Raw genomic sequence first — 49,196 nt, forward strand, 5'->3', positions numbered from 1 at the left:
CGTCAGGGTTTATTTGATATGCCTACTTTTATAAAAACTACAAAAGATAATAAAAAATTACATGAAAAAACCACATTTTGTTTGAAAATATCCCTTAAGTTGATGGATGTGGGGTATTGCCACATTACTATCAACCTAAGATGAATTTATACCCATAATTCATAGAAAGCGTTATTCTTTTTGTAGAAATATACAGAAAGGGTGGCGTTTTTGTATGAATCTATCGATTCAAGATGAGTTTCATTTGTTCGCTGAAGAACTACAGCGATATCTATCTCCACATATTCTTCAACAGCTTGCACAAGAGACAGGTTTTGTAAAACGTAAAAGTAAGTATGGTGCACGAGATTTGACTGCATTATGTATCTGGATTAGTCAACAAGTAGCAAGCGATTCTCTGACTCGATTATGTAGTCAGCTTTATGCAAATACAGCTACACTTATGAGTCCAGAAGGACTTAATCAACATTTTAACCGTTGTGCTGTTTTATTTCTACAGCGTGTATTTTCCCTTTTAATCCAAAGTAAACTAAATGATTCTTCTCAAATCTCAAACCAATACATTTCTTATTTTCAACGTATACGTATTTTAGATGCTACTATTTTTCAAGTACCCAACCATTTAGCTTCTATTTATCCTGGTTCAGGAGGATGTGCACAGACAGCTGGTATTAAGATTCAACTAGAGTATGATTTACATAGTGGGAAATTCCTCAATTTTCAAATGGAACCAGGTAAAAATAATGATAAAACCTTTGGTACAGAATGTTTGGATACCTTACGACCAGGAGATTTATGTATTCGAGATTTAGGATACTTTTCTCTAAAAGATTTAGACCAGATGGATCAGCGAGGGGTATTCTATGTTTCGCGGTTGAAATTAAATAATAGAGTATATGTTAAAAATGAATCTCCAGAATTCTTTCGGGATGGGTCAGTAAAAAAGCAATCTTTATATGCTTTACTTGACCTTGAACATATCATGCATCAGATAAAACCGGAGATACTTATGAAATCCGAAATGCCTATGTTGGACAACAAAAATTACCCTCACGAGTTGTAATATACAGACTCACATCAGCTCAAGTTCATAAGCGTAGGAAACAGCAAACTTATGTTGAAAAGAAAAAAGGGGTTACATACTCTGAAAAAAGTAAACGTTTAACAGAAATCAATGTTTATATTACCAACATCCCATGGGAAATTGTTCCGATGGAACATGTTCACGAGATTTACTCTCTACGTTGGCAAATAGAGATTGTATTTAAAACATGGAAATCTCTTTTTGGTATCAATCATTGTCACAATATTAAGCGAGAGCGTCTAGAATGTCATCTTTATGGACAGTTAATTGCTATTTTTCTTTGTTCTTCCACTATGTTCAAAATGCGACAGCTGTTACTACAGAAAAAACAAAAAGAATTAAGTGAATATAAAGCAATTTATATGATTCAAGATTATCTGCAACTAGTGTATGAATCTATACAAAAAGACACCCAAGAAGTATCAAAAATTTTCCTTCGTCTGTTTGACCTCTTACAGAAAAACGGACGGAAATCGCATCGATATGAGAAAAAGACAGTCTTTGATATTTTAGGTGTCGTTTATCAGTGTACTGTATCCAATCTAAAGCAGAAAACTGCATAATATTTAAAAATACACCTTATCAAGGTTTATTTGGTATGCGTATTTTTAAGAACAAATAAACAAATTATCAAGCATGTAGGCAACAAGAACGGAAGTTCATGAAAGACCCACCCTTAGCTTGATGGGCATGTGTCTAACACCTCATCTATAACTTTTTTTATTTATTCTTACCTAATATAATATTTTCCTGCGCATCGAGATTGCTTGTTGTATAAGGAAGCCCTTCTTTTTTCCATGCAAGAAATCCTCCCTTTAAATTCACTACTTCCTTTATACCAGCTCTTTGTAAAATACTAGCTGCTATAGCGGAACGCAATCCGGTTCGACATTGTAAAACGATTGGGCAATCTTTTGGTATGCAATCTAGCTGCTTAAATAGATTTCCTAAAGGGATATGTATTGCATCATGAAGATGTCCTTCCCCCCACTCTTTTATACTACGTACATCGATAACCTTAACGCTACCATCCTTTATATGCGGATATAATTTAATCGATGTTTTTTCTTTGTAACTTTCAAATCTATCAAGTCTTTGTATAACTTGTAAGGGTGCAATAGCAATAATATTATCTAGCCCAATAGATTCAAAGTCTCTAATAACCTCCTCCACTCTAACCTTTTCCTCATCTAGAATGATTAAAGTTTCTGTTTTATAATCTAGTAACCATCCACACCAGGTTGTGAAGGAATTGTTATACGGTATGTTAATTGATTTCTCAATGTGACAAGAAGCAAAACTCTCTACATCCCTTATATCAACTATTTGCTGAACGCTCCTCATAACTTCTTGAAGTTCTTCTACTGTTTTAATAGCAAAAACTTTTCTTTTCTTACGAATTGGAGGACCATACTTATTTAAATTCTTCATTAAAGAAAAATACCCTGGAGGCTCTGGCTGTCCCGTCAATAAAGTCGATACAAAATCACTTTCTTCATTACACTGAAATGCCCAATTGAACATCTTTTCATAACCTAAGGTAGAAGTCGGAATTGCTCCTAATGCTTTTCCACATGCGCTTCCTGCACCATGTGATGGCCATATTTGTAAATAATCAGGGAGTGTTTTTATTTTTTGTATAGAATCAAATAATTGTTTCGCTCCTATTTTTGCGGTATCTTTCATACCTACAGCAGTCTCTAATAAATCGGGTCTTCCTATATCTCCAACAAATATAAAATCACCTGTGAATATTCCTATTGGCTTATCATTCGTATAGTTATTTTGACTTGTATCAGTTACTAAAAAAGAAATACTTTCAGGTGTATGCCCTGGTGTGTGAATTACATTAAATTTTATATGACCTACTTTAAACTCTGTCCCCTCTCTAACCAAATTATATCGACCTTCGTTAAGATATTGATATTTCCAATCACAATCACCTTCATCAGATACATATAAATTGGCATGATAAAGAGTAGAAATTTCTCTAGACCCAGAAAGAAAATCTGCATGAATGTGAGTTTCAGCCGCAGCAATTACTTCCATCCCCTCTTTCTTAGCAAACGCTATATATTGTTCTATATAGCGACCCGGATCAATTACAATTGCTACGCCTTCTTTCTGACAACCGACTAAATAGGAAGCATGTGCTAATTTTTCATCATAAAAATATTTTAAAAGCATAGCTATTCCCTCCAATTAGTTATTTCAAATTACTTTTCAATTTTTATAACCACTTTCTCTTTTCTCTTATAGGATCCCTTTCAACATAAAATTCCAATACATATAGGGCAACATATATCTTTTAAGTAAAAACATACTATATCGTTCTTTCGCTTGATTAAACGGAAACGTTTCTTGAGGCTCATGTTCATAGTTAAATTCAGCGAGTATAAGGCTTTTATAACCTGTAACAATCGGACATGATGTATATCCATCATATTTAGCCTGTAAATCTCTTCCGCTAAGTACGTCCATAATATTTTGTTTTAAGACGGGTATTTGTTTTCGAATTGCTGCTCCAGTTTTAGAGGTAGGTAAATTGGTACAATCTCCAATTCCAAAAATATTTTTATATTGCACATGCTGCAAAGTATACGGGCTTATATCTACCCACCCCTGATGATCACTTATCTCACTCTCTTTAATAAAATTAGGTGGCCCCATTGGTGGAACAACATGTATCATACTATACGGTACGGTTTCTCTTTTTAGTGTTTGCGTATCTTCAAAAATTGCCTCTCTCTTTTCGGCGATAATTTCCACTAAATTTTTATTATAATTCGTTATAATTTGCTTTCTTTCTAGTACTTGTTCTAAAGTATTTGCATATCGTGGAACCTGAAATATGTTATTGTTTGCAGAATAAAACATTACTTCACTTCTGTTTCTTACACCACTATTACAAAAATACTCCTCTGCTAAGTACATAATTTTTTGTGGAGCACCACCGCATTTAATAGGAGTATTGGGGTGGGTAAAAACCGCATTTCCTCCTTTAAATTTTTCAATTTCTCTCCATGTAGAATCAACATATTTATAGGAGTAATTACTACAAACGCCATTAGTCCCGATAGATTCCTTTAAACCTTTAATACCGTCCCAATTTATTTGTATACCGGCTGCTACAATAAGAATTTCATACTCAAGTAGCAGTCCGTCATCTAAAAGTATCTTATTTTCAGATGGAAATAACTTAACAACACTTTTAGGGATCCACGTTGCCCCTTTTGGAATAAGCGATTCCTGATTACGCATCGTACTTTCCTTTGAAACAATTCCTCCCCCCACTAAACTCCATAGTGGCTGAAAGTAATGTTTTTTTGATGGATCAATAATTGCTATACTTTCTTTCAATAGGGGTACATTTCGTAATAAATGTGCAGTAGAAGATAGTCCTGCAGTCCCAGCACCAATTACAATAATTTTATAACTATCTCTGGTCTTCATTATCCTCTTCCTATCTAAAATTGATTTTTAATTAATTAATTAGTAGCTGTATTTTCATCCTAGTAACATTATTATAATTTAAAAACACCATGTATTTATTTGATTAAAATGAAAATTTTGTTAATTTAACCATCAATATTACTTTATGCGTAAATCCCCTTTGTTACTTCCATTTTTTATATTTCTCAATGCTAGTCTTTGTCCTATCTTACTTTAATCACAGTTTCTCTCTACGCCCCAGGCTATCTTTAAAGACCCATGTGATTTCATATGTAAAAAAGCCCCTTTTATATCTAAAGGAGGCTAAGGATTATTCTTATTAAGCTAACACTTTGAGGTATCCCTAAAACAAAAATTTTATATAACTACAACCATTATTTATGAGAATTCAGGTCATTTTTTTCTTTTTGAGGAAGAATGAATTTCTTCGGTTGATGGGCATGGATTAGTCAATATATGTTGTAAAAACTGAACGGCTGATTTATTAAACCGTTGATTCAGCCCTTCCGGACTAATGAGTACTTCTGTGGATGCTTCTAAACAGCTAGATAACTGAGCTAAAGAGGTTGTAGCGATATTTTGACTCATCCATATACATAAAGCGACTAAATCTTTTGCTTGGTTCTTACTGGTTCGTTGTACAAAATCAGCATCTCCAGCAAGAACCCGTAAGACATTTGGAGATAGGGCACTCTGAATCCCTTGAACAAATAGTTGTAATTTATCAGACACAGAAACAGACATAAAAAACGCCATCCTTTCCCATAATTCTACAGAAAGAATAGCGTACTTTTACACTTTAAAGAAGAGTAAGAGAAACAACCAAAAGATAAGTAGATATTTAAAAAGGATTTTGAATACTTGATACAATAAAAATCTAAAAATTGTTATTCTTTCTGAATGTTACTTAATCCTTTTTCTAATTCGTTCTCTATTCTTTTTTCTAACCCTTTTACTAATTCGTTCTCTGTTCCTTTTTCTGTCTCTTTCTCCGCTTCTTCATTCTTCTTACTATGCCCCTCTAACATTCCCACCAATATTTCTGTAATTATTGACATAGGTATACCCATATCCAATAACATTTTAAGAAATTCAAATATACTGAGCCCCTGTGAGTTAATTGCATTATATTTGTTATTGATATGTTGTTCTATACTTTTTTCGGAAAGTTGATTATCCCTAGTCTTACTTTCAGGAATATATTTTTGATTATTGTTCACTATACGTGAAGTTGTAGTACTTAAAGATTTATTATTTAAAACTGTAGTATTTAAAGGATAAAACCTGTTATTTATGTTTGAACTGATTTTCATCTCTCATTTTCCTCTTTCTTTTTTGATAAATTTAATATGAAAGTTCATCCCATATTGTTATATCCCATATCCATTTATTATAAATATAATATAAATTTCTTTTAAACTTAATAGAACGTTATATTTATATGCTCTATTTTGCAATGCTTAAAAATCACTATAAATAGATGTAATTCCATTCTTCTTTGTAGGGAACCTATAGGACTGAATTGGATTTGTATATGAAATATAAATTTAGACATAAAAATACAATCTATTCTTATGTTTCGATAGAAAGAATAGATCGTATCTTTTCATTTAGGAGGTAGACGAAAGTCTTAGCTTGATAGCGATGGGGTACCGCCAAACATCCATCAACCCAAGATTTTTAAAGTACCCCCAAACGAAAAATTTTCTTTTCTACAGTTAGTTATTTATGAGAATTCAGCTCATTTTTTACATCCTGCGAGTAATTATTTAATCGTTTTCGTACTTCTGTTTGAATATAAATAAAATAAGTTCCATTCATCCAAAAAACACCCCTGATTTCCATTGTTCATAGGAAATCAGGGGTGTTTATCGGTATATAAACCTTTAAAATTATTAATAAGTCTTCTTTTAAAATACAAATGGTTAAACAGATGAAAGAACTTCGACTGTTATATTATCCCTTATTTTTTAAATACAGGTGCTATTTTATCAATGCGATTTGTCCAAATTCCACCTGTATAATCATCAGGAAGGCGTTTTATATCTTCAGATGAGTCAAATCCACTTGAAAATCCAAATCCATTTCCTCCTACAACGATAACTCTAGTATCTGCTTTATCCATTCGATTAAGAAAACGATTTGGCCATCCCCAAAGCCAAGGAGCTACTTTGTCTGGTATATGTAACTCTCCATGCTTCAAGCTTGAAGGCATGTAGCCAGTCCACCCTAATGCAATATAAGTAAGAAGATCCTTTTTCATGGTTGCTTTTGACATTGTTCGTAAACTAGGGATGCGCTCTTTTATCGCAGCAATTGGTTTATCGCCACCATATACAGTTAGTTGATCAAGGCGCTTCGCTGGTAATTTCTTGAGGTAAGTAGCCAATTGGATTCCTTCATTTTCATCATCACTTTTAATATGAATAAGAAAAGAACGGTCTGGAAAATGGGTAAGTACTTCATCAAGTGTTGGCATAAGATTAGTCCCTTTGCCACGAAACGGGAATGTTTTACCCCCATCAGCTGTATAACCGTAACCAATATCAAGTGCTTGTAGTTCTTTTGTTGTAAAATCTCTTGTAACACCTTTACCATTAGTACGGCAATCAAGAGTCCAGTCGTGAAAAATAACAAAATTATTATCTTTAGTTAGTTGAACATCAAACTCTACTAGATCAGCTCCAGCTTTAAATGCCGCTTCCATAGATGGAATTGTATTTTCTAAATAAGAATGTTCAGGTTTATTTATACGTTCTGCTGTACATGTATCGCTCTCAATCTCTTCCATGCTAAATGTTTGCGAAAGTCCTCGGTGAGCAAGAAGAAGAGGAGTTCCATCGTCCCTCTTAGCAAAAAAAGAACTGTTATTTACATAAACAAATGCGAATAGGATAAGAATTATCCAAGTCGTTTTACGTTTCAATAACCTTTTTAGTTTGTTCATTGTATGCTCCTCTTAAATTTTGGTTGAAATGCCTTAAACAATTTTCGGCATTTAAATACTGGTAAATATTAAAGCCTATCTTATTTTTTCGCAATGGATATAATTGTTAATTAAAGGCTGGTACTATGATATAAAACGGGAGCAATAGAAATCAATTCAATAACCACTCAACCTTCAATAAGAATAGTTTTGAAAGATTTCTATGAGAATTTAATATAAATGGGTATTTGTGATATCCTATTATTTAAGAATCAATTTACTATATGTATATAATTATCTGACAGCATCTTAATCACCTTATTGAAGGATTAAAGGCCGTCTAAATACAACTGGATAATAAATTAACATCATACCTACAAATGAGCAAACTAAATAAAAAATAGCCTCGTATTTTATTACTAGAGAAATATTATTATCAATCTTTTTTTTATCTCTTTTATATAACATTTTGAATAATACTCTATATAATAAATACCCAATAATTGCTCCCAGGGTGTTCATAGATAAATCATCAATATCTGTAATTCTATTATCTAGCAATTGACCTAACTCAATAGCCAATGAAAAACCGAATCCAGCATAGGCAGTACTTTTCATTCTTCTAAACTGTGGCCAAATAGTCGGCAATAAAAAACCTAATGGCATAAACAGTAAAATGTTTAAGACATAAGTAGTCATACCTTCAGAAGCAAATGGAATCAAGTTAATTTGATTTGCACGAATTAATGTCTCGTATCTACCTATGTCCCATATAGTCCCTATCTGCGTCACCTTATACACTAGTGAAAGGTAGAATAGAAAAACATAAACCCATAGAAAATGCTGAATAGATATATTTTTTTTCGTTTTAAAATAAAATCCAATTTGAAACATTATACAAAAAATAATAGTAAAAAAATAAGTATATAAATAATTAATCAAAACTCCTGAATGCATTTAAAATCTCCTAACTTTACATTGTAATCTATAACTTTGTCATTTTAGAATATAATTCAAGAACTGGTGGTCATAATTACCCCATCTATATTATTTACAGATATTTCACAAAATTAGTTTAATGGTATTTCAACGTCAATTGTCTTGTTTTGAAAAAAGGGATAATATGACATCGTATATTTTCCCCCTCAATACTTGCTGAAATGCTCTCTTCTTCTTTTAAATAATTCAGGTATTCTTCTAAGGCTAAATTCATTTTTTGCATAATCGTACTGTGAGGCAAACCGACATAGCGAATATGCCAAGGTTCATATTGAATACCTGTAACATCCGTTTTATCCGAGGGATAGCGTAAGATAAAGCCGTATTTCCAAGCATTTTTTTCTATCCACTTCCCTTCAGGTGCTCGGTCCATTTGCGTTAAGCCTGATCCTACATCAAGTGATAAACCTGAATTATGTTCACTATAACCTGCTGGTAAGGATAATCAGCCCCCATCTCATGGTAAAGTCTACTTTGCTCATCAAAGTCACAATAACCACTATTAATTAAAAATTGATTAATGCCTTGCTTTACAACATTATTAATCATCTCTGAAAATTTTTTGCTATTTCTTTTGATAAATAAATATTTGTATTAAGCAGCCCGTATCCGTTTATCAATTCATTATGTTTAGATAAATTTACGATATCTGATTTCACACCCTCTTGGCGCATAGGATATTTACTGTTAATTAAGAGCAGATTCCCTTGATAGATGTGTTCTTTTACAATCTCTTTCTTTTGAATAATTAAGGTAGTCCCTGTATTATCTATGTTATCTTTGTGATTTTGATCATATTTTTGAACCTCTACTTTATTCTGAAAAAACACCACTTCTTCATTTTCAGCTTCCTCCTTAAGCAAATGACTTGATGATAATGTCACGCTGATTCAACGCTGAAGATTTCGGATATGTAACTCTTAACGATTACTTTCTGCAAAGCGATGCTATATCTATATGGAGATACTCTATCCAGTGGTGTGTGCAGGAACATCCAAAACAGCAGATTGCTCATTTGACACAATTCGCTAAAAGGAAAAGAAATATTTGTGTCACTCTTTTTCTAAACATGTAAGCTATTTTAATCCACGCATAAGTTATCATATCTTTCTTTGACGAAATAAAAAAAGCTCGTTCTTATGGTTTAAGTCTACCGCATAAGAACGAGCCATTTTTTAATATTAAATTGTTAATTTCCTAAGAAAAAGTAGAGATAACCTTAAGAATTTCTTAAGAAACAGTGATTATTTTCTAAGAACCCCCTTTATTAACCGAGTCTTGGAAGACTGGAAGTTCTACCGTGAAAGTCGTAGAGTTATCATTACTTTCCGCGTAAATCTGTCCGCCATGCTGAACAATGATTTCTTTTGCAATCGCCAATCCAAGTCCCGCGCCGCCCGTATCAGAAGAACGGGCATCATCCAATCTGTAAAACTTTTCAAATATGGTAGCGAGTTTATCTTTCGGGATGTTTCCGGCGTTCTCAAAAACGATGGATACCACATCATCGGAGAGGTCCGCCGTAATGTCAATTACGCTGTCGTTCTCGCTGTATACAGCGGCGTTTTTCAAAATATTGTTAAAGACCCTCGCTAGCTTATCAGGGTCACCAAATACGGTCAAATCTTCAGAAGCATGGAGTACCACCTGTTTCCCCTTCGCAGCAAGCTGGGGATAAAATTCATCAGTCATTTGCACCAGCATATAGTATAGGTCTATGTGCTTTTTCGTGAGCGTAATCGTTTGAAGGTTATATCGCGTAATCTCAAAAAACTCGTCGATTAGCTGTTCCAGGCGATACGCTTTGTCTAACGTAATATGCACGTACTTTGCCTTTTGCTCTCTTGGCATGTCTGGTGCCTCGTCAAGCAGTATCAGATAACCGATAACTGATGTAAGAGGCGTTTTAATATCGTGTGCCAAGTACATAACAACTTCATTTTTCCTTTGTTCGGCCACCTTTGCATCATGCTCTCGCTTTTCAAGGGTTCGCTTTAATGTGTTGAGCTTCTGTTCCATGAACTCCATTTCCGCAGAAAGCTCAATTTGTTTATCTTCGTTCTGAATAAGTATATCAATACCGGTATTTATCTCTTCAAAGTATTTTACAAATTTTAAAAGCATAACTCGGCATAGAATAAGAATACTAATGGCAACCGCCACATAAATAAAAATTTCTATATTGTTCCGTATAGTATACTGATATATTATCATTGCATCCCAACGCTCTAAATGATAACTGTTTTCCAAAAAACGTACGATCCACTCTCCAAGTGTCCCTTGGATAAATAGACGTACAAATAGCACAAATACAACTGCTGCCATGACAATCGTAAGGATATATTGGTAGAGTTTTCGTTTTAATTTTGAATAATCGATTTTTTTATTCTTATTTTTATTTTTCAATTTTATATCCGATCCCCCATACCGTTTTTATATACTTCGGATTATCAACCGTGTCGTTCATCTTTTCTCGCAGATGTCGGATATGCACGGTGATAGTGTTATTGCTCTTGCTGAAATATTCGTCACCCCATATCTCATGAAACAGCTGCTCAGAGCTAACCACATTCCCCTTGTTTTCACAGAGGATACGCAGGATTGAAAACTCGGTGGGAGTGAGAGATAACGGCTTCTCGTTCAGAGAACACTCATGCGTGCTTATATTAATGACAAGACCAGAGTGAACGATAACATTCTCGTTCTGTGCCGTTACTCCATTGTATTTTTTATATCGGCGTAACTGCGCCTTGACTCGCGCAATTAACTCTAGTGGGCGAAAGGGTTTTGTAATATAATCGTCCGCACCAATTGTTAGCCCTGTAATTTTATCTACTTCCGTATCTTTCGCCGTCAACATGATAATTGGATAGGTGTGCTTGTCCCTTATTTTTTGACAGATAGTGAGACCACTTACGTCGGGAAGCATGATATCCAATATTGCAAGGTCAAGCACATTCTTATCTATACATTCCAATGCTTCTTTGGCGGTATAGTATTTGAAAACCGTATAATTCTCGTTTTTCAAATACAGCTCAACCAAATCGGCAATTTCGCGTTCATCTTCCACAATAAGTACTTTATCACTCATGGTTACCAATCCTCCTCTATGGATGTGCTTTTTTCAATTGGAATTTTTTCCGAATAACGAGCCTATCATACCTATCACTCCAAGTAAAGTCCTATTGTTGCATACAGACAGAGTCGGTTTCACAAAATAGATTTTTGATTTACCCATTTATTAAGATTTAATTTTATGCCAAGAATAAAAGATCTATCGGATTCAAAATCATTTACAATAGATAGAGCAATATACTCTCCCTTTAGAAAAAGGAAACAATTCCGCCTTAAATTGACTTTGTATAATCTTAACTTGATAGCAATGTCGCGCTAGCCAAAATACAAATATCTTCTTCAAAAAAAGAAAAGCGGTAACTAATGTATGACTGTGACCTAGTTTTACCTAACTTGGATTGAACCCCCTTATTGTAGATTTTTATGTTATTATTAATAATTGCGGTACATGAAATTATTAATAATAACATAAAAAAAGCTCCCCTGAAAGGAGCTCCTTACATTACAAAACACTTAAGAAATCCTTCTAATAACAGCTCTACTTAAGATTTAGAGTATGGTTATAACTCATCCCTCCCTGTTTGTTACGATAAATCATTGGTCGAAGACTAATCTTTTTCTTTTTATTATTTCAAGCTCTTTAGATTTTTTCTTTTTGTGAAATTTACCTCTATACAAATTAACTAGATAACAAAACGTAAAATAACAATGCAGCTGCCTCTTGTCGTTTCATACTTTGTTTTGATAGATAATCTGCTGATCCATCTTCATTATATATAACCTCAGGCCCTACTAAGCGATGACCTACAATGTTTTTCACGGATTCTATTGCCCAATCATCAGTTTCTCCCTTTAAAGTTGCATCTGCAGATGGCGCTCCTAACATTTTTAAATACTGCCAGGTAATCCATGCTGCTTCTTGTCTAGTAATTGCACGGTCTGGATGGAATTGTTTCCCTTCTTTTTCATATAAAATACCAATTTCATATAACTTTTGAATATGTGGTGCATAAGGATGATTTTTCACATCAGAAAACACTGGTTCTTTTTTTGAAGGTGGCGTAAAGTAAGCAATTTGAGATAACCAATATGCAAATTCTGCTCGTGTAAGAGAAGATTCTGGAGTAAAATTCCCCTCCTTATTTGCTTGTAATACCTCGTATTGATGTAAAGGATTTATAAACTTAGCATATGGATGATTTTCATCTACGTCTTTAAATCTCTCAGGCTCACTTAACTTCACTGCTGAGCTGCCAGAGTTCCAATGTATCATTTCTTTTACGGTACCATCTTTGTGAAGTTTAAATGCCATATAATTCCCTTTTTCATCTTCAAATAGTAAAGGGTCTATTTGTTTTAGCTCCTGTTTACCATATACTTTATCACTTACATATAACTTCCCTTCACTTATGTTTACATGTGACATTAGGTTTTTTAATCTCAAATCTCGGTAAACCCCTTCAAATTTCTTTAATTCTTCTTCATTAGGGTTTAAATATTCAGGCTTTGTTTTATCTGGGAAATATTGATTCATAAAATCATCAAATACTTCAACAGGTAGTGCTGAACTATCTTTATTTGTAACAACAAAAACTCCAATTTTATGCTCTGGAATTAACCACATTAAAGATGAAAAACCTGGTATATTTCCACCTTTACCAAACACATATTGTCCATTATGACTTTGCGGTGAAAAGAACTCAAATCCGTATGTCATATTAGGATATTTGGGATGTAAAGCAAATTTTGTTTTTTGCATATCTTCTACAGTTTCTTTTTGTAGTATTTGGTTATTTTTAAATTTACCATCATTCAATTGAGCAATCATGAAATTGGCTACATCACTCCCTGTAGAAAACATACTCCCTTGTGGCATATCTGTTGGTCTTGTTTGATAAAATGGGATGGCATTACCTTTAGCATCATATCCTGTTGCCAACTTTTCTTTAATAAAATTAGTCATAACAAAACTACTATTATGCATTTCTAGAGGGTAAAAAATATTTTTGGCCATATATTTGTAAAAAGGTGTGTTTGTCAGATTTTGAACAATATACCCTTGAAGCATAGAGGCAAAATTATCATATGTATATGTATCTCCGGGCTTTCTCACTACAGTGGGCATATTATCTTCTACATAATCTTTAAGCATTGTATAATCATTTTCTTGATAATGGATGTCCTCGGGTCTAGGATCTACGTAATCAAACCCTGTTGTATGGGTAAGTAAATGTCCCATTGTAACTGGTTCACCCATGTTATTTTGGTACTTTAATCCCCCCATATAATTTACTATATCTTTATTTAAATCAATTTTTCCTTGTTCAACTAACTGCATGACAGCACTTGCAGTAAAAACTTTTGATATTGATGCTAATCGAAAAACTGTTTTTTTAGGATCGATGGGAGTATTCTTTTCTTTATCAGAAAATCCGAATCCCTTTTGAAATAGAATTTGATTATCCTTTACAACGACAAGAGCTACACCAGCTGCATTTTCTTTTTTCATTTTCTCTGGAATCACTTTATTGGTGAATGCTTCTACATCTTTAGGATTTAATGTTATAGATGCAAAAGTTTCGGCTTTTGAATAATTGCTCCCCAGAAAAAATAACAAAAAACAAACACTTACAGCTATTAACCTTTGAAAATAAATTTTCATTCTTTTATTCCTATTACCCAAATTAATTCCCCCTTTAATACTAGATTTATTGATTAATCAGCTACAGATTAATCCACCATATTCTACCACTATATGGTTATTTTTTTCAATTTTTCTTCTATTCCGTCATTTGTTAACTGTTCGTCTGAGGAATTAGTCTATATATAATTAGTTCTTAGTTATAGAAAATGATTTAGCATACAAAAACGCTAGACAGTCTTTAATATAGACTTTTGTCGGCAAGTTTTTCCTAACTTCCTATATACTGAAAACACCCATCCTTTATCATTAATAAAACTGGATGGTTGTTTTGTAACGCTTTAATTATTCTATTCTTACTGGGTATTAAGATATCTAAATGGATAAATTATTACAGTTAAAAAATCGTTCAAAAGCTTACTCTCCTTGAACTCCACCCACTTTCACTTCATTTAGAAATGAGGGATTCCTAAGTAAAGATTCTTTCAAACTCTAATTGACTAGGCTATCCCCGCATCCCTTGCGGTTTGAAGCCTTATCGCTTCATTCTTAAAAAGAAAAAAATATGAAATTTTATATCATTATGTAAGACATTTAATATCAAATATATTACATTCACTATGAAATTAGTTTATTTATAGGATTTCTATAGATAAACAAGGTACTAAATTGACTCTTAAGAAGTCATAACATTACATTTGTCTAAAAATTGAAAAAATATGTGTAGATATATATCATCTTAAATACATATATAATTAATTTTAATTCTCTGACATAATTCCACATCATTCTTAAACCCGTTTTTTGTGCATTATGAAATAAAATATTACACAATGTCAGTCTTTAAAAGATTATATATCAAAACTTTTAGAGAGGAAGAAAAACTATGAAGGTGAAAAGGAAAATCATGATGACAACAGCACTTGCAGCAACATTAGCTACAGGTGCACTACCTACCACATCAGTGTTTGCTGCAGAAAAAGAAGCTCCTATCCAACAAAACGAAGCACAAAAGAGTATTCAACCTTTTGCACAAAACAATTTGGAAACAGCCGTTCAAGCTGCCTTAAACGGTCCAGAAGTCAAAAAAATCAAAGTATTTGAGCATGAATTTAACGTAAAAGAAATAGAAGTAGTAAATCTAGGTGCAGGAAAAAAATATGTTAAGGGACAAATTTCTCATCATTTAAGTTTCCGTCCAGATGATCAATTTTATTATGAGTTTACTGTGCAAGATGGAAAAGTAGTAGATAAGCCTGTATTTAGTATTGATAGAGGTGGTTGGACACCATTTGCTGCTCCACTTTTATCAATTCTTGCTGCTTATAATGGAATTCCAGTTAATCCAAATGATTTAAATACACTTGGTCAGCAGATTGGTAAAGTTATAGATGGAAGCTGGGAACATGCAGCCCAATCAATCGCAACTGTAGTTAGTCTAAGTTTTAATGAGTAGAATTTTTCAATTTTTATTAGCATTGTAGGGATTCATTTTTTGTAATCAGCCTTGTTATAAGAGATTCTAAAACAGCTATTAATAAATTTTTACCACTCATTCACATTATCTTGATTTGTTTACCACCTTATCATTCATTATATGTCACAAAATAGAAGTCTTTTTTAGGACTTCTGTTTTGTTTGTATACAATACGATAAACAGTTGTTTTTTGGAGGCTATACTTCGATTTTTCAAGAATCCGTTTGGCTATTAGGTACAATTCATTAAAACAAATTATTAAAGTCTCAAATAACTTACTCCCCCTATTTTTAATTATTTTTAAATACAAAAATTTATTATATTAAGAATGAAAAACAATAAATATAGGAAAAAATCATCTAGCAATTGTTTAAAGGTCAGGAGAGATAAAATGAAGAAAATAAAAATGAGAAATTTCATTAAAATTAGCATCCTCACCTGTATTACACTAGCAAGTTTAAGTACACCATCTACTATTTTAGCTGATAGTCATTCAGGTTATTCCTATGAATCCAATATAGGATATCAAAATCCAGCGTGGATGTCGAAAATAGAAGATTCTACAAAATTAAGTGAAATATCTATTCCAGGGACTCACGGTACAATGGCTTTACATGGAGCAAGCTTTCTTGATGAAAATTTGACAAGAAATCAAACTATGAGTCTATCCCAACAATTAAATTCTGGAATCCGATATGTAGATATGCGTGTTAAACGTGTAAAAGATTCTTTTGCAATGTATCATGGCATTGTAAATCAAAAAGCTGTGTTTGAAGATGTATTAAAAGAGACAATTCAATTTTTAAAAGATTATCCAACAGAAACAATATTAATGCGCCTAAAAGAAGAAACTACTCCTGAAAGCGGCTCTCTATCATTTGAGGAGATATTTTTAAAATATAAAAACGTTAATGCTTCATATTTTTGGAATCCTAATTCCGTACCAACTTCAGATAGAAATAACCCTACTTTAGGAGATACCCGCGGGAAAATTGTAATCTTACAAAACTTTACATCTACTCAATTGTACGGTATTGATTACGAAGGTTTGAATATACAAGATAAATTTGAAATTGGAAGCGGACCAGACGAAATATATGCAAAATGGATTGCGATAAAAACCCATCTACAAAATGCAAATACTAATTTTAATAATGGAAAAATTCATCTCAACCATTTTAGTGGTACGGGAGGCGCAGCAGCATTTTTAAATAATGTATATCCTTGGTTTGTTGCAAGCGGAAAAGAGAGCAGAAATACTGATAGTAGTCCTAAATTGATTCAAACGAATTCCACAAATGCATGGAGTGATTTCCCTCGCGATAGAAACGGACAAGTATACTATGGGGGAATGAATACACTTGGGACCGAACTCTTACAACAAGGCATAATTAAACATTCTGGTATCATCGCAGCTGATTTTCCTGGTCCAGGTTTAATTGATAGTATCATTAAATTAAATGGTATACATTCTAATGAAAAAGAAATATTAATTTCGCAAATACCATCTGAATCTAGTCCTTTATCCGGGCAACAAAATCGATCCAGTCAAAACTTTAAAATTGATAGTTTACCTGTAGGTACCAAAGAATTAAAATGGGTTATTGAGCCTTCAGAAAAGGATTATCCTTCTACTATCTCTTTCAATGTAATGATTGATGTTCCCCTAGGAATAGATTCTACTCGTTGGAAAAACATTTCACATGGATCTAGGACTGAAGCTTACACAAATACTAAATATTATATTGCAAGTCCAATTGGTGCCACTAGCAAATTCACAGTGAAAATATATGCTATTACATATTAGAAAATAAAGAATCCAAATGGAATTCCTTTTTGATGGAATACCATTCGGATTCTTTTTTGATTTTAATTCGTTAACATTAGGATGATGATTAAATTTATTAATATACCATTTAAACCATTAGATAATTCATGTTTGGAACGACCCTTACTTTTTAAAGAGAAATTCAAAATTGTTAACTACCTTTTCCACCTTATCATTTATTCAAAACTGGCTTCCAAAGCGATAAGGCAAAAATCCAATTTGAGTCACCATTTCCTTGATGATCTTGAACCGCTTCATACACTTTTCCCTCATGTACTACTCTATCACCCTTAGTATATGCTTTTCTTGCATCCCATTTTTCATATGTGGAATCCTCTGATTTTGTTGTTACATTCAAAACATCACTTCTACTAGATTCATTTCCAGCTAAATCAACCGCCGTCACTACATATTTATACGATGTATTAGCCTTCAAATCTTTATCCATAAAGGATGTATTAGCCGCTGTCCCAATTTTATTCATAACCCCAGCGCTTTCTCTATATACAATATAATGGTCTACGCCTACATTATCTTCAGACGGACTCCACATCAAGTCAACAGTTGTCGCTGTTGTACCCATACTATGTAATCCTTTTGGTTGAGTTGGAGCCTCTATATCTGGGATTGCATGTGTTGTCTTAACCTTTAGTTTTTCACTTTCTTTTGATATGTTCCCAGCAGAGTCTAATGCCTTTATTGTATAGGTATATTCCGTATCTGCTTTTAATTTTTTATCAATAAAAGTTGTACCTGGTACCGTATCAATTACTTCTCCATTACGTAACACTTGATATTCTTTTACACCTATATTATCAGTAGAGGCCTTCCATGTTATTTCAACACTATTGGCAGAAACTTTAGAGGCATTTAATTCAGTTGGTTGAGTTGGAGCTACTGTATCAGGAGTTTCATTATTTACTAAATTTACATCAATTACATTATAAAACGCATTTGACGTATCTGCTACATCCCATACAGCTAAAATAACATGATAACCATTACGATCAGTTGGTACATTAATTGTATGTGTTAAATTATTTGATGCGGCCGAACCGTCATGTTTCACAGTTCCAATTGGTTCTAATTCAGCACGTGTTAATGGTTTATTAGGATCCCATCCCTTTTTTGTAATGTAATAATGCCATTTACTTGTAGAATGTGCTGCTGTATATTTCCATGTAAATGTATTTGCTCCACCCTTAATTTTATTTTTGAACCAACGATTTGTTGTTTGTTGGTCAAGAGTTCCTCCAAATAGTCCTCCTGCCGAAGCGATTTTACCATCAATCGGTCCACCATCTGGGAACCCTTTAGGCGCTTCTAGACTTTGAGGTTCATACATTACATTTCCACAATTTAAATTTAATGCCCCATAATTCTGACTACATAAAGCAGCACGGCTACTTGGCTTTTCAACAAATCCATGTGCATAAGCACTTTGAGGAATCATAGTAATAGCCGTTACCCCTGCAGCCAGAACACAAGCACCAATTCCTTTTTTACTTTTTCTTAATCTTTCCAATTTAGATTTTAATTTCAAATTCATTCTTGTCCCCCCAATATATTGTTCTCGCTAATATAATAGCAATATAGGGATAAACGAACAAATCACCAATTAATATATTAATATCTCTCATAAATTGGTACATTTATTATTATTTTTAATCTCCTATAAAAATAAAGTAAATACAATTACGCTATTTTGTAACATTATGTATTTAAAGAAGAATAAAAACTCCGTTTAATTTCACAAAAAATTCAAATATTAAAACAGATAATTAAATCATGTAGGAAAAATAAATTTTTTATATTACAAGAAAGCAAAAAAAGTCTGGAAGAAACCGATTATATCCGTTTCTTCCAGACTTTTACTTCTTTTATACCACTCACAAATCCTTTAACGAATTTCCCGAAAGAATTCTCCTTCCTCAAGCTTGTGAAGGGCGTAGCCCAACGATAAGTGGGAGATGAATTTCGGTTTGGCGTAGCCAAAAGGTTTTCCTTTTTATTTTGCCTCTGATATAATCAGTCTTATAAATGATAAAGGCTGGTATATAAATGAAATTAGATAGTAATAACCATTCAGTATTCTTGTTGTACTATCACCTTGTGTTGGTCGTGAAATACAGAAGAAATGTGTTTGATGATGATATGTCAGACTATGCAAAAGATATGTTTGTTCGACTATCTGAAAACTATAACATCACATTAGTTGAATGGAATCATGATGTAGACCATGTTCATATTTTGTTCAAGGCACACCCTAATACAGAAATGACAAAATTCATCAATGCTTATAAAAGTGCAAGTTCTCGACTTATTAAAAGAGACTTTCCACAAGTGAAAAAGAAACTTTGGAAAGAGATGTTTTGGTCAAGAAGCTTTTGCTTGCTAACTACTGGTGGTTCGCCAATAGACGTAGTAAAAACATATATTGAAAGTCAAAGTGAAAAGTGAGGTGAAATGATATGACAAAGCAGAATAAAGCATATAAATTCCGTTTGTATCCAACAGGAGACCAAGCACATCTTATGCGTAAAACCTTCGGTTGTGTACGTTTCGTGTATAACAGAATGTTAGCTGAACGGAAAGAAGCGTATGAAAAACATAAAGATGATAAGAATCAACTAAAGAAACAAAAGCTTCCCACTCCCGCAAAATACAAAGCAAAATTTGAGTGGTTAAAAGAAGTTGATTCATTAGCTTTGGCAAATGCTCAACTAAACTTGCAAACTGCCTATAAAAATTTCTTTCGTGGTCAAAATGACTTCCCAACATTCAAAAGCAAAAAAGACAGAAAGTCTTATACAACGAATGTAGTGAACGGAAATATTATGTTGCTTAACGGTCATATCAAATTGCCAAAACTGAAAATGGTACGTATCAAACAGCATAGAGAAATACCACAAGACCATATAATCAAGTCATGTACGATTTCTATGACACCTACTGGTAAACACTATGTGTCCATTTTGACTGAATACGAAAAAGAGATCGTACAAAAAGAAGTAGAAACAGTTGTTGGATTAGACTTTGCGATGGATCAATTATACGTCAGTTCTGAGGATGAGAGAGCCAATTATCCTAAGTTCTATCGTGAAATGTTAGACCGATTAGCAAAGGCACAACGAGTATTATCAAGAAGAACAAAAGGTTCAGGGCGTTGGAATAAACAACGTATCCGTGTAGCTAAGCTGCATGAAAAAGTAGCAAACCAACGTAAGAACTTCCTTCATCATAAGTCTAAAGAGTTAGCCACTCATTTTGATGTTGTAGCTATTGAAGATCTAAATATGAAGGGAATATCGCAAGCACTTCATTTTGGAAAAAGCGTCGCTGATAATGCTTGGGGTATGTTCACTTCTTTCTTAGCTTATAAACTAAATGAACAAGGCAAACAGCTTGTGAAAATAGACAAATGGTTTCCTTCCACAAAAACATGTAGCAGTTGTGGAAATGTGAAAAATATGTCATTGTCTGAGCGAGTCTATTCTTGTATATGCGGTGTAAATCTCGATAGAGATTATAACGCAGCTATCAATATCAAAAATGAAGCAATATGCCTATTGGCGTTAGCATAGATAGCAATAAAATAACCCTTGGAACAAGGGAGTTAGCTCGGCTGTCTTAGGACGAATTCGTTAGCTACCAAAAGTAACGACTAACCGAGAAGTCCCCACTTCAAACAGTCCGTTCGGACTTTAAGTGGCGGGTAGTTCACCCTTAAACATATACACTTGAGGTTAAAACTCACATAACTAATATAACCTATATGTTGACTAGCTTCTAAATGTTAAAATTCATAAATTAATAGTAACAGACCAATTAAAACAAGCGATTTAGCAAACACATATAATATTCTTACTAATTCAATCTAACGCTTAATTACTTATAAAATGACTCAAGTTATCTAGCTTAACTGTTCTATTTTCTTTATTAATACCATTGTCTACCCTGCATTTTCTTACTTTAAACAGATCATCAAGAGATTGTTAATGTTAAGAAAAAGATTTGAAAGCCTATTTTTATTATCATATTATGAAAGTTTATTATGTTATTTTTATCTAATAAGGAACAGAAACAAAGGATGAACTTCAGTGTGCTTGAGAAACGTTCTTAGGGTGAAATGTTTAAAGGGTACTTTAGTACTGAGTTTTTATTAAATGTTCCTGTACCTAATATTTAAATTAACGTATGTCGAAATATTTTACAATACGAGTGTTAAACGTTACATAATTCTATATAAAATGATACATTTCATCAGCACGCCTCTCCTAATATTTATTCTAAATATAGAAAATTCAGCTCGTTAGGATTTAATTTTAGAATTCTCATAAAAGCATATGATAGATTAGGCACGTAATTGTCACAAATTAATAGTCTATCTACTTTTTAATTACCTATGAAAACTTTATTACCGCCTTATTATTTACTCCTAAACTAAAGCACATCTATACCTACAATTTCTTAAAACTCTTTTAGATAATATTTCAAAAGAGTCGATAGTTTTATTTTTTTTATTTTTTTATTGTACATTTGTGCATTTGATGTTAGGATTATGCCTATTAAAATTGAATCCTAACGATTCTTCTTTATAATTTCCATATTTTAATTGTTAAATAAAAATATAGATTCTGATATATATATTCAAAATCAGACCTAAAATATCTTTATTTTACAATGATGTCGTGGCATACCTTTAGAATGGAAAGATATATGCAACAACATGTTAAGGGGTTACAGGAGGAACAAAAATGAGAGACTTTTTTGATGATAAGTACAAAAATATTGAATTAAAAAGGAGGTTAATAAATTTAATAAGTGAAATTAGCGAATTCAAAGGAAAATTAGCTGCTTATCAGGAACAAAACCCTGACATATTTAATAGTTTAGAAAAAACTATACCACTACATTACATAAAAAATTTCACAACTATTTATGAGGATATAAAAGTTCCTAATAAAAGATTAAAAGAACTTATTTTAGATGATATAGTACCTCAAAATATTTCTGAAGATGCTATTTTCTGCTATTATCAAACACTTTCTTTTGTACATAAAAACTCCTGTACTTTATTAATTAATCCAGCAACTATACAGGAATTACATTTTCAACTAATACATTATATTACCTCTGACAGTGCCAAATGGCGTGAAAAACCCTTTATTATTCCAGGAGTTCCAGAACATGGAATACACTTGAATAGTTACCGCATTCTTCCGCATGAACTTATCCCACGGTTTATGGAGCAATTATGTGATCAATACCACTCATTAAATACTAGTAAGGGGCTACATTCACTTTTATTAATAGCTCGTTTTATATTAAATTTTTATTGCATAGTCCCTTTCAATCAAGGTAATAACAGGCTGGCATTTATGTTAATGCAATTGCTGTTAATTAAGAGTGGACATACATTTGTAAAATATGTATGTTTGGATAAATATATTAAGAAGAACGAATCTGATTATTACAATTCGATTTATAAATCTTCGGTGAATTGGTACTGCGAGGAACATAATAATAGCTTTTGGTTAAAAACGTTTTTAACAATTATATTAGAGGCTTACAAAGATCTTCATAACACAGTTCTAGATTCTATATGTAAACATACTAAAGTTGAGAGAATTCAGGATTTTATACTTAAACAAAAACAACCTTTTACTAAGGAAAGTATTCGTAACACTTATCCAGACATTGCAGAAAGTACAATCAGTAAGGCTTTAAATTCCTTGCAAGTGTTTGGCCATATTAAGCTAGTTACAAAAGGAAGAAACGCAACGTGGATTAAGATTTGACCATACTTTCAATACACATGAGGTTTAAAAATTCAATCATAACCTTATCATTGAATTTCATGACTTTGAGCTCATATTCATTGAATTTCATTTTAATTTTAAGCTAATATTACTTTTTTAGTTATTTCTAATTCCAACAAAACATTTTATAGGAAAAGGTCCGCTTTCCCTCGCCTTTTCCTATAATAAAATGAAATATAAACATAAAATAATTGTCGAAAAAAGTCTAATTTTAATATTTTTTCTTTATTTTCTAGTTGTAAACGCTTCTATTTCGTGTTACCATCTTAATCAAACAATAGATGGTCATAAAAATGAAAGTATTTCTTTCCCTTAGAAACATATAAACGTACGGTAATATCAAGAAAATAAGGCAAAAGAAATATTTGATACCTACCAAAATAATTAATAAGAATTTTGTTGCGTTAATTTTTCTGATAATTAAGAAAATGCATTTTGTCCCTAAACAAAATTTGTTAGTGCGCAAAATTCAAATACACTAAAACACCCAAACAAATGAAATATCCTTTTTCATTGAGTATTAAGATATGAAAAAAGAATTCTTCCTACAAAATTCAGCTGATGAACTTAAAGACATCTAAATTACTACCTTAAACGCCATCTATTGTTGACAATATATTTATCAACTATGAAAAAGAGCCTATCAAGGGTTCTTTTTTGTTATAATCATTCAAATTTCAATTCTATCTTGATACTTAGATTCCCCCACAAATCACCTCTACTTTTTTGCTCTAAATTATTGAATTAATAATATAGCACATCAAATTTTATCAATTCTTAGCTCCAATTCTTTTAAATTAGTGAATAAAATTCAATTATATAAAAATAATAACTACAACTAATCGTTACATATTAAAGAGGTGTCAATTTTGTCCTTAAATGAAGAGACCTTAGAAACTAAGACAGATAAAAACATTGAAAAGATCCAAACAAGTAACTTAAAAGAACTTAAAAATACATTAGATAACATCTTTGATATTAGTGCAGATTTAATTGAACACCCTTTGCAATTAAAAACAAATACGAATATTCTACTATATTACTTTGAAGGCCTTACTGATGGTGTTGCTTTAAAAGGCAATGTCGTTACACCATTATTACAAGAAGTAAATGAAGACAGTCAAATATTTAATTCTAATATTATCGCTACTCATACCAAAATAGTATATACATGGAATGAAATTAAAGAAGGATTACTTGAAGGTCAATGTGTACTATTTATGGAAGGAGAAAATCGTTCACTTCTAATAAATACAAAAGGCTGGGCAGAGAGAGCAATTCAAGAACCAATTTCAGAAGTTACTATTAAAGGATCGCATGATGGATTTATTGAGAATGCCACAAAAAATATAGGCTTAATTCGTCGATATCTTCCTTCTGCAGAGTTAAAAATCAAAAAGCTGACGATTGGAGAACGAGCAACTTCTGTTGTTTATTTAATTTATTTAGGTGACGTTGCGAATCCAGATGTAGTTCAAGAAATAGAAAACAGAATCTGTAGAATTAAAACGGATGCGGTATTAAGCATTGGTGAACTATCTAATTTTACAAAGGATCAAAATTGGTCTCCTTTTCCACAGGCTTATTTAAGCGAACGCCCAGATGCTATTTCAAACCATATACTTGATGGAAAAGTAGCGGTGTTAATGGATAGATCCCCTGGCGCAATGATTGTTCCAATGAATTTAATTGGATTCTTTCAAACTCCAGATGATTATAATATTCATTGGCTCATTGCATCATTTTTTCGCTTATTAAGATTTGCAGGATTTATTATAGCTATTTTTTTACCAGCATTTTATATAGCTATAGTCTCTTTTCACTTTGAAATCATTCCTATAGATTTATACACTTCTATTGCAACGTCAAGAGTCAAAGTCCCTTTCTCTCCCTTATTGGAAGCTTTTATAATGGAAATCACACTAGAAATGCTACGTGAAGCTGGTATTCGCTTACCACAACCAATTGGACAAACCATTGGAATCGTTGGAGGGATTGTAATTGGACAGGCGGCTGTTCAAGCTGGTCTTGTTAGTAACGTTATGGTTATTATCGTATCTATTACAGCCATTGCTTCATTTATTGTTTCTAATTATGATTTATCAAGTTCTATACGCCTTATTCGTTTTCCAATGATGTTATTGGCTTACTTTTATGGCATTGTAGGTATTGTTAGTGGATTAATGCTCTTATTTGCTCATTTTGTTTCACTAACTTCATATGGTTCACCATATGGATTGCCAATCGCGCCATTTCGTCTCCAAGAGTTAAAAGATTCTTTTGTAAGATTTCCTATTTCTATGCTTACCAGCCGTTCGAGTACAGGGCAGCCGAAACAAAGAAAGAAAAAAGAAGGTGGTTAACATGGGGAATCTTAAATTCAAAAATATAACTTTATTCGAATTTATTATTTTCATCCATTCGCTGCAACTTGCATCTGGTATGTTAATTATGCCAAGCCCACTTGCTACTACTGCTGGCACAGATGGCTGGATTTCAATCATTCTTGGATGGATGGTTACTTCTATAATCGGTGTATTTATTATATTAATGTTACAAAAAAATCCCAACAAAAATTTCTCACAAATCTTAAAAACATACTTTGGTAAATGGCTAGGGACGATTCTTTTTCTTTTATATGCCTGTTATCTATTTTTTGCTGGCTTTAATACTTTACTAAAGGTAACTGATATTGTAAAAGTTTGGATATTCCCTTCCACTCCTGCTTATCAAATCACCATATTATTACTATTACCTTTTATTATTTTAGCTCTGAGTGGGTTAAGGGCTCTTACTAGTTATTCTATGCTTGTTTTCTTCTTCACTACTTGGATGCCACTATTTCTTCTGTTTTCACTAAAGACTAACTACAACCCTTTACACCTACTACCTATTTTTAAAGATGGATTATACCCTATTATAAAGGCAACAAAAGAAACCATTACACCTTATGCTGGCTTAGAAATTGCATATTATATATACCCGTTCTTACAAAAAAAACACAAAGCCATAAAAGGACTACTAATAGCGAATACTGGAACTATGTTCTTCTATCTATATGTGACTATTCTTTCTTATATATACTTTAGTCCAGAGGGGATAAAAGACGTAATCTGGCCAGTATTTCATCTGTTAAAAGGGGTTCGTTTTTCTTTCATAGAACGATTAGAAATTATATATATCGCTTACTATTTAATTGTATTTTCCACTACGATATATCCGTATTTATTTTTCAGTTTTGAATCTGTGACCATTTCATTTCAAAAAAACATCCGCAATTGGTCGCTGCTTGCTTTTATGCTATTTATAGTTGGTCTATTTATTTTCCTAAATCCCGATGTGGATCAATATTTGTTTATATATTCTCTTATGGATATCTTAAATGTCATTTTCTTTATTCTATTACCAATGTTATTTTTCGCTTACAGTATTCTTTTCACTTGGATTACTAGGAGGAAACAACTTTGATTCGAAAATGGATATGGATTGTAATTTGTTGTGTATATATAATTGGTTGTAGTCAGAGAATTCCTCTTGAGAAGGTTTCATTAATCCTGTTAATTGGCTTGGATAGAACCCCTAATGGAGACATAAAAGTTGGAACAAGCATACCACTCTTTCATCATAAACAACCAAAAAGTACTATAGAACATTGGACACAAGCATCAACTGTATATACTGGATTCAGTAAGATAGATACGAAGTTAACGGGCTTTATGACAGCTTCCAAAGCTGAAATCATTTTAATTGGGAAAAAATTAGCGCAAGAAGCAAATTGGTTGCAGGAGCTTGATTCTTCTTACCGTGATCCTTACGCTACCATTAATGCTAAAGTAGTACTTGTAGATGGACCTGCAGAAGAAATTTTTAAAATTCACAAGCCCAGTAAACCATCACTTTCATCTTATATAAATGGTGTAATCGAATCTTCAATTCAAAATAACCAATCCGTCTCTTCTACAATTCAGCAATTAATGAGAGAACAAAATGAAGAAGGAATGACGCAAACTGTTCCAATTATCAAGAAAACAAAGAATGAAATTGACACAGTAGGAATCGCATTTTTAAATCGAAAAGGAAAATATTTAACTCATATCCCTAAAAAAAATGTTAAATTTTTCAACCTTATAAATAAGCCAAAAAGTAACGGCCGAATGATACTACACCTTGAGCTTCCTCCTAAATCTAATAAAAAACCAAACACTTCTATCTTCGTACAGAACGCGACAAGGAAGGTAGGTGTTAATTTTCAAAACGGAAAGTTTGTGTTTAATCTCGATATATATGCTAATGTAGCTTTAATAGAAAAAACCAATGCGAATTTAATTAAGAAGCACTATGATAATAAAAAAAATATAAATAATTTAAAAAGTGCTATTCAAAATGAAATTAATAATAATTTACAAAATATGTTGAATGAAATACAGCAGAATAAAATTGATCCAATGGGATTATCCCTATATGCTAGAGCTTTTCAATACAAAGAGTGGAAAAAAGTAAAAGGAGATTGGTTGCAAGCCTTAGCAGCGGCTAAAATAAATGTAAAGACACACGTCAAAATAAAGGATACTGGGACCATTAGAAATTAAAAATAGACTAGTCTATTTTTCTGCTTAAAAGTCTTTCTAAGTGTTTTTTCTCTCTTCAATATTTATCATGTAAAAGGTGCTAACTCGAAAAAACTCTTTCCGTTCTTTTAAAAGGCAATAATTTAACTACGCTAATCAAGTACCCGTTTCTAAGTTAAAGAGCTGAAGAAATTATAACTCTGGTGCAGTAGATATGCCAGATGCCATTCCAATTGCAATTCCATGACATAACGTCAAAGCCAAAATTCCTAAGTTAAGGAATTTCGGCTTTTTGAGTTCACAAGAATATCTTATTTTTAGTTCTATGTACCTAGCTACAATAAATACATATCAACATCGGAAAAATAAAAAGCAAAGCCTTTTGGCTCCACCAAACCAAAATTCATCTCTCACCTATCGTCGTGCTACGTCCTTCACACGCTTGAGGAAGGAGAATTCTTTCGGGAAATACGTCAAATTATAAGTATATTCGACAACAATCGATTATTTTCTGAATTTTCTTGAAAAATTTGTAAAATCACACCATTTTCGCTTCTAATTTGCTATGATAGTTACAATTAAATTGGATTAGGATATTTCTATAAGATGGGGGCGTATATTATGAGTGTCACAGTAAAAGGAAATGAGCAGTTAACCTCTCTATTGAACGACTGGTATCAATCTATGCTATCTCAACAAGTTATAAAAGCTACTAATCTAAAAAAGAAAATTGATGAAAAAATTAATCAGTTAAGCATTGAACCGAATCAAGAGAATCAAGATCAAAATTTATTACTCTATTACTCACTACTTGAATTTCGTTACACTGTATTAACAGATAGCCTTGGTATTCAACAAAATAGCTTTGATGCCATCAGCGACTATGATATGCCTACAGACCATTTCCTACGCTTCTATTATCATTTTTTTAAATCCATTCACTCCACTTTTATATCAAATTATACTGAGGCAGAGGAACATTATAAACTGGCAGAAAAGATATTAGTAGACATACCAGATGAAATTGAACACGCTGAATTCTACTATAGAATTGCTATTTTTTATCACCATACCTATAACATGCTCGCTTCTATCGAATACGCAATTAAATCGAGAGCAATATTTTCAAAGTATGATGGTTATGAAGTAAAATCAGCCTTTTGTAATAGTTTGTTAGGTGGTTGCTGCATCTATTTAAAACAGTACGAACAAGCTGAAGAATATCTACAATGTGCAATTGATTTACTACAAAAAAATAAAGAAGAAGATTCCTTGTTATACGTAAAAAGTACTATGGGGTGGCTGTATTCTGATCAAAGTATGTCTACTTTAGCAATTCGTCACCTTTCAGAAGTAACAGAGAAAATCCCTACACACTTCAAGGCTATCTTCCTACAAGCTAAGGAACATTATAAATTAGGAGAACAATCGACGGCTAGCAAACTCATTGTTAAGGGATTAAAAATCTGCAGAGAAATCCATAACAAAGAATATATATATCACTTCTTTATTTTAAAAAGATTAAATGAAAACATTCCATTGGAAGAATTAGAAAAAATCATACAAGAAGGAATCTTATACTTTGAGAAAGAAGAATTATGGGAATATGTTGTCGAATACGCTGAATTATTTGCCACAAAATGTAGACAATTAGAGAACCACACAAAGGTAAGTGACTATTTCCATATTTGTTATCAAGCAAGACGAAAATTAATTGAAAAAGGAGTGTTAAAATAATGAAAAAAATTAGCTTATTATTATCTGGCATTGCTTTCATTGGGGTGTTAACGGTGGGAATTTCTCAGTTTTCTAATACAGGTCAGCTTGCTACTCATGGACATTATCCTGCTCCTTCATATAGTGTTAACAATTATGATGGTGCACCACAACAAATTTAATGTAAATGTATTTAAAAACCCTCCAAATGGAGGGTTTTTAAAATGGCTTATCTGCCTGTTCAATACGCTTAGAGAGTACATATTATACTTATTTACTATATTATAAGATTTTCATTTCCACTCTGTAACAAGATTCTAGCATTCTCTCTTAGAATCTCAACTTAAATCTTAAATCCACCAATTAACTCTTGAAGTTCTTCCGCCATCTGTGCTAATTGTATTGCTGAAGAATTTATCTCTTCCATAGAAGCATGTTGTTCCTCAGATGAACCAGCTATCGTTTGCATACTTGAAGAATTCTCTTTTACAGCCATAGCTATTTGATCAATCGATGTATCTACTTTCATTGCATCAGTTGTCATTTTATTTGATAGTTCTACCATACCATGCACTTTTGATACAATATCATTTGCAGATTTTGAAATCTCATAAAAACTTTGTTTTGTATCATTCGCAACATTAATTCCCGACTGTACTTCTACTCCTACTTCATTCATAGCTTTTACAGTCTCATGTACGTCTGCTTGTATTTCCTTAATTAAACTGCCAATTTCCATCGAAGATTCGGATGATTGCTCCGCCAATTTTCTAACTTCATCGGCAACGATTGCAAACCCTCGCCCCTGTTCTCCTGCTCTGGCTGCTTCAATTGCTGCATTCAATGCTAATAAATTTGTTTGTTCCGCAATATTTTGAATTGCTTCTAATATACTGCCAATTTGTTGTGATTTCTTATCTAATAATTTTATTACATTATCAGATTGAGAAACAGAGTGATGGATAGACTGCATTTGTGTTACAGTTTGTTCTACTAATTGTTCACCTTCATTAGCTTTTTGTTTTGTGTATATGGAGGAAGCCGATACTTCAGAAGCATTCTCAGCTACGTATTGAATATTTCGTGTTACCTCACCAATTAAATTAGCTCCAGACTCAACTTCATTATTTTGAACCTCTGCACTGTTCGAGATTTCTTCCATCTCTTTTGTAATTTGTTCTGTCGCAACACTCGCTTGCTCTACACTAGCAGTTAATTCCTCAGAAGACGCAGCTACATGTCCTGCAGATGTGTTAATTTGAGAAATAATAGTACGTAACGACTCTGCCATTGTATTGAAACTACCACCTAATTGACCAAGTTCATCCTTTGAATGAATATCTATTTTCTCGGTTAAATCTCCCTGACTAATTCTATGGGCCGAATTAACTAATTGTCTTAGTGGAGTAATAATGGATTTAAGTATGAATAAAATTACAATTCCACCTAACAATAATGAAGCCCCTATTATAGTGAGTGTTTTATAAAAAATAGGATTGGTAGCTTCTTCAATTTCTTTCGTAGGCATTACCCCAGCTATCTTCCAACCTGTTTTTTTGTTTGTCTTGAAGCTTATGTTTCGATCTTCACCATTGAGACTATAAGTAATTACTCCATCTTCTTTCTTGTACAATTCATCCGCTAAATTTTTCTCTAATTTCTCTCCAGGCTTTAGTGATGGATGAACAACTATAGTTTTATCTTGACTGACTATAGATACAAATCCTTGCTTTCCAATTTTTATCATTTTGGATGTTTTTACGATATCTGTAATATTCAAATCTACGCCAATGACACCACTTTTATCTGCATTTTGCTTTGCAATTGCAATTACCATATTTCCTGTAGACTTTGATTTATAGGGAGATGAAACAATAATCTCTCCATTTGCTTTTACTGCATCCTTATACCAACTACTTTCTAACGGATTAAACCCTTCTGGTATTTTACCAACAGGTGCATGAATAAATTGATTGTTACTGGATGCCGTATAAATCGTTTCTATCTCTGGATGTAACTGTATATATTGATCAAATTTACTCTGTACATTTTGCGATTGTTCAGGATTATAATCACCTTGTGTAAGTACCTTTGCAAAATGAGTGACATCTATATGCTTATTTTCTAATTCATCATCAACAATCTTATCTAAAATACTTATATTATCTTTTGCTGATTGTAGAATTGTTTCATTAAGATCTGTTTTTGCTTTATTATAAGATGATACTCCTACGATAAGACTTGGTATAATTAATATTGCTATAAATGCCATAGACAACTTCGTTTTAAGCTTTATTTGTCCCAATCTTTCTTTTATATTAAACACTAGATACTTCTCCTTTTCATTTTTACTACTTATATAGTTTATTTAAATTTTTCTCCTTTATTTTTTCTACATATATTTATGGTACCATTCGAAATGAAACCACAACCCCATCCTATTATCCGAACTTTATCATTTAGCGATTTAAATTTCACAGGCAGAGTTTTATCTGTCCTCCTTTCGTATATTTTATTTTTCTAGATTCAGCAATTATTTGACTACGAATTATTCCAAATAAACTGGATGAAACATATACTTCATTTAAAAAATAATTATTGGACTTGTTTGGATAAAATTTAGTTTAGCGCTATTCCAACCAGATGAAATCCTTACCATAATACATTCACTAAACATAACTAAGTAAATTTATTCTTTTAATACTTATATTTAACTGCCTTTTAACCATTCTAACTGTATTACTTCATTGATTTATCTATTTATTACAACCACTTTTGTATTATTGAATCACTAAACCATAAATTCTAAATAGGAGAATAAAATAAATTAGAGAAATACATTGTAACATGTATATATAAGTTTTTAATATCAAAATTTAAAACTTTACTATTTTTCATATGCAATATTACATGCGAAAATCCTTATTTTTTTGCTATACTATGCATGTGGATTTTTCATCCGAAAATCTAACCAAACGCATATTTATGTATATGCCACCCTAATTGATGAAAGTGAGAAGAATGTTTATCATTTTTCTCACTTTTTTATATTTTAAATGTTTGCTTATACAAAAAATCTTTAGACAATTTATATTTAAATCTTAATAATCCACACATGTGAACAATATTATAAAAGTAAACTTAAAAAGAGAATTTAACTTCCAAATTTAACCTTTAGAATCATTTAATTTCTAAAAAACAATTCCACATCTTTATCAACTCATTTTAGAATATTTAAACAATAATTTTATATACATTCCCTGCATAAATTATTCATTTTCTTTTATATAACACCTACTTTTTTACTTCTGATAAATTATTAAACATTGGATTATTATACACAACCCCAAAAACATGAGGTATTTTGTAGAATTTTGTCTATCAATATGTATGTACACCCTTTTGTAGTGGATATAGACTGTGAGGTGTAAGGAGATATCTTACAAAATAATAAAAAGGAGATTATAGAATGAGTAGATTAACAAAATTCTCAAAGTTAGCATTTGTAACTTTAATCGTGGGAAGTAGTTTAAGTACCTTTGTTTCGTCGCACAGTGTACAAGCTGACACCTTAGATTCTAATTACCAAGACACTGTAAAATTCATACCACCTTCTAATGCTAGGCCAGCATTGGAACAAAAAAACACTATTGTTCCGGAAGCAAAAGTTATTAAAAACCATTATGTAAAGTACTCTAAAGCACATTTCCAAACTAAAGAAAGTATACCAAAAGAGATTTATTATTCTTCAGAAGGCTTTAAGGGCTATATACAGGCAAGTACCGTTTGGGATATGGGAGATCATTTCGCAACACTATATTCAGGAACCGTTATTCGATGTTAGACTTTTAATCCCTTCTCTCCAAATGCCTAAAATGATCAATAGCTCACTGCCAATACTGTAATATCTATTGTTCATAAAATAAACCACAAAATCTTTCGATTTCATGGTTTATCAAATATAAAGATAATGCTAAACGAATACTCTAACATTACCTTCCCCAAAGTTAATTATAGAGTATTTTCAAAAAAAAGACACTCTTGTAGTGTCTTTTTTATAGTATTTTTTAAAAATTACGTCTACTAACATCTTATTGTTGCGGCTATTCGTTTATTTCAATATGATACTTTTTCATCTCGTATATGCAATAGACAATGATAGCTAAACTCCAACTGACACCATAATAATCATGTGTGTAGAAGTCATATCCCGCCTTAATACCTTTCTCTATTACAACAAATGTAAATCCTAAAGCCACCCATTTGTTAATTTTCATCTTAATATACGTTAAAGAGATAATTATTAAAAATAAAATATTTGTAAGATGATTTATCATTAGCTCATATTTTTGAATGTATACTGCCATCATACAAGCAACGATATTAGTCGCAATACCAAAGGCAATCACCGCTCCCCAAACCCTGTCCGAAAGTTCCATTACTGAGTCAGTCCCTTCCAAAACAAAAATCCTTTTCTTTAATTCGTTCCTTCACCCTATTCAAGGTATGCTAAATTATCCTTGTCTGATGAATATCTATTTATCTTTTCATATAGAGCAAACAAAATCTCTACTCATAATTTTTTCTTTATTAGGTAAACTATGTCTAAGCCGTTTGAACTAGCGGCTTCACTCTTCTGGTAATGGGATAGTAATTTATTGCATTGACTAACTCATTCAACCCACTGGCACCGGCAGGCAACAAAATAGTTGTCTGCCATTTTCATGTATCCTTTTTCTAATTTCATTACAAACCAAGTTTGTACTGTAATGATTTCAAAAAGGACGGAATTTCATTTTTGAAAATGTAAAAAAGATTAAATCCTGTCTACTTTTGGTATAGGACTTTTTCTTTTCACATATACTATTTTTGAACCTGTTTACCAATACGTGTCCTTATGGTGTCTTGAATTCCTCCTAAAAAGGGCTGCAGATACGACTGCATGCCCTTTTTATTTACGTTGCTAATATGTATTCAATAAAATAATTAAAAACTAAAAATGTAATATTACATATTTTTTCTGTTCAGATTGTGTTAGGATTTACTTCGTAGTCGAATTATGGTTTCTCGTATCTAATTCAGCAATATGTGAACTGTTTACCTAAAGAAAAGACACCCAAAAGGTGTCTTTTCTTCTTTTAATCTAAAAAACATTTTTTCTTTTCAGTAAGATCCAATTATCCCTCTAACCTAAACCTCATATTTAAAGGCAATTTAATCATGGTACTCAAGAGTTTTCATCCATTTCAATATGCCTATAGTTTAATTTAAAATCACATTTCCAGCACTATATTTGCTTTCCTACAGATTTTCTGTCTTGTTCTTAATTCTGTCAAAATCCTCATGTAGCTATACAAAGAATATATGCTACTATGATATTAAAAAACTATGCGTTCCCTTAACCCTGTATCCGGCCCTGTATTTATTACAGGGTCTTTGTTTATTTTATTTACTTTTATTGGCTTATAAGGGTTAATACACAACCAATTTCAAATAAATCGTTTAAATGTTAGTTAGAATTTGAAATAATATAGCTATTAGCTTTTTTAACAAATGAAATCTAATATCAGATTTCTAAATGTATACTGTACTAAATTCCAGTTAACACTATATACATAGTGTTAACTATCTTAATTGAATATTGGTAATAGAAAGTCTAAACATTATCAATTTACTATATATTACATATATGTAAAAATAGATGTATGTTAAGCTTATTCAAAATCTTTCCCCTAATAAAGATTTGAAGTAGCATTTCATGATTCTCCTTACTGTTAATATGCCTTGAAAAAGAACCCTATAGGGTTCTTTTTCTTTTCATTATAACTCTCAATAAGTCCTTATTTAACGTGTATTAAATACTTAACACTTTATTGTCTTGGGAATAATTTCAATGCACCCTTTCCAATTATATAGAAAAGTCATTCTGAAAAGAAATTTGTGTAGATTCTTTACATTTTTTTAGTTGTTTCTAGTGACTTTCATTATAAAAAAGATAACTTAATTTCCGTTTATCTTTTACATTGTTTTAGCGAAGAATAAGAAATAAATACATATAAAAAACCCAGATAGGCAATTTATTTGATGTTTGCACTATCTGGAGTATGATTCACCAATATATTACGTATTGACGTTAATTACGATAAAGTAAGTGTCGTACAATATCTCCAGGGTGTACCACAAATAAAGGTCCCCAAGAAGGATTAGAATCATGCATTGCTTTTAGCGACGTAATCATCCTATCAAAAATCACAGCAACATCTCCATCTTTCGAAATAGCGGCTGTAACAGCAGCAGCAACTACATGGGCCGCATAAATTCCTGATTTGTATTCTTCAGGCAACGAACCCAGTGTATTTAATGAAGAGCGTAACTGAGCAACAATTAACTCATCTTTATTTTTCCAGTTTTGAATCTGATTTAAACTATGATTTTCCAGACTAATTAATTTTCTCTTCACTATAGTAGAAGCAACAATTTGAGCTGATTTCTTAGCCTCATCATTACTTATTGCTATTCCCTCCAGTTGAATCTCTGAGAGATCTTTTTCTACTTCAGTTTCAATTATCTTCTCCCATTCTTTCGCTTGATCAAATTCAAGCAATCCTACAGCATACGCTCCTAAATACCCTCTTAATATATCAGCTGGATGAGGATCTCTATCAGGTCCTTCATTTCTAAGGATAGCTTGTCCTGTAAAGGCCGCATTTAAACCACGAAAATAACCGACTAAACCTATCGCTGCCGCAGGTCCTAAATTCAATATACCTAAAACATCAGACGCAGTTTCATCAATACGGGAAGCCCAATATTCAGATAAATCATGTCCAAAATTTTGTTCCTCCAACTCTGTTCTTACACTATCAGCTAACTCATCCAGTAATCCCGTATCAGCATGTAATATATCATGACCGCCTGTTTCATGACCTATGCTTGACCAAGCCAAAAGACCTTGTGTCGCATTAACTGGCGGGAGACTAACAACAGCTACCTCCACCCCAAAAATAGAAGTTGCATCTACTGGCCAAGTATATGGGCCAGCCTCTGGATTTCCCCATTTAACAAGTGGCGGAATAACACTCAAATCTGGTGGTTTAACTCCTGCTCTATCCTCTAAGCTCAAAAAACCATCATAAAGATCACTTACTAATTCTTGAAAAGCCCCTGTAGCATGAGATTTATACCCTTCGCCATGCTGAAGAATTGCCTGAGCAATATCTAGCATTAAACCTGCTGTTCTTTCTCTTTTTGGGTCCCTCAATAATATTCTAGTAAACCCTTCTTGTCCCAATTCATCGAGTTTTTTGATAAAAGGTTTATACATTGTATCGCGGTATAAAGGAGGCAACTTATCTCGTAAAGTTTCTAATCTCCCACGTAGTTCATGATAATTAGTTGGATCCTCTGGTCCATCAACATTGGTTAATGCTGCTTTTCTAACATCTTCAATACAATTTTTAAGATTACTTATATCTGGTTTACCTGTGACTAAATTTTTCTTTGTACCATCTAGATTTTTCATTATTCTACCTCCAAAAAAGATTTATCACAAGTATTATGTCACTCCCACAAAGATATATTCCAAACCATTAACTTCAATTCGAACGATTAAGATGGCTTCCTGTCGTTCCTTACCCGATGCCAATTCATCTCCCACCTACGTAATTACTTGTTAAAGTAATAATGGTTAAAAGTAGATTTGTTTTTATACGTATACTCATTTCCAAATATGTTCTATATTAATATTATTATTTGTTAAAGTTACCAAATAAACATCTGGATATGTTATTTTCCCCCATTCCTCAACCCCAAATCTGCTACTATCAAAATGACGAAGTAACAGTGTCATTGCAACACTATGTGTAACTAAAAGAAAGGTTCCCCCTCTTTGTAATAAATCGTCTTTCAACGTACCTAATCGATCCATAACATCCTGGTTAGACTCATTTCCTATGAGTTTTAAGCTAAAATCTTCAAATTGTTCTTTTATCTTTTCTGCTAAATGTTCATTATCATTTATCTCATCTAAATCTATTTCTCTTAACCTATCTTCAATTGAACACTCTAAATGTAATTTTTCGGAAATAACTTTTGCTGTTTGTTTAGCACGCAAAAAAGGACTGGAAATTAACTGGTTAACGTTTGTGATGTTTCTTTGTAATAAAAAATCCGATAATCTTTCTGCTTGAATTTTCCCCTCAGGACATAATAATGATGAATTTATTTTATTTCCTTCCGCCCTACCATGGCGAATAATATACAGTTTTGTATCCGGCATCATTTTTCCTCCAATACTGGTTGATAAGAACTATCAACATATATAATCACCTACTTTTAATGTTTATACTCATTTATATAATTTATATATAAAACTTCATTTAAAATGTGAGATTACGATACTAATCGTTATTACAATTAACAACAATGTAATTATATTGTTATGTTTTAAACCTAATAAGCATAGCTGGCCTCTTTATCAAGATAGGAATAAATTAACTGTTATAACAAATATTATTTTCTACAAAATAAATATTGTGTTTTGAAAATAAATATAAACAGTTTATTTAATAACTGTTTCGTCTCATGTTCTATCACTCTTGAGTCTGAGGAAGAAGCACAAATATTAATAGTCATGGAGGTAATAAAGATGGATCAGAACAACTCTATCGAACCAGAACAATTATTAAAAACCACTCACCCTTCTAGTTTAGGAGAAGATTCCTTAAATGCCGCTATTGCTCCACCAATCAGTGGTTTATATGCATGGAGTGAACAACAAATCCGCGAGGAGCTTCGCCTCGACGTAGACGGACGCTATCCACAGATGATAGCAAGCGGAACTATTATTCCAAATCTGTCTTCTTCCACTCATTGGATTGCTAAGTTAACAGCTAATGGTCTGAATACTTGGACAGGTAATATTCAAAACAAATACCCAGAAGGAATACAATCATTTCCTTACACAAATGTAAAAATACAGGTAACACCCGGTTCATTTCCTGGGCAGCATACTGCAGAAGTTATGTTTCTAATTGGGGGGGAAACGGACAGAACTAGAATTTTCCGATTTCAATCTCCTTACTTCCACTCTGTGGAATTTGAATTCGATGCAGAAGAAGGTACAGCACCAGTGACAACCTATCAAACACACTCCCACCCAAACAAGCCAACATTTTTGCCAGATGAAACCTTGTCGATTGCGGAAGTTTTTAAACGAACCGGGTTTGATGTAAAGGTATCAGAAGGTAATAATACCGTTTCCCGAGACCATACAGGGACAAACAGGAAATGGAGTAATCAAGAATTACATGATGCCATGCAAGTATATTGGTCACATTTTGACAATAAGCCACAATGGTCCATGTGGACATTCTTTGCAAATTCGGAAGCTGAAAGAGGCCATGGTCTTGGCGGTATTATGTTTGATAGTATAGGTCCAAATCATCGTCAAGGGACGGCAATCTTTAATAATTCTTTTATCTCTGATCCACCTCAAGGTGATCCAAACCCTGGAGCTTGGGTACAGCGAAATCGTTTTTGGTGTGCTTGCCATGAAATGGGACATGCCTTTAACCTTTTGCACTCTTGGGAAAAACACTTAGGTAATCCTTGGGAACCATTGGGGCGTCATCTTATCCCAGAACCAAAAGCTCTAAGTTTTATGAATTATCCTGACAAATTTGATGGTATCAAAGATGGAAATACAGAGGAGTTCTTTGAAAAATTTGAGTATCGTTTTAGTGATCAAGAACTTTTGTTTATGCGACATGCACCTGAGCGCTTCGTACAAATGGGTAATGCTGACTGGTTGATAAATCATGGTTTTGAACAGACGACCGTTTCTATTCATCCTTCTTTTAATCTTGAATTGAGAGTTAACCGTAAAACACCTGTGTTTCAATTCTTAGAACCTGTAGTTTTTGAAATCAAATTAACCAATACTTCGAATCAACCTCAGTTAATAAAAAAACATATTTTGTCCGATTTAAACGGAATGTCTGTGATTATAAAAAAAGAAGGAAAACAAGGACGTCAATTACTACCTTATGCTCAATATTGTTGGAAACTAGAGAACAAGGTAATTATGCCAGGAGAATCACTTTATGAAACCATTTTTGCTTCCGTAGGGAAAAATGGCTGGTTAATTGATGAACCAGGATTTTATAACATTCAATTAGTCATGCAAATAAACGGCAATAACATCGTATCAAACAACTTAAGGATTCGTGTTTTTCCACCTGCCGGATATGATCAGGAATTTCTTGCTCAAGACTTTTTCTCTGAAGAAGTCGGCCGTATTCTTTCATTCGACGGTAGTCGTTTTCTTGAAACAGGGAATGACATCCTTCGTGAGGTAACCGAAAAACTTCGTGACCATGCGGTTGCTCTTCACGCTCATATCGCTCTTGCTAAACCATTGGCGTTCGATTATCAATTCCTTGACTTCACAGAAGACGCAGATACAAGAGGTAAAATAAAAATAATACCTGCCCAACCAGACGAGGCACGTAAGCAGTTTGCTTCTGCTTTAACTGAGCACAAACAGATAGCAGCTAAAACACTTTCCCATAAGGATTATAATGAATATATGGTAACATTCAGTGAATTCCTAAGTAGTCAAGACGAAAACAAAAAAGCTGCAGAAGTACAGAATGACCTTTATCAAACGTTGGCTGAGCGTAATGTTCTAGATAGTGTATTACAAAAAATTGAAAATCGACGTGAAACATACGAACAACAAGCAAACAAATAATTTACGTACAAATAAAAAGTCTTTTCCCCTTTTTACAACAGTGATTAATGGAAAAAATATCAACTATAGATTAGAAAAATTAATGATTGTTATTTTCAAACTACTCTAATATTAAATCTGTTTTCTTTCGAATTATGTGTGCTTTAGGAGTAACAATGTTGGCTCTTTTAGTATTAATGTTAGTATGATAACGGGGAGGATTCATCTCATAAAGATGTTCATCAAATATTATTCCTGTAACTGCATTTATAGTTATTAAAGGAACTTGGTATTTTGTTACTACATCCATTCTTTCTAACCAGTGATATTTTGTAGAAGACTGACTTTCCTCCTTCAGGTTATCTATCCAGTAATAATCCTGCATTATTTTGAATGCTACTGAATGAAGATTATCATCAATACCAATATAAAAACCTACTTTCCAAAAACCAGCTGGTATCTTAATTCCACAACCTATAGGTTTTTGGTATCCACAGTACTCCCTATCATTTTCTGAAAAGATAGGGAGTATAAAAATTGAAAATTTCTTGTTTCTACTCTTGCTTTTACTAATAATACAATTTTCTATATCGCCCCATTTTGTATGCTGGAATTCCTTATGATGAGGAGCAATAGTTGCAAAGCAAAATGAATTACAATTTGTTTTCTCTGCTTCATCTATGTTTCCACAGTCTACATCCTCTCTTCTAACAAGGTAACCCCTACCCCACAAGTCCACCTGGCCTCCTGCATATAACCAGTCTCCTACCTGATTTTTATTCTTAAGCCTCTCATCCAGGTGCCCGTTATCACATCTATCCAACTGTATATTTTTTCTACATCGGTATTATTTACTCCATAAAACGCAAATTTCCGTTCTTTATTCATAACAATTAAAAAATGTGTAAATGCATAAATTTTAGCTTTTTCTAATGCAATTTGACTTATATCTTCACGTAAACACGGAAATGAAATAGGAAACTCTTCTCCTAAGAAAATAGGATCAAATCCTTCATTTGAACCCATTATAGAAAAGCCTCCTTCTCTACAAATTTTATGTAGATTATTTTTTCTTCCTGCTGCAAAAAGCCTAGGAATAAATCTCTATGTAGCATTTATAATCTGTAAACATGTTGATTACCCCATCGATTTTTTTAGTTAAAACAAATTTGCCAAACCGTTTAGATTCTCCTATTATTTACGATATTTATGCATATCAAAGTAAAAACTATAATCTAACGATTATATCGATTATTATCCAATTTAAAAGGATTGGTTTTTAATCTTTTAGCGGTCACTTAGATTTAATTCTTTCTGTAATAAAAACCCAAATAATAGTTAATACTACACTTTGAGTTGGAGGTTTTTAAAATGATAAACCATTCAAACCCTCTCAATTTGACTAATGAAAATGCGCAAATTAAAAATGAAGCCCTTTTCTCAAAACGGTAGAGTTATACCCACAAATAGAGGAGGATTGGCAAGAATCTTAAGAACGTTCGGGACTTTCCCTGCTTTTTTGGCTATCTTTGGAAAGCCCTCTACGATTCTCAGGCATTAGAATTTTAAATACCTGAGAATATTTTCGAGTTTCAAAGGTTTTATGGATTAGCAGAAACTAAGACGTTTACTGAGCGGACTCGTGAGCTAATGACAAAGTCCACATGCGGAGTACCCGATATACTAGCGGTTACAGCAATAGACTTTTCAGCACTATGTCCCTGGGACGAGAAACGGATAGCCTATGCATTTGATATTGAAACGAAAGATATTTCTAAAAAATGGGGAACGCGATACGACTTGCCTTCAAGTCGTGAGAAGACACTACTTCAATAATATTATGGGAGGTTTTGATAATAGTGAGCACACTTGAGGTATTGGGACTTCTCCGAACGCATTTGATGTAGAACTGTTGCATTACGCGAAATGGGACATATATTAGGTTTAGCTCATTCCAATGTTCCATGAGCGATTATGTTTCCTTCAAATTCTCCAAACCTTATTAAGAATGTCCTGTCACTAGATATTATTGCAGGAACAGAAAGACTTTATCAAATTCATAAACTGAAAAATAACTTTCTCATTCGAGGATGCTGGTGTATTGAAAATCTGGATCCTAATTGTTAATGTAATAGTTTCGTCTGAATCTGAGCAGAATCAGATGTTTAAATCCGTCTACTATTTACCAATAAAAATCAATTAAGAGAGGAATAATCATAATGACAATTGTAAGACGTTTTCATTCTCCAGGTAACTTAAAGGACTTTGACTCTATCCCTAATCAGGTTGAGGCTTGGCATGAAATCATCTCCGATTTTTTCAATAGTAACATCCAGGACGTTCAACAGGAATTGGCGGCATTAGGAGGTATACCCCAATTCTATAATCCGTCTATCACTGAAACTTCATCGGACATGCAAACGCTTGACATTACTTGGAACGCCTTTCCACGAGTGATTCAAATCCGTAATCACAACAATCCAGATTTATATCTGCCAGCGGCAGAAAAATTGAATCCTAATGGAATTCGGCAACATGATGAGTATTGCGAGTGGCATACAGAAAGAGACCAAGAAAATAAAGTGTTACGAGTCACCTTTACTTGTGAGGGACCTGAGTATTGGCAAGCATTAGCGGATGGGTATCCTACAAGATATAGTGGTCCTAGAACGGCAGGCGCTCAGGGTAGTAAAGACGTACTCTTGGCAATGTATCAAAAATACATTAGCAAGGACGTAAGCTTGACGGATCTCCTGAATCCAGATGGAACCTATAACCCTAACAACAAGTGGAATACCACGCATGGCGCGATGCATCTAATCCAACCAAACAACACTTTATCTGCTGAAATTAACATTGCAGCTCGCGCAACAATTTTGCGTAAGGACGCTCATGGGGAAATGATTAATGAGCCAACTGCTCTAATCAATTGCTCCCGTTTCGGTGAAGCTCAACGATTCAGCGATCCGACTATCGGATTTCAGGTAAATAAATTGGCTCAGCAAGGATTGATGATTACACTGCAAGATCCCGTAGGTCTCTATATTTCCGACTTAGATACAAGCGGTTTTGAAGCGCCTGATGGTAGTGATCCCGCTCAGTACTGGACCATTTTGCGCGGTCAGAAAGGACAGGTTTTACGAGCCGTATATGAAGTTCCTGCATCTGCAAATTTCAAAGTAGGTGATATGACAATCGATGGCCGCCCTATCGAATTTGGTGGACAAATTGCTGAAAGTATTACCATGAAATTGACTGGAGTAGCCAGTAAGCATCATTCTATACAAAACCCGTTGCTTACATGTCCTGGTTCATCGGATGATGCGGTTAGACCCGCAGGTCTTGTCGCTGGAGACAATGAAATATTACCAACGCGCGTCATCAGGTAAAAAGGAGGAAAGTTGCTATGGCACCCTTTGAAAACGAAGAGCTCAATAAAAATAATGTAGCCCCTCTAGAGCAAGAACCTTTATTGCATGTAAATCAGATTCAAGGTAATATCTTGGGTGGATTCAACAAAGACTTTCAGCAATTTCTCTTTTTCGAAATTGTTGACCCTAATTTGGCGAAACAATGGATTCAGTCCATCAGTTCACAGATTTCCACCACACAAGAGGTTGTGACGTTCAATCGTTTGTATCAAATGATGTGGGCCAGGAGAGGATCGGAACCAACTGGCTTAATTGCTACTTGGATGAATATTGCCTTTTCATATGCTGGACTAAAAAAACTGGTTTCGGAAGAATCACTTAAGGACTTTTCAAAAAATGGACCTTTTGCACTTGGAATGAAAAAGCGTTCGGGAAAGCTTGGAGACCCTAGGGACCAAACTTCGGAAGGGAACCCTAAAAACTGGGTGATTGGAGGCGACGCTAATTCCCCAGAGATTCTTCTCATTATTGCCAGTGACTCGGAGTTGGAGCTCGATAAAAAGGTGCAAGAGATAAAGAAGAATTCAACCATCGAAAGCGGCTTGAAATTAGTTTATGAAGAAGCTGGGAGAAATCGTAACGACCTGCCAGGGCATGAACATTTCGGTTTTCGGGACGGGATTTCACAACCAGCCGTAAGGGGACGTTTCTCCACTGCATCAGGAGATATGCTCACCAAACGTTGGATTGACCCATCAGATAAAGCATTTCTCACTGATGCAGAGCCGGGTGAAAAATTAGTATGGCCAGGGGAGTTCGTTTTCGGATATCCAAGCCAAAACGATCAATCTCTAGATCCAGTTCCCGTAGAGAACGAAGACTTACCTATAAAATATGGTGTGCCTGTTTGGGCAAACAACGGTTCCTTTCTGGTCGTGCGTAGACTTCGCCAGGATGTAGCAGGCTTTTGGGAATTTGTATTAGAGAAGGCCAAAGAGTTAAATATGTGCCCGACACTTATGGGAACGAAAATGGTAGGGCGTTGGCCAAGCGGGGCACCGCTTATGCGTTCTCCTGAAACAGATAACCGGGAGTTAGCTGAAGATAATCACGCAAACAACCATTTCTTATATGGATCTGATACTACCAATATAAAATTGAGCCCCAACTTGAATTACGCTGACCCTTTCCCACAAGCGAAAGAAGATTCTTTTGGCAGACGGTGCCCTATATCGGCACATATCCGAAAGGTTAACCCAAGGGACTCGGCTACAGATATAGTAAGTGAATTTTCCAGCCTGACCCGACGAATACTCAGACGCGGGATTCCTTTTGGCAGCCCACTAAACGTGAACCTTTCAATGCCTCCATATAACGATATGGAAAATGGTAACCGGGGATTGATGTTTTTGTGTTATCAGACCAGAATCGATTTTCAATTTGAGTTTCTGACCAAGGGATGGGCCAATTCACCGGAATTGCCTGTTGGCTCTAAATGTACTAACTCAGTCGATATTTGCCCGCCACCCGGAGAGGACCCAATTATTGGACAAAATGGTGATGGAAATAGGGGCCGCACTTTCACGTATACGACGAACAAATCGATGGATATCATGAAGGAGTTTGTTATTCCTACAGGTGGAGAATATTATTTCCAGCCCTCGGTCGATGCGTTGAAAACAGTCATAGGGAGCCAGGCTTAAACATAGATGCAGTCCATTGATGATAAATATTAATTCAAAACCCCGATCCTCCGTTACCGGACTTAATCGGGGTTTTATTGTACGTGTTCCTTTTTACACAAGTGATATGTTGGTTGGTTAAGCAAACTTATTTAGCCCCCCTAAAACTTAGCAGAAGAGTGTAGAGCTGCTTTAATTTTTCCACATCATGCTCAAATCAATTGTATCAACATCACTATCATTCATATGTAATCCTAGTAAATCATTTAATTCACTAATAAGTACTTTACCTTCTACAACAACATGTTCTTTAATCATTTGCTGAATCGGTGAAAGCTCATCTCCATAATATTCATCACGGATATCACCTAAAATTTCTTCAATTGTTACCTAACCAGCTGTACCGCCATATTTATCATATAATACAGCAAATGGAATACGTTTCTTTTGCATTTTTCATAATAGATAATGTATTGGTATGGTTTCATTTGCTTCAATATCTCGTAAGTATATGGCTATGTAAGAAAGGTTTGAGGTCGCTTACTCTGGCACTCACCCAATTATAAATAGACAATCAGCTAAAAGGTATACAATCAAATATAGTATTATAAAAACTAAGTTTAAGATAAGGAGTGATTGTCTTTGTATTATCGTCAATATCAACATGAATATCCACCTGAATATTATGAATGTATGACAAAATGCGAAAATCCACCTTATTCATACCCTTCTTATGAATGTGACATGCATTGTGCCCCTAAATACCCACCAAGACCTAGCTACTTGTCCATTCCATACTCAATGCAGACCTCACAAACATCTACAGCACTCTATGGATATAACCCTTACTCAATACTAGTAACTCGGCCTCCTTGGGAAAATGATCCTTGTTATATAGAATGCAGAAGATTGGGAGTGGATGATTATCACTGTCGAATTAGATGCGAGTGGTTGTAACAAACTTAGAATAAAAATTTAAAAAACCCATCTTATCTAAGGTGGGTTTTCTTATTTTATCTAATGTAACAAACCACATGAAAAGTTACATTCGTTACGCTTATTTTAATAGGATTGTATAAAAAGCTTTTTATGCTAGGGCTAATTAAAAAATATGTTACATTCAAAACATTGATTTCAAAGAGATTGAGGCAATGGCGGATAATTCAAAAGAAATTAAAGACGTACAACCTATAGAACATTAGAAAAGTTAAATAATATGAAATGGGTACTAAAACGCCACTATTCAGAACTTGACTACATACTATTTCTTCTAGGTTCCTTGGCGTAAATAGGCAAAAAAGAGGCAAACCCTTCATGTAGGAAATTCTGCCGTTATAAATGGCTTATTTCACGTGTAACTTTTCTTTTACTTTCGCAGGAAGTTCGACTTTCTTAACCTCTTCCCAAGCTGTTACGCCTTTTTTATCAGAATGGAACACGCGTAAGAATGCTTCTTTCCGAAATTATTTAAATCCATTAAGTTTCACCGCTTTTTCATTACCTTTTCGTCAAGCCCTTGTAATTCATAATTATACTCTGTGTATTTATTTCTTTCTTTAGATACACTCGACTTTACCAGCTTCCCCGCTGCCATGAAGAATTGTACAATGAATTACATTAATAGACATGCTAACACTTATTGAGAAAATAGTATGTACATCATTATGTTTTTCCGCTTAAATAATCTTTGAAGAAATAGTTATACAGCTAGGTTATGTAGTCTAATATTATCAATTAGAAGGGATACTGATGTACTTTTTATAAAATTAAATTGAACCTCTTTACCCTTAATGAATAATATAGGCAATAGAGGTGAAATAGCATGATATATATAGTTAAACCTGGCGACACTTTAGCTGGAATTGCTGCAAAGTTTGGCTTCACGCCCAAAACCATTATAGAAAATAATGTAATTTGTAATCCCAACTTAATTTTTATTAATCAGCCAATTTATATTCCCAATCCTGCGATAGAATACGGCAAAGTAGGTGGATACCCTTACTATGTAGTACAATTCGGCGATACTTTAGAGTGCTTAGCAGCCCATTTTAATCAAACTGTAACAAACCTAGCTGCAGCTAATCAACTTTCTAATCCTAATCAGATTTTTGTTGGTGATGAGTTGCTAGTTGGAGTCAATAGACCTAATCCTGAAGTACTTTTTTCTCGTTGGAATCCAGATGATTGTGAATATACCAATAATAATATTACCTTTGATTATCATTTAAGTGGATCCTATCTATGGGAATCTCTTGGTGAAAATGCAGTACCCTATCTAATTCGATTATTAAAACATAAATGCGCGACTATACGTTTTTTTGCGGTAGTAAGTCTTGGAAGAATCGCAACAGGAGACAGTACGCGTCTAGCGTTAGAAAAGGCTTTAAAAGATGAAGATTCTAAGGTAATAGAATTAGCTCATTTGGCCTTGTATCGAACAGAATTGGTGAAAACATATACAAAAAGACTGCATTTAGTTACTAATGATTTAGAGCTTATGCCTGAACCTAAATTCGAATCTCCTTCGGTTTCGGTTCCTGTTCCTAGAGGTACTGAAGTCATCTCTTTGAGGTGGAAAATCCCAAGCACAACCGATGAAGAAGGACCATGGGGTGGTGCTCTATTCTATGACCAAGTACAAATTTTGAAAAGTGGCAAAGTCGGCTATCTTCCTCGATTAGGTTTGGGGCTAATATAAAACACTTTATTGCTATTTAATATTGATAAAGAATTGAACTATCACCACTTCAAACAGTCCGGCAAGGCGTTAAGTGGTGAATAGTTCAAATCAATCCTAAAAAACCAAGAAGTCTCGCTTTTTCGGAAGCTTTTTTTCCTTTTCTGAACTAGCCTTATATTGGTCAACGAAATAGTCAATTTCAAATTCATCGTTGATTTTAGGCATCTCCCTATAAGGATATAGAAATACACTTTTTGTTTCCACGTTCTGATTGCGCCAAAAGTCTTCTATCAGTGACAAGAGAATATTGAACTGATTGATATATCACATTTCAAACCGTTTTCGAAAACCCTGGAGCTTTAACTCGATTTAAGAAGAAGGTTGCAACAGTTGCTTATCCCTCATACCTATACTCTTGCAAATCGGGTATAAATAGCATTAGCAAATTTCTTACGGTCCTCTAAAACTGGATTACCTGCTTGTTCATACATTTTCTCCCATTTTATTATTGCGTCGTCAATGTTCTTAATTTTCATAAACTGTTCCAAACTACCCGCATATTTTTTTACCTGACTTTTAATCCAAGGTTCTTCAGTTAACTCCCACCAAATGAATTTAAGTTGGGTGTATAAATCCCATTTATCCAAATTTTCGCGGTCAGCAAACTTTTCTAGTGTTTCCCAACGTCCTGATCCACCTCTAATTTTATTAGTTTCCCACTGAGCAAGCCCTCGTCCAGGTTTACGACCATTGCCTTGTTTACTTGTTGGGTCCATTTGAGACTCCTGTTGTAAATTACCCATGATACCAGCAGTTGCTTCATCTGAAAATCCTAGGTCTTTAAAAAATTTCCATACTTTATTAAAGTTATCACCGCTTGGTGATAGTCCGGGCGGTGGTGTTGTTCTGCCGTCCCCTCCTGTATTAAGTTTAGGTATATTGATAATTTTTCCAACTGGAAGATTCTTTTCGTCAATACCTGGATTTGCTTCTTTAATCTCATCCACACTTACATTAAATCTTTGGTGTAATTTATAGAGGGTGTCATCTTTTTTAACCTCATACGTTTGCATTTGAGGAGGAATATTAGCAGGTCCTCCTGTATTAGGTATCTTGAGCTCTTTTCCAACTGGAAGATTCTT

General features: G+C 33.4%; 32 protein-coding genes and 5 pseudogenes. 17 read left to right on the forward strand and 20 right to left on the reverse strand.

What is annotated here, in order from left to right; all coding sequences use genetic code 11:
* Nucleotides 1–214 precede the first annotated feature (214 nt).
* Nucleotides 215–1,647 (forward strand): annotated as a pseudogene (locus tag ACTFSL_RS27685) (IS4 family transposase).
* A 157-nt stretch (nt 1,648–1,804) separates the two neighbouring features.
* Here the strand turns inward: ACTFSL_RS27685 and ACTFSL_RS27690 are convergent.
* The 10 genes and pseudogenes from ACTFSL_RS27690 to ACTFSL_RS27735 form a co-directional block, all read right to left on the reverse strand.
* Nucleotides 1,805–3,271, reverse strand: a complete 1,467-nt coding sequence (locus ACTFSL_RS27690) for an MBL fold metallo-hydrolase (protein WP_088338329.1) — start codon at nt 3,269–3,271, stop codon at nt 1,805–1,807.
* Between the two features lie 66 nt (nt 3,272–3,337).
* Nucleotides 3,338–4,537, reverse strand: a complete 1,200-nt coding sequence (locus ACTFSL_RS27695) for an FAD/NAD(P)-binding oxidoreductase (protein WP_063538560.1) — start codon at nt 4,535–4,537, stop codon at nt 3,338–3,340.
* A 450-nt stretch (nt 4,538–4,987) separates the two neighbouring features.
* Nucleotides 4,988–5,281: pseudogene (locus tag ACTFSL_RS27700) on the reverse strand (IS4 family transposase); the annotation flags it as partial.
* Between the two features lie 143 nt (nt 5,282–5,424).
* Entirely contained in the window at nt 5,425–5,850 is a 426-nt protein-coding gene (locus tag ACTFSL_RS27705; RefSeq protein ID WP_088338328.1) for a hypothetical protein, read from the reverse strand.
* A 650-nt stretch (nt 5,851–6,500) separates the two neighbouring features.
* Nucleotides 6,501–7,484, reverse strand: a complete 984-nt coding sequence (locus ACTFSL_RS27710; RefSeq protein ID WP_088338327.1) for a glycerophosphodiester phosphodiesterase family protein — start codon at nt 7,482–7,484, stop codon at nt 6,501–6,503.
* Nucleotides 7,485–7,781: 297 nt separating this feature from the next.
* Nucleotides 7,782–8,420 (reverse strand): VanZ family protein, encoded by a 639-nt coding sequence (locus tag ACTFSL_RS27715; protein ID WP_063538552.1) that lies wholly within the window; start codon nt 8,418–8,420, stop codon nt 7,782–7,784.
* A 113-nt stretch (nt 8,421–8,533) separates the two neighbouring features.
* A pseudogene (gene vanY, locus ACTFSL_RS27720) lies at nt 8,534–9,325 on the reverse strand (VanY-A/VanY-F/VanY-M family D-Ala-D-Ala carboxypeptidase).
* 388 nt (nt 9,326–9,713) lie between these two features.
* Nucleotides 9,714–10,868 carry a vancomycin resistance histidine kinase VanS gene (gene vanS, locus ACTFSL_RS27725; RefSeq protein WP_088338326.1) on the reverse strand — a complete coding sequence of 385 codons (1,155 nt, stop codon included), beginning with the start codon at nt 10,866–10,868 and terminating at the stop codon, nt 9,714–9,716.
* Nucleotides 10,858–11,553, reverse strand: a complete 696-nt coding sequence (gene vanR-A, locus ACTFSL_RS27730; protein ID WP_001281108.1) for a vancomycin resistance response regulator transcription factor VanR-A — start codon at nt 11,551–11,553, stop codon at nt 10,858–10,860. Before vanR-A ends, vanS begins: the two co-directional genes overlap by 11 nt.
* A 663-nt stretch (nt 11,554–12,216) precedes the next feature.
* Complete coding sequence (locus ACTFSL_RS27735; protein ID WP_063538993.1) at nt 12,217–14,199, reverse strand: serine hydrolase; 1,983 nt, start codon at nt 14,197–14,199, stop codon at nt 12,217–12,219.
* An 865-nt stretch (nt 14,200–15,064) separates the two neighbouring features.
* Here ACTFSL_RS27735 and ACTFSL_RS27740 point away from each other — a divergent pair.
* Together ACTFSL_RS27740 and ACTFSL_RS27745 are read left to right on the forward strand one after the other, a co-directional pair.
* Complete coding sequence (locus ACTFSL_RS27740) at nt 15,065–15,634, forward strand: methyltransferase (protein WP_088338325.1); 570 nt, start codon at nt 15,065–15,067, stop codon at nt 15,632–15,634.
* Nucleotides 15,635–16,046: 412 nt separating this feature from the next.
* A complete protein-coding gene (locus ACTFSL_RS27745; RefSeq protein WP_063538546.1) occupies nt 16,047–17,462 on the forward strand; it encodes a phosphatidylinositol-specific phospholipase C in 1,416 nt (471 codons plus the stop codon).
* A 193-nt stretch (nt 17,463–17,655) separates the two neighbouring features.
* Here ACTFSL_RS27745 and ACTFSL_RS27750 read toward each other — a convergent pair whose 3' ends face one another.
* Nucleotides 17,656–19,032 carry a lytic polysaccharide monooxygenase gene (locus ACTFSL_RS27750; RefSeq protein ID WP_063538544.1) on the reverse strand — a complete coding sequence of 459 codons (1,377 nt, stop codon included), beginning with the start codon at nt 19,030–19,032 and terminating at the stop codon, nt 17,656–17,658.
* 512 nt (nt 19,033–19,544) lie between these two features.
* Here ACTFSL_RS27750 and tnpA point away from each other — a divergent pair.
* The 8 genes from tnpA (at nt 19,545) to ACTFSL_RS27790 (ending at nt 29,771) form a co-directional block, all read left to right on the forward strand.
* Complete coding sequence (gene tnpA / locus ACTFSL_RS27755; RefSeq protein ID WP_063538542.1) at nt 19,545–19,943, forward strand: IS200/IS605 family transposase; 399 nt, start codon at nt 19,545–19,547, stop codon at nt 19,941–19,943.
* A gap of 11 nt (nt 19,944–19,954) precedes the next feature.
* A complete protein-coding gene (locus ACTFSL_RS27760) occupies nt 19,955–21,067 on the forward strand; it encodes an RNA-guided endonuclease TnpB family protein (protein ID WP_063538540.1) in 1,113 nt (370 codons plus the stop codon).
* A gap of 1,173 nt (nt 21,068–22,240) precedes the next feature.
* On the forward strand, nt 22,241–23,284 hold the full coding sequence (locus ACTFSL_RS27765) for a Fic family protein (protein ID WP_063538538.1): 1,044 nt from the start codon (nt 22,241–22,243) through the stop codon (nt 23,282–23,284).
* Nucleotides 23,285–24,174: 890 nt separating this feature from the next.
* Nucleotides 24,175–25,668, forward strand: coding sequence for a spore germination protein (locus ACTFSL_RS27770; protein WP_063538536.1), 1,494 nt, complete (start codon nt 24,175–24,177; stop codon nt 25,666–25,668).
* 1 nt (nt 25,669) lies between these two features.
* Nucleotides 25,670–26,773, forward strand: coding sequence for a GerAB/ArcD/ProY family transporter (locus ACTFSL_RS27775; protein ID WP_000527366.1), 1,104 nt, complete (start codon nt 25,670–25,672; stop codon nt 26,771–26,773).
* Entirely contained in the window at nt 26,770–27,894 is a 1,125-nt protein-coding gene (locus tag ACTFSL_RS27780; RefSeq protein WP_063538534.1) for a Ger(x)C family spore germination protein, read from the forward strand. The genes ACTFSL_RS27775 and ACTFSL_RS27780 overlap by 4 nt, the downstream gene beginning before the upstream one ends.
* A gap of 600 nt (nt 27,895–28,494) precedes the next feature.
* Nucleotides 28,495–29,610, forward strand: coding sequence for a tetratricopeptide repeat protein (locus ACTFSL_RS27785; RefSeq protein WP_063538532.1), 1,116 nt, complete (start codon nt 28,495–28,497; stop codon nt 29,608–29,610).
* Nucleotides 29,610–29,771, forward strand: a complete 162-nt coding sequence (locus ACTFSL_RS27790; protein WP_063538530.1) for a hypothetical protein — start codon at nt 29,610–29,612, stop codon at nt 29,769–29,771. Before ACTFSL_RS27785 ends, ACTFSL_RS27790 begins: the two co-directional genes overlap by 1 nt.
* Before the next feature lie 161 nt (nt 29,772–29,932).
* Here ACTFSL_RS27790 and ACTFSL_RS27795 read toward each other — a convergent pair whose 3' ends face one another.
* Complete coding sequence (locus tag ACTFSL_RS27795; RefSeq protein WP_063538528.1) at nt 29,933–31,915, reverse strand: methyl-accepting chemotaxis protein; 1,983 nt, start codon at nt 31,913–31,915, stop codon at nt 29,933–29,935.
* Between the two features lie 1,143 nt (nt 31,916–33,058).
* Between ACTFSL_RS27795 and ACTFSL_RS27800 the strand changes: the two genes are divergently transcribed.
* Nucleotides 33,059–33,433, forward strand: a complete 375-nt coding sequence (locus tag ACTFSL_RS27800) for a hypothetical protein (protein ID WP_063538526.1) — start codon at nt 33,059–33,061, stop codon at nt 33,431–33,433.
* 259 nt (nt 33,434–33,692) lie between these two features.
* Here the strand turns inward: ACTFSL_RS27800 and ACTFSL_RS27805 are convergent, their stop codons facing one another.
* The 3 genes from ACTFSL_RS27805 to ACTFSL_RS27815 form a co-directional block, all read right to left on the reverse strand.
* On the reverse strand, nt 33,693–34,028 hold the full coding sequence (locus ACTFSL_RS27805) for a hypothetical protein (RefSeq protein ID WP_063538524.1): 336 nt from the start codon (nt 34,026–34,028) through the stop codon (nt 33,693–33,695).
* A 1,694-nt stretch (nt 34,029–35,722) separates the two neighbouring features.
* Complete coding sequence (locus ACTFSL_RS27810; protein WP_063538522.1) at nt 35,723–37,111, reverse strand: hypothetical protein; 1,389 nt, start codon at nt 37,109–37,111, stop codon at nt 35,723–35,725.
* A gap of 195 nt (nt 37,112–37,306) precedes the next feature.
* The gene (locus ACTFSL_RS27815) at nt 37,307–37,867 is read right to left on the reverse strand and encodes a histidine phosphatase family protein (RefSeq protein WP_063538520.1); all 561 of its coding nucleotides are present in this window, start codon (nt 37,865–37,867) and stop codon (nt 37,307–37,309) included.
* A gap of 369 nt (nt 37,868–38,236) precedes the next feature.
* Between ACTFSL_RS27815 and ACTFSL_RS27820 the strand changes: the two genes are divergently transcribed.
* Nucleotides 38,237–40,342 carry a hypothetical protein gene (locus ACTFSL_RS27820; RefSeq protein WP_080470901.1) on the forward strand — a complete coding sequence of 702 codons (2,106 nt, stop codon included), beginning with the start codon at nt 38,237–38,239 and terminating at the stop codon, nt 40,340–40,342.
* A 100-nt stretch (nt 40,343–40,442) separates the two neighbouring features.
* On the opposite strand, the gene ACTFSL_RS27825 is transcribed toward ACTFSL_RS27820, so the two are convergent.
* On the reverse strand, nt 40,443–41,060 hold the full coding sequence (locus ACTFSL_RS27825; protein WP_243821156.1) for a DNA/RNA non-specific endonuclease: 618 nt from the start codon (nt 41,058–41,060) through the stop codon (nt 40,443–40,445).
* Nucleotides 41,061–41,086: 26 nt separating this feature from the next.
* Nucleotides 41,087–41,347 (reverse strand): hypothetical protein, encoded by a 261-nt coding sequence (locus ACTFSL_RS27830; protein ID WP_063538516.1) that lies wholly within the window; start codon nt 41,345–41,347, stop codon nt 41,087–41,089.
* A 624-nt stretch (nt 41,348–41,971) separates the two neighbouring features.
* Here ACTFSL_RS27830 and ACTFSL_RS27835 point away from each other — a divergent pair.
* The 3 genes from ACTFSL_RS27835 to ACTFSL_RS27845 all read left to right on the forward strand — a co-directional run bounded on the left by ACTFSL_RS27835 (nt 41,972) and on the right by ACTFSL_RS27845 (nt 45,395).
* Nucleotides 41,972–42,157 (forward strand): hypothetical protein, encoded by a 186-nt coding sequence (locus ACTFSL_RS27835; RefSeq protein WP_141550226.1) that lies wholly within the window; start codon nt 41,972–41,974, stop codon nt 42,155–42,157.
* A 383-nt stretch (nt 42,158–42,540) separates the two neighbouring features.
* Entirely contained in the window at nt 42,541–43,710 is a 1,170-nt protein-coding gene (locus tag ACTFSL_RS27840) for a hypothetical protein (protein ID WP_063538514.1), read from the forward strand.
* 17 nt (nt 43,711–43,727) lie between these two features.
* Nucleotides 43,728–45,395, forward strand: a complete 1,668-nt coding sequence (locus tag ACTFSL_RS27845) for a Dyp-type peroxidase (protein ID WP_063538512.1) — start codon at nt 43,728–43,730, stop codon at nt 45,393–45,395.
* Nucleotides 45,396–45,569: 174 nt separating this feature from the next.
* On the opposite strand, the pseudogene ACTFSL_RS27850 reads toward ACTFSL_RS27845, so the two are convergent.
* Nucleotides 45,570–45,905, reverse strand: a pseudogene (locus ACTFSL_RS27850) (hypothetical protein); the annotation flags it as partial.
* An 812-nt stretch (nt 45,906–46,717) separates the two neighbouring features.
* Nucleotides 46,718–46,834 (reverse strand): annotated as a pseudogene (locus tag ACTFSL_RS27855) (YxeA family protein); the annotation flags it as partial.
* A gap of 362 nt (nt 46,835–47,196) precedes the next feature.
* Between ACTFSL_RS27855 and ACTFSL_RS27860 the strand changes: the two are divergent.
* Nucleotides 47,197–48,072, forward strand: coding sequence for a LysM peptidoglycan-binding domain-containing protein (locus tag ACTFSL_RS27860; RefSeq protein WP_063538510.1), 876 nt, complete (start codon nt 47,197–47,199; stop codon nt 48,070–48,072).
* A 389-nt stretch (nt 48,073–48,461) separates the two neighbouring features.
* On the opposite strand, the gene ACTFSL_RS27865 is transcribed toward ACTFSL_RS27860, so the two are convergent.
* A partial coding sequence (locus ACTFSL_RS27865; protein ID WP_440042770.1) for a phage tail tip lysozyme occupies nt 48,462–49,196 on the reverse strand: 735 nt, incomplete at its 5' end.

It is taken from the genome of Bacillus cereus group sp. MYBK108-1, from assembly GCF_051917185.1.
Classification (GTDB): domain Bacteria; phylum Bacillota; class Bacilli; order Bacillales; family Bacillaceae_G; genus Bacillus_A; species Bacillus_A cereus.

Bases quoted from the DNA above. Each gene is read 5' to 3' on its own strand.
- ACTFSL_RS27690 (WP_088338329.1), bottom strand. From the start codon at position 3,271: ATGCTTTTAAAATATTTTTATGATGAAAAATTAGCACATGCTTCCTAT.
- ACTFSL_RS27695 (WP_063538560.1), bottom strand. From the start codon at position 4,537: ATGAAGACCAGAGATAGTTATAAAATTATTGTAATTGGTGCTGGGACT.
- ACTFSL_RS27705 (WP_088338328.1), bottom strand. From the start codon at position 5,850: ATGAAAATCAGTTCAAACATAAATAACAGGTTTTATCCTTTAAATACT.
- ACTFSL_RS27710 (WP_088338327.1), bottom strand. From the start codon at position 7,484: ATGAACAAACTAAAAAGGTTATTGAAACGTAAAACGACTTGGATAATT.
- ACTFSL_RS27715 (WP_063538552.1), bottom strand. From the start codon at position 8,420: ATGCATTCAGGAGTTTTGATTAATTATTTATATACTTATTTTTTTACT.
- vanR-A (WP_001281108.1), bottom strand. From the start codon at position 11,553: ATGAGTGATAAAGTACTTATTGTGGAAGATGAACGCGAAATTGCCGAT.
- ACTFSL_RS27735 (WP_063538993.1), bottom strand. From the start codon at position 14,199: ATGAAAATTTATTTTCAAAGGTTAATAGCTGTAAGTGTTTGTTTTTTG.
- ACTFSL_RS27740 (WP_088338325.1), top strand. From the start codon at position 15,065: ATGAAGGTGAAAAGGAAAATCATGATGACAACAGCACTTGCAGCAACA.
- ACTFSL_RS27745 (WP_063538546.1), top strand. From the start codon at position 16,047: ATGAAGAAAATAAAAATGAGAAATTTCATTAAAATTAGCATCCTCACC.
- ACTFSL_RS27750 (WP_063538544.1), bottom strand. From the start codon at position 19,032: ATGAATTTGAAATTAAAATCTAAATTGGAAAGATTAAGAAAAAGTAAA.
- tnpA (WP_063538542.1), top strand. From the start codon at position 19,545: ATGAAATTAGATAGTAATAACCATTCAGTATTCTTGTTGTACTATCAC.
- ACTFSL_RS27760 (WP_063538540.1), top strand. From the start codon at position 19,955: ATGACAAAGCAGAATAAAGCATATAAATTCCGTTTGTATCCAACAGGA.
- ACTFSL_RS27765 (WP_063538538.1), top strand. From the start codon at position 22,241: ATGAGAGACTTTTTTGATGATAAGTACAAAAATATTGAATTAAAAAGG.
- ACTFSL_RS27775 (WP_000527366.1), top strand. From the start codon at position 25,670: ATGGGGAATCTTAAATTCAAAAATATAACTTTATTCGAATTTATTATT.
- ACTFSL_RS27785 (WP_063538532.1), top strand. From the start codon at position 28,495: ATGAGTGTCACAGTAAAAGGAAATGAGCAGTTAACCTCTCTATTGAAC.
- ACTFSL_RS27790 (WP_063538530.1), top strand. From the start codon at position 29,610: ATGAAAAAAATTAGCTTATTATTATCTGGCATTGCTTTCATTGGGGTG.
- ACTFSL_RS27800 (WP_063538526.1), top strand. From the start codon at position 33,059: ATGAGTAGATTAACAAAATTCTCAAAGTTAGCATTTGTAACTTTAATC.
- ACTFSL_RS27805 (WP_063538524.1), bottom strand. From the start codon at position 34,028: ATGGAACTTTCGGACAGGGTTTGGGGAGCGGTGATTGCCTTTGGTATT.
- ACTFSL_RS27810 (WP_063538522.1), bottom strand. From the start codon at position 37,111: ATGAAAAATCTAGATGGTACAAAGAAAAATTTAGTCACAGGTAAACCA.
- ACTFSL_RS27815 (WP_063538520.1), bottom strand. From the start codon at position 37,867: ATGCCGGATACAAAACTGTATATTATTCGCCATGGTAGGGCGGAAGGA.
- ACTFSL_RS27820 (WP_080470901.1), top strand. From the start codon at position 38,237: ATGGATCAGAACAACTCTATCGAACCAGAACAATTATTAAAAACCACT.
- ACTFSL_RS27830 (WP_063538516.1), bottom strand. From the start codon at position 41,347: ATGGGTTCAAATGAAGGATTTGATCCTATTTTCTTAGGAGAAGAGTTT.
- ACTFSL_RS27835 (WP_141550226.1), top strand. From the start codon at position 41,972: ATGACAAAGTCCACATGCGGAGTACCCGATATACTAGCGGTTACAGCA.
- ACTFSL_RS27840 (WP_063538514.1), top strand. From the start codon at position 42,541: ATGACAATTGTAAGACGTTTTCATTCTCCAGGTAACTTAAAGGACTTT.
- ACTFSL_RS27845 (WP_063538512.1), top strand. From the start codon at position 43,728: ATGGCACCCTTTGAAAACGAAGAGCTCAATAAAAATAATGTAGCCCCT.
- ACTFSL_RS27860 (WP_063538510.1), top strand. From the start codon at position 47,197: ATGATATATATAGTTAAACCTGGCGACACTTTAGCTGGAATTGCTGCA.